This window comes from Dokdonia sp. (assembly GCF_039945015.1).
Taxonomy (GTDB): Bacteria; Bacteroidota; Bacteroidia; order Flavobacteriales; family Flavobacteriaceae; genus Dokdonia.
Genome location: NZ_JBDUXP010000012.1, coordinates 230687 through 288357 on the forward strand (window position 1 = coordinate 230687; position 57671 = coordinate 288357).

62 protein-coding genes, 1 tRNA gene and 1 pseudogene (2 of these 64 running past the window's edge) are annotated in these 57671 nt (G+C 34.0%); 21 read left to right on the forward strand and 43 right to left on the reverse strand.

Going from position 1 to position 57671, the window contains the following annotated elements:
- On the reverse strand, positions 1-933 hold the start of the coding sequence (locus tag ABJD27_RS09945) for a BamA/TamA family outer membrane protein (RefSeq protein WP_348162809.1). It extends 1629 nt beyond the left edge of the window; 933 of the gene's 2562 nt are visible here — the first part of the coding sequence; the start codon lies at positions 931-933; its stop codon lies off the left edge, out of view.
- 38 nt (positions 934-971) lie between these two features.
- Here ABJD27_RS09945 and ABJD27_RS09950 point away from each other — a divergent pair, with 38 nt between their 5' ends.
- A complete protein-coding gene (locus tag ABJD27_RS09950) occupies positions 972-1721 on the forward strand; it encodes an RNA methyltransferase (RefSeq protein ID WP_348162806.1) in 750 nt (249 codons plus the stop codon).
- On the opposite strand, the gene ABJD27_RS09955 is transcribed toward ABJD27_RS09950, so the two are convergent.
- Together ABJD27_RS09955 and ubiE are read right to left on the reverse strand one after the other, a co-directional pair.
- Positions 1708-2412 (reverse strand): porin family protein, encoded by a 705-nt coding sequence (locus tag ABJD27_RS09955; RefSeq protein ID WP_348162803.1) that lies wholly within the window; start codon positions 2410-2412, stop codon positions 1708-1710. The two genes, ABJD27_RS09950 and ABJD27_RS09955, sit on opposite strands and share 14 nt — an antisense overlap.
- A 4-nt stretch (positions 2413-2416) precedes the next feature.
- Complete coding sequence (ubiE, locus tag ABJD27_RS09960; RefSeq protein WP_348162800.1) at positions 2417-3145, reverse strand: bifunctional demethylmenaquinone methyltransferase/2-methoxy-6-polyprenyl-1,4-benzoquinol methylase UbiE; 729 nt, start codon at positions 3143-3145, stop codon at positions 2417-2419.
- A gap of 233 nt (positions 3146-3378) precedes the next feature.
- Here ubiE and trkA point away from each other — a divergent pair, with 233 nt between their 5' ends.
- From trkA to ABJD27_RS09990, 6 genes are all read left to right on the forward strand, one after another.
- Positions 3379-4728, forward strand: coding sequence for a Trk system potassium transporter TrkA (trkA, locus tag ABJD27_RS09965; protein WP_348163437.1), 1350 nt, complete (start codon positions 3379-3381; stop codon positions 4726-4728).
- A 14-nt stretch (positions 4729-4742) separates the two neighbouring features.
- Entirely contained in the window at positions 4743-6239 is a 1497-nt protein-coding gene (locus ABJD27_RS09970; protein ID WP_348162797.1) for a potassium transporter TrkG, read from the forward strand.
- A gap of 2 nt (positions 6240-6241) precedes the next feature.
- A complete protein-coding gene (locus tag ABJD27_RS09975) occupies positions 6242-7216 on the forward strand; it encodes a YpdA family putative bacillithiol disulfide reductase (RefSeq protein ID WP_348162794.1) in 975 nt (324 codons plus the stop codon).
- A gap of 30 nt (positions 7217-7246) precedes the next feature.
- The gene (locus ABJD27_RS09980) at positions 7247-8182 is read left to right on the forward strand and encodes an arginine deiminase-related protein (RefSeq protein WP_348162791.1); all 936 of its coding nucleotides are present in this window, start codon (positions 7247-7249) and stop codon (positions 8180-8182) included.
- Positions 8183-8195: 13 nt separating this feature from the next.
- The gene (locus tag ABJD27_RS09985; protein WP_348162788.1) at positions 8196-8606 is read left to right on the forward strand and encodes an Rrf2 family transcriptional regulator; all 411 of its coding nucleotides are present in this window, start codon (positions 8196-8198) and stop codon (positions 8604-8606) included.
- A gap of 308 nt (positions 8607-8914) precedes the next feature.
- Positions 8915-8989: transfer RNA gene (locus ABJD27_RS09990), tRNA-Pro, on the forward strand.
- Positions 8990-9225: 236 nt separating this feature from the next.
- Here the strand turns inward: ABJD27_RS09990 and ABJD27_RS09995 are convergent.
- Both ABJD27_RS09995 and ABJD27_RS10000 read right to left on the reverse strand, forming a co-directional pair.
- The gene (locus tag ABJD27_RS09995; RefSeq protein ID WP_348162785.1) at positions 9226-9654 is read right to left on the reverse strand and encodes a cytochrome c; all 429 of its coding nucleotides are present in this window, start codon (positions 9652-9654) and stop codon (positions 9226-9228) included.
- A 4-nt stretch (positions 9655-9658) separates the two neighbouring features.
- A complete protein-coding gene (locus ABJD27_RS10000; protein WP_348162782.1) occupies positions 9659-10777 on the reverse strand; it encodes a PQQ-dependent sugar dehydrogenase in 1119 nt (372 codons plus the stop codon).
- A gap of 255 nt (positions 10778-11032) precedes the next feature.
- Between ABJD27_RS10000 and trxB the strand changes: the two genes are divergently transcribed.
- Positions 11033-11995 carry a thioredoxin-disulfide reductase gene (gene trxB / locus ABJD27_RS10005; protein ID WP_348162780.1) on the forward strand — a complete coding sequence of 321 codons (963 nt, stop codon included), beginning with the start codon at positions 11033-11035 and terminating at the stop codon, positions 11993-11995.
- A 56-nt stretch (positions 11996-12051) separates the two neighbouring features.
- Here the strand turns inward: trxB and ABJD27_RS10010 are convergent, their stop codons facing one another.
- From ABJD27_RS10010 to ABJD27_RS10045, 8 genes are all read right to left on the reverse strand, one after another.
- Positions 12052-12267 (reverse strand): hypothetical protein, encoded by a 216-nt coding sequence (locus tag ABJD27_RS10010; RefSeq protein ID WP_348162777.1) that lies wholly within the window; start codon positions 12265-12267, stop codon positions 12052-12054.
- A 116-nt stretch (positions 12268-12383) separates the two neighbouring features.
- Entirely contained in the window at positions 12384-13121 is a 738-nt protein-coding gene (locus tag ABJD27_RS10015) for a head GIN domain-containing protein (RefSeq protein WP_348162774.1), read from the reverse strand.
- A 119-nt stretch (positions 13122-13240) separates the two neighbouring features.
- Positions 13241-13780 (reverse strand): hypothetical protein, encoded by a 540-nt coding sequence (locus ABJD27_RS10020; RefSeq protein WP_348162771.1) that lies wholly within the window; start codon positions 13778-13780, stop codon positions 13241-13243.
- Between the two features lie 21 nt (positions 13781-13801).
- Positions 13802-14578, reverse strand: coding sequence for a nuclear transport factor 2 family protein (locus tag ABJD27_RS10025; protein WP_348162768.1), 777 nt, complete (start codon positions 14576-14578; stop codon positions 13802-13804).
- A 34-nt stretch (positions 14579-14612) separates the two neighbouring features.
- Positions 14613-15059, reverse strand: a complete 447-nt coding sequence (locus tag ABJD27_RS10030) for a nuclear transport factor 2 family protein (protein WP_348162765.1) — start codon at positions 15057-15059, stop codon at positions 14613-14615.
- A 33-nt stretch (positions 15060-15092) separates the two neighbouring features.
- Positions 15093-16823: a PspC domain-containing protein gene (locus ABJD27_RS10035; protein WP_348162762.1), complete on the reverse strand. Its 1731-nt coding sequence runs from the start codon at positions 16821-16823 to the stop codon at positions 15093-15095.
- Positions 16820-17161, reverse strand: coding sequence for a PadR family transcriptional regulator (locus tag ABJD27_RS10040; protein WP_348162759.1), 342 nt, complete (start codon positions 17159-17161; stop codon positions 16820-16822). The genes ABJD27_RS10035 and ABJD27_RS10040 overlap by 4 nt, the downstream gene beginning before the upstream one ends.
- Before the next feature lie 144 nt (positions 17162-17305).
- On the reverse strand, positions 17306-17860 hold the full coding sequence (locus tag ABJD27_RS10045; protein ID WP_348162756.1) for a DUF4870 domain-containing protein: 555 nt from the start codon (positions 17858-17860) through the stop codon (positions 17306-17308).
- A 238-nt stretch (positions 17861-18098) separates the two neighbouring features.
- Here ABJD27_RS10045 and ABJD27_RS10050 point away from each other — a divergent pair, with 238 nt between their 5' ends.
- Complete coding sequence (locus ABJD27_RS10050) at positions 18099-18557, forward strand: DUF4442 domain-containing protein (RefSeq protein ID WP_348162753.1); 459 nt, start codon at positions 18099-18101, stop codon at positions 18555-18557.
- Between the two features lie 184 nt (positions 18558-18741).
- Positions 18742-19917, forward strand: coding sequence for a GlmU family protein (locus ABJD27_RS10055; protein ID WP_348162751.1), 1176 nt, complete (start codon positions 18742-18744; stop codon positions 19915-19917).
- A 93-nt stretch (positions 19918-20010) separates the two neighbouring features.
- Here the strand turns inward: ABJD27_RS10055 and ABJD27_RS10060 are convergent, their stop codons facing one another.
- The 5 genes from ABJD27_RS10060 to ABJD27_RS10080 form a co-directional block, all read right to left on the reverse strand.
- Positions 20011-20301: a hypothetical protein gene (locus tag ABJD27_RS10060; protein ID WP_348162748.1), complete on the reverse strand. Its 291-nt coding sequence runs from the start codon at positions 20299-20301 to the stop codon at positions 20011-20013.
- A 50-nt stretch (positions 20302-20351) separates the two neighbouring features.
- Positions 20352-20642 carry a hypothetical protein gene (locus ABJD27_RS10065; protein WP_348162745.1) on the reverse strand — a complete coding sequence of 97 codons (291 nt, stop codon included), beginning with the start codon at positions 20640-20642 and terminating at the stop codon, positions 20352-20354.
- Complete coding sequence (locus ABJD27_RS10070; protein ID WP_348162742.1) at positions 20639-20926, reverse strand: hypothetical protein; 288 nt, start codon at positions 20924-20926, stop codon at positions 20639-20641. Before ABJD27_RS10070 ends, ABJD27_RS10065 begins: the two co-directional genes overlap by 4 nt.
- Before the next feature lie 101 nt (positions 20927-21027).
- A complete protein-coding gene (locus ABJD27_RS10075; protein WP_348163434.1) occupies positions 21028-22599 on the reverse strand; it encodes an ABC transporter substrate-binding protein in 1572 nt (523 codons plus the stop codon).
- Between the two features lie 65 nt (positions 22600-22664).
- Entirely contained in the window at positions 22665-23018 is a 354-nt protein-coding gene (locus ABJD27_RS10080) for a four helix bundle protein (RefSeq protein ID WP_348162739.1), read from the reverse strand.
- Positions 23019-23162: 144 nt separating this feature from the next.
- On the opposite strand from ABJD27_RS10080, the gene mtaB reads away from it, so the two are divergent.
- The gene (gene mtaB, locus ABJD27_RS10085; protein WP_348162736.1) at positions 23163-24494 is read left to right on the forward strand and encodes a tRNA (N(6)-L-threonylcarbamoyladenosine(37)-C(2))-methylthiotransferase MtaB; all 1332 of its coding nucleotides are present in this window, start codon (positions 23163-23165) and stop codon (positions 24492-24494) included.
- Between the two features lie 25 nt (positions 24495-24519).
- Here mtaB and ABJD27_RS10090 read toward each other — a convergent pair whose 3' ends face one another.
- Positions 24520-25242, reverse strand: a complete 723-nt coding sequence (locus ABJD27_RS10090) for a hypothetical protein (protein WP_348162733.1) — start codon at positions 25240-25242, stop codon at positions 24520-24522.
- A 201-nt stretch (positions 25243-25443) separates the two neighbouring features.
- Positions 25444-25743 (reverse strand): N-acetyltransferase, encoded by a 300-nt coding sequence (locus ABJD27_RS10095; RefSeq protein WP_348162730.1) that lies wholly within the window; start codon positions 25741-25743, stop codon positions 25444-25446.
- A gap of 202 nt (positions 25744-25945) precedes the next feature.
- On the opposite strand from ABJD27_RS10095, the gene ABJD27_RS10100 reads away from it, so the two are divergent.
- The 3 genes and pseudogenes from ABJD27_RS10100 to ABJD27_RS10110 form a co-directional block, all read left to right on the forward strand.
- A complete protein-coding gene (locus ABJD27_RS10100; protein ID WP_348162727.1) occupies positions 25946-26599 on the forward strand; it encodes an alpha/beta hydrolase in 654 nt (217 codons plus the stop codon).
- A gap of 25 nt (positions 26600-26624) precedes the next feature.
- A complete protein-coding gene (locus tag ABJD27_RS10105) occupies positions 26625-27578 on the forward strand; it encodes a lytic transglycosylase domain-containing protein (protein ID WP_348162724.1) in 954 nt (317 codons plus the stop codon).
- A gap of 102 nt (positions 27579-27680) precedes the next feature.
- A pseudogene (locus ABJD27_RS10110) lies at positions 27681-28064 on the forward strand (sulfite exporter TauE/SafE family protein); the annotation flags it as partial.
- A gap of 203 nt (positions 28065-28267) precedes the next feature.
- Here ABJD27_RS10110 and ABJD27_RS10115 read toward each other — a convergent pair.
- The gene (locus tag ABJD27_RS10115) at positions 28268-28849 is read right to left on the reverse strand and encodes a DUF2892 domain-containing protein (RefSeq protein WP_348162721.1); all 582 of its coding nucleotides are present in this window, start codon (positions 28847-28849) and stop codon (positions 28268-28270) included.
- 220 nt (positions 28850-29069) lie between these two features.
- On the opposite strand from ABJD27_RS10115, the gene rpmH reads away from it, so the two are divergent.
- The 3 genes from rpmH (at position 29070) to ABJD27_RS10130 (ending at position 33320) form a co-directional block, all read left to right on the forward strand.
- Positions 29070-29231, forward strand: coding sequence for a 50S ribosomal protein L34 (gene rpmH / locus ABJD27_RS10120; protein ID WP_348162718.1), 162 nt, complete (start codon positions 29070-29072; stop codon positions 29229-29231).
- Positions 29232-29335: 104 nt separating this feature from the next.
- On the forward strand, positions 29336-32188 hold the full coding sequence (gene carB / locus ABJD27_RS10125; protein ID WP_348162715.1) for a carbamoyl-phosphate synthase large subunit: 2853 nt from the start codon (positions 29336-29338) through the stop codon (positions 32186-32188).
- Positions 32189-32294: 106 nt separating this feature from the next.
- Positions 32295-33320 carry a hypothetical protein gene (locus ABJD27_RS10130; protein WP_348162712.1) on the forward strand — a complete coding sequence of 342 codons (1026 nt, stop codon included), beginning with the start codon at positions 32295-32297 and terminating at the stop codon, positions 33318-33320.
- Here ABJD27_RS10130 and ABJD27_RS10135 read toward each other — a convergent pair.
- From ABJD27_RS10135 to ABJD27_RS10145, 3 genes are all read right to left on the reverse strand, one after another.
- The gene (locus tag ABJD27_RS10135) at positions 33304-33975 is read right to left on the reverse strand and encodes a methyltransferase (RefSeq protein WP_348162709.1); all 672 of its coding nucleotides are present in this window, start codon (positions 33973-33975) and stop codon (positions 33304-33306) included. The two genes, ABJD27_RS10130 and ABJD27_RS10135, sit on opposite strands and share 17 nt — an antisense overlap.
- Positions 33975-35495 (reverse strand): radical SAM protein, encoded by a 1521-nt coding sequence (locus ABJD27_RS10140; RefSeq protein ID WP_348162707.1) that lies wholly within the window; start codon positions 35493-35495, stop codon positions 33975-33977. Before ABJD27_RS10140 ends, ABJD27_RS10135 begins: the two co-directional genes overlap by 1 nt.
- 115 nt (positions 35496-35610) lie before the next feature.
- Positions 35611-36465, reverse strand: coding sequence for a sulfotransferase domain-containing protein (locus tag ABJD27_RS10145; protein ID WP_348162705.1), 855 nt, complete (start codon positions 36463-36465; stop codon positions 35611-35613).
- A 163-nt stretch (positions 36466-36628) separates the two neighbouring features.
- Between ABJD27_RS10145 and ABJD27_RS10150 the strand changes: the two genes are divergently transcribed.
- A complete protein-coding gene (locus ABJD27_RS10150; RefSeq protein WP_348162702.1) occupies positions 36629-37753 on the forward strand; it encodes a hypothetical protein in 1125 nt (374 codons plus the stop codon).
- A 9-nt stretch (positions 37754-37762) separates the two neighbouring features.
- Here ABJD27_RS10150 and ABJD27_RS10155 read toward each other — a convergent pair whose 3' ends face one another.
- The 6 genes from ABJD27_RS10155 to ABJD27_RS10180 are packed head-to-tail and all read right to left on the reverse strand — an operon-like array spanning position 37763 to position 42689.
- Positions 37763-38155 carry an SxtJ family membrane protein gene (locus ABJD27_RS10155; RefSeq protein ID WP_348162699.1) on the reverse strand — a complete coding sequence of 131 codons (393 nt, stop codon included), beginning with the start codon at positions 38153-38155 and terminating at the stop codon, positions 37763-37765.
- A gap of 1 nt (position 38156) precedes the next feature.
- Positions 38157-38306, reverse strand: coding sequence for a DUF5989 family protein (locus ABJD27_RS10160; RefSeq protein WP_348162696.1), 150 nt, complete (start codon positions 38304-38306; stop codon positions 38157-38159).
- Position 38307: 1 nt separating this feature from the next.
- Positions 38308-40173, reverse strand: a complete 1866-nt coding sequence (locus tag ABJD27_RS10165) for a carbamoyltransferase (protein ID WP_348162693.1) — start codon at positions 40171-40173, stop codon at positions 38308-38310.
- A 36-nt stretch (positions 40174-40209) separates the two neighbouring features.
- On the reverse strand, positions 40210-40704 hold the full coding sequence (locus ABJD27_RS10170; protein ID WP_348162690.1) for a hypothetical protein: 495 nt from the start codon (positions 40702-40704) through the stop codon (positions 40210-40212).
- A 39-nt stretch (positions 40705-40743) separates the two neighbouring features.
- On the reverse strand, positions 40744-41940 hold the full coding sequence (locus ABJD27_RS10175) for a hypothetical protein (protein WP_348162687.1): 1197 nt from the start codon (positions 41938-41940) through the stop codon (positions 40744-40746).
- A gap of 2 nt (positions 41941-41942) precedes the next feature.
- Positions 41943-42689, reverse strand: coding sequence for a glycosyltransferase family 2 protein (locus tag ABJD27_RS10180; RefSeq protein ID WP_348162684.1), 747 nt, complete (start codon positions 42687-42689; stop codon positions 41943-41945).
- 124 nt (positions 42690-42813) lie between these two features.
- Between ABJD27_RS10180 and ABJD27_RS10185 the strand changes: the two genes are divergently transcribed.
- The 3 genes from ABJD27_RS10185 to ABJD27_RS10195 are packed head-to-tail and all read left to right on the forward strand — an operon-like array spanning position 42814 to position 46036.
- Positions 42814-43530: a hypothetical protein gene (locus ABJD27_RS10185; protein WP_348162681.1), complete on the forward strand. Its 717-nt coding sequence runs from the start codon at positions 42814-42816 to the stop codon at positions 43528-43530.
- 53 nt (positions 43531-43583) lie between these two features.
- Positions 43584-45185 (forward strand): glycosyltransferase family 87 protein, encoded by a 1602-nt coding sequence (locus ABJD27_RS10190; protein WP_348162678.1) that lies wholly within the window; start codon positions 43584-43586, stop codon positions 45183-45185.
- 5 nt (positions 45186-45190) lie between these two features.
- Positions 45191-46036: a putative capsular polysaccharide synthesis family protein gene (locus tag ABJD27_RS10195; protein ID WP_348162675.1), complete on the forward strand. Its 846-nt coding sequence runs from the start codon at positions 45191-45193 to the stop codon at positions 46034-46036.
- Here the strand turns inward: ABJD27_RS10195 and ABJD27_RS10200 are convergent.
- The 13 genes from ABJD27_RS10200 to rmuC all read right to left on the reverse strand — a co-directional run.
- Positions 46033-46443 (reverse strand): DUF6557 family protein, encoded by a 411-nt coding sequence (locus tag ABJD27_RS10200; RefSeq protein WP_348162672.1) that lies wholly within the window; start codon positions 46441-46443, stop codon positions 46033-46035. The two genes, ABJD27_RS10195 and ABJD27_RS10200, sit on opposite strands and share 4 nt — an antisense overlap.
- Positions 46444-46501: 58 nt before the next feature.
- Positions 46502-47671, reverse strand: coding sequence for a hypothetical protein (locus tag ABJD27_RS10205; protein ID WP_348162669.1), 1170 nt, complete (start codon positions 47669-47671; stop codon positions 46502-46504).
- The gene (locus tag ABJD27_RS10210; RefSeq protein WP_348162666.1) at positions 47652-49211 is read right to left on the reverse strand and encodes a hypothetical protein; all 1560 of its coding nucleotides are present in this window, start codon (positions 49209-49211) and stop codon (positions 47652-47654) included. Before ABJD27_RS10210 ends, ABJD27_RS10205 begins: the two co-directional genes overlap by 20 nt.
- 2 nt (positions 49212-49213) lie before the next feature.
- Positions 49214-50599: a radical SAM protein gene (locus ABJD27_RS10215; RefSeq protein WP_348162663.1), complete on the reverse strand. Its 1386-nt coding sequence runs from the start codon at positions 50597-50599 to the stop codon at positions 49214-49216.
- Complete coding sequence (locus ABJD27_RS10220) at positions 50596-51393, reverse strand: class I SAM-dependent methyltransferase (RefSeq protein WP_348162660.1); 798 nt, start codon at positions 51391-51393, stop codon at positions 50596-50598. Before ABJD27_RS10220 ends, ABJD27_RS10215 begins: the two co-directional genes overlap by 4 nt.
- 51 nt (positions 51394-51444) lie before the next feature.
- Complete coding sequence (locus ABJD27_RS10225; RefSeq protein ID WP_348162657.1) at positions 51445-52908, reverse strand: radical SAM protein; 1464 nt, start codon at positions 52906-52908, stop codon at positions 51445-51447.
- Positions 52901-53809, reverse strand: a complete 909-nt coding sequence (locus tag ABJD27_RS10230; protein WP_348162654.1) for a nucleotidyltransferase domain-containing protein — start codon at positions 53807-53809, stop codon at positions 52901-52903. Before ABJD27_RS10230 ends, ABJD27_RS10225 begins: the two co-directional genes overlap by 8 nt.
- A gap of 288 nt (positions 53810-54097) precedes the next feature.
- Positions 54098-54961 carry a DUF5777 family beta-barrel protein gene (locus ABJD27_RS10235; protein WP_348162651.1) on the reverse strand — a complete coding sequence of 288 codons (864 nt, stop codon included), beginning with the start codon at positions 54959-54961 and terminating at the stop codon, positions 54098-54100.
- A gap of 38 nt (positions 54962-54999) precedes the next feature.
- Complete coding sequence (locus tag ABJD27_RS10240) at positions 55000-55395, reverse strand: hypothetical protein (protein ID WP_348162648.1); 396 nt, start codon at positions 55393-55395, stop codon at positions 55000-55002.
- A gap of 15 nt (positions 55396-55410) precedes the next feature.
- Positions 55411-55953: a YceI family protein gene (locus ABJD27_RS10245; protein WP_348162645.1), complete on the reverse strand. Its 543-nt coding sequence runs from the start codon at positions 55951-55953 to the stop codon at positions 55411-55413.
- A gap of 26 nt (positions 55954-55979) precedes the next feature.
- Positions 55980-56369 carry a c-type cytochrome domain-containing protein gene (locus tag ABJD27_RS10250; RefSeq protein ID WP_348162642.1) on the reverse strand — a complete coding sequence of 130 codons (390 nt, stop codon included), beginning with the start codon at positions 56367-56369 and terminating at the stop codon, positions 55980-55982.
- Between the two features lie 465 nt (positions 56370-56834).
- Positions 56835-57203: a 6-phosphogluconate dehydrogenase gene (locus tag ABJD27_RS10255; protein ID WP_348162640.1), complete on the reverse strand. Its 369-nt coding sequence runs from the start codon at positions 57201-57203 to the stop codon at positions 56835-56837.
- A 224-nt stretch (positions 57204-57427) separates the two neighbouring features.
- Positions 57428-57671, reverse strand: the 3' portion of a protein-coding gene (rmuC, locus tag ABJD27_RS10260) for a DNA recombination protein RmuC (RefSeq protein WP_348162638.1). It continues 1160 nt past the right edge of the window; the window shows 244 of its 1404 coding nt (coding positions 1161-1404); the start codon falls outside the window, past its right edge; its stop codon occupies positions 57428-57430.

The following is a 57671-nucleotide window of genomic DNA, read 5'->3' on the forward strand; positions in this document are numbered from 1 at the left end:
ATTAAATCCATCTGCATTTATAGAATCGGCATATGTGCTATTCTTATTTGCATAACCATAATCAGTAACAATATTGATCTTGCTTATTTTATGTACTTTAAAAGGGAAATCTTTAATAGAATCACCGATAGTCTCTTTTCGGTTATCTATAAAATACTCTATGTTAGATTTATGTCCAGTATTATTAGAATCTACTTTTACTCGAATACGATCAGATTCAAAATGATACAGCCCATTATTCCTAAATAGTTTTTCTATACGTGCTCTTTCTCTATCAAGATTTAATTTTTGATAAGGATCACCTTTTATAAGATAAGATTCATTTTTATGAACATGATAGATAGAATCTGCAACGGGTGACGCAATAATAGGGGTTATAGTATCTAGTGGATACGGTTTATGACGTATTACGTTATAATGTACAGTTGCTCTCTGATTACTATCTCTTTTAATCTTATAATCGACTTCAGTATTAAAATATCCATTATTAATATAAAACTTAGCAAGTCTATTTGCCGATTTCTTAGTAAGAATTTCATTTACAATAGTAGGCGCTTCTCCTGTTTTTTTAATTCCAGAATTAAAATCCTTTTTGAATTTTCTAAAAGACTCTACTTGCTTTCGCGAAAGCAAACGCGTCCAGAAACTACGTCGAGTATCATCTTTTGCACGTTGTACATTTAAAATAGAATCTATGTTAGGTCGTGCCCAATTATATATATAAAGACGGAAAGGAGCTTTAAGTAGCTCTGTGTTAGGTTTTTGGTATAGAAAATTATAATAACGTTGGTCTGTGATTTTTTCTCCATCTACTGTAATTGTGTTTTCAGTGAGTAGATGTTCATCTTTAGGAACACGTTTAATTGCATTACAACTAGCAAGTAGGACTGCTAGAAGAATAAATAATGATATTTTTGTAAACGTATATTTCAAGTGGGTGAGGATAATAAATCAAAAGTACATTTTATATAGTGTTAAGCAAAAGTAATATCAAACGAATAACGGGATTACATCAAAAAAAGTACCGTCAGCGAGAAGGTCTCTTTGTTGCCGAAGGTATTAAAGTGATTAATGAGCTACTACAATCTTCATTCCAATTAGAAGCAATCTATGGTATTGATGCTAGTTTTTTGAATATTTCGAGGGATGATAGCGTTATCTTTCAAGAAGTAACTCTAGCTGAACTTAAAAAAGTAAGTTTTCTTAAAACTCCACAGACAGCCCTTGCGTTGTTTAAAATACCAGAAAATGTACTCACAATATCTGATGGAATAACAGTTGTGTTAGACGATGTAAGAGACCCTGGTAATCTGGGAACAATTATTAGATTATGTGATTGGTTTGGAGTATCAAGTTTAGTATGTTCTTCTCAAACGGTAGATTGTTATAACCCTAAAGTTGTACAAGCTACTATGGGATCCTTGTCTAGAGTGTCTATTACATATGTAGATATAGAAGGATACCTGAAAGAAGAGAAGAGACCAGTCTATGGGACATTCATGGAGGGAAAGAATATTTATGGGTCAACTTTACCTAGTGAAGCTGTAATTATTATGGGCAATGAAGCCAATGGAATTTCAGATACAGTTGCACGTTTTGTAACTCAAAAAATTGCAATTCCTCGTTTTGGACAACTACAAAAGACAGAGAGTTTAAACGTTGCAACAGCAACGGCTATCTGTTTAAGTGAGTTTAAACGAAATACGTCTATTGAAAAGTAAAATTGATAAATACCCCTCTAGAGGATAACTTACTTATGTTGCCAGTCCATGGACTATTTGAAACATTATCTCTTACAAGTTCATCGCTAACAGCAAATACACCACGGATACTAGGAGTGAATTTAAAGTAGAAAAGGTATAAATCTATTCCAAACCCTACTTCATAGAAAAATGGATTTGTTGTTGTTCTAAACTGTCCCGCAAAATTATCGTCAGGATTCTTTTCATTACTAGATAAGTTTACCGTTGTAGAAACTCCAAAGGTTACAAATGGTCTTACATTATTAAGTCGTTTTGTATTCACTTTTAATAATAAAGGGAGGTAAATATAAGTGGCAGGTACTTCTCGGATTAGATCATCGGGACTATCAAATTGAGGATCTGCTGCATAAATTAAATCACGACGTGTAAATGATAGTCCTGGTTCTAAACGCAAATCTACATATTCAGATAATCTTAAATTTCCAATAAGCCCAACATTAAACCCTACCGATTTTTTTACCTGTATTTCTTCTTGATCATTTATATAATCAAAGTTATAATCAAAAGAATTAAACCCTAAGTAATATCCCCAAGAGATAAGTTTTTTGTCAAAGTTTTGATCGTTTTGCACGCGAGGCCTTGTAAGCCATTGTGCTTGCACTGTACTAGTGAGGGTAAGGAAAAATAGGATTGCTATTAAGATTCTCATGTATTTATTTTGAAGCTGTATAAATAGTTGATACACCAAATGTTTGTGGTTTGTCTTCCACGTTGGTAAACCCAATTTTACGTAAAATATTGTTTAACTCCTCTCCAAAAGGAAAAACAGAAGCACTTTTACTTAAATATGTATACGCTTCTTTGTCTTTTGAAAAAAGGCGACCTACAATGGGTAAGATCAATTTAGAGTGAAATTTATACCCTTGTTTAAATGGAGTTTTTGTAGGAACAGAAGTTTCTAGAATCACAAAAATTCCACCTGGTTTAAGTATGCGGTAAATTTCTCCTAGCCCTTTTTCAAGGGTTTCAAAATTACGTACGCCAAAGGCTACGGTAATTGCGTCAAAACTATCATTTTCAAAAGGCATGGCTTCGCTATCGGCTTGGATCATTTCAATACGATCGTCCAATCCACTTTCTTTAATTTTTTTACGACCTACAGAAAGCATTCCTTCAGAAATATCTAGACCTACGAGCTTAGAAGCTCCACTTTGTGCTAGATTTATAATAAGATCTCCTGTTCCTGTAGCGATATCAAGGATACTGTCAGGTTTGGTGTCAGTTACTAGTTGTACTACTTTTTTACGCCATTTTACATCAATTCCAAATGAAATGACTCTATTAAGACCGTCGTAGTTACCAGAAATAGTGTCAAACATTTGCTCGACTTGCTCTTTCTTGGATTGATCAGAAGAATTATATGGCGTTACCTTTTTGGCCATGGCACAATTTTTGGCAAATATACGGTATCGGTTGAGAAGATTAGAAGGGTTTTCGAAAAAGGAAGAACACTTTTTATTTTTGAAATTAATATGCTTTCTAATACGCGTTTTTAAACGAGATGTGCCTTTATTATGCTTTCGCGAAAGCGTACTTTATCGAATTATTTACAGGATTACTCTCTATATATGTTCAATCGTGTATCTTTGTATCACTTTTCAGTTCATTATATTATATGAAAATTATTATTGCAGGAGCTGGGGAGGTGGGCTTCCATCTCGCTAAACTGCTATCATACGAGTCTCAGGACATTACACTTATAGACACCAACAAACAAAGCCTGGCGTATGCGGATACGCATTTGGATATACGAACTATAAAGGGAGATGCTACTTCTATTGCAATTCTTCAAGATTCTAGAGTTGATAACGTAGACCTTGTCATTGCTGTGACAGCAAGTGAAACCACAAACATTACTGTGTGTGTGCTTGCAAAACAATTAGGAGCGGCGAGGACCATTGCTAGAATATCTAATACAGAGTTTATAGAGCATAAAGAACTTGCTGGGTTTTCTAAATTTGGTATAGATGAGTTGATTTCACCAGAGAGTTTGGCGGCATCAGAAATCGAATTATTACTTAATCAAAGTGGTTTTAGTGATAGTTATGAGTTTGAGGAAGGAGCACTTACTATGGTAGGGACAACACTTTCTCGTACAGCTTCTTTTGTAGGAAAAAGCGTGAAAGATGCAGCGACTATTTTTCCAGAATTACATTTTATGCCTATTGCGATACAGCGATTTGGTACACAATATACGTTGATCCCTCGCGGCGATACCATTTTTAAGGAAGGAGATCAAGTATATTTTATGACGGTACAAGGTGGTGTAGAAGAAATTTATAAGCTTACAGGTAAAATACGTCAGGACATTAAAAATGTTATGATCTTAGGAGGTAGTAATATAGGATATAAAACCTGTAGGGATTTATGCTCTCATAAGTTTAATGTAAAATTGGTAGAGCGAGATAAAGAGAAAGCAATTGATCTTGCAGATATTCTTCCTAAAGCATTAGTAATTAATGGAGATGGACGTAACGTAGAGTTGCTAGAAGAAGAAAATATAGAAGATATGGATGCCTTTATATCTGTCACTGGGGATAGTGAGACAAATATTATGTCTTGTCTAGTTGCAAAGTCAAAAGGTGTTAAAAAAACAATAGCCCTTGTAGAGAATATGGATTACTTCCAACTTTCGCAAAGTATAGGGATTGATACATTGATTAATAAAAAACTTTTAGCGGCAAATAATATCTTTAGATATATTAGAAAAGGAGAAGTGGTTGCTATGACCAAGCTCAATAATATGAATGCAGAATTATTAGAGTTTGTTGTAAAACCTACGTCACAGGCAGAAGGGAAACAAATTAAAGATATTGATTTCCCTAGATCTGCTACAATTGCAGGGGTTGTACGTAATGGTATTGGGAGTATCGCTCTTGGAGATTTTAAAATTTTAGCTGGTGATCGTGTTGTGGTTTGTTGTTTACCTCGATCTATAAAACAAGTAGAAAAAATGTTTGTTTAAAATAGGAGTAGCACATGCCAAAACTTAATTATAAAATCATTTTTCATTTAATGGGGTTGCTATTACTTTTTAATGGCGGCTTTATGATGATATCAGCTTTAGTAAGTTTTATTACAGAAGACGGTGTCGCTTTACAAATTACAGCTTCAGGACTGTTAGTGCTTTTTGCAGGAATGCTCTTGATGTTTATTACACGTGATCATAAAAAAGAAATAAAAAAGAGAGAAGGGTATATTGTCGTGACCTTTGGGTGGTTATTTATGTCCTTAAGTGGGATGTTGCCTTACTTAGTTACAGATACAATTCCTTCGGTAACAGATGCTTTTTTTGAAACTATTAGCGGGTATACAACTACTGGTGCAACGATATTATCTGAGATAGAGTCTTTGCCTAAAGGAATTCTTTTTTGGCGTAGTACAACACATTGGATAGGGGGTATGGGTATTATCGTACTGGCAATTGCCATATTGCCATTATTAGGAATAGGAGGAATGCAACTCTTTGCTGCAGAAGCTCCAGGACCCAGTGCTGATAAGCTTCATCCTAGAATTACAGATACGGCAAAGCGATTATGGCTTATATACTTTGGCTTTACAGCTGCTGAAACCATTGCTCTAAAAGTAGCAGGAATGTCGTTTTTTGATGCTATAAATCATGCAATGAGTACATTGTCTACAGGAGGGTTTTCTACAAAAAATGATAGTATTGCATATTGGAATGACTCTCCTCTTATCCAATATATTATTATCTTTTTTATGATGCTGGCAGGAATGAACTTTGTATTAAGTTACTTTGCTTTTAAAGGTAAAGTGCAGAAGATTATAAAAGATGAGGAATTCAGACTGTATATGATATTTATTATAGGCTTTACAATAATTACAGCATTTGTCATTTATTTTAAAGCAGATATAGAGGCATCATCTATAGATCACCCTATGGTATTAGGAGCTGGTGAAAGCGCTTTTAGACATGGATTATTTCAGGTACTAGCTGTGATAACAACAACAGGGTTTGTGACGGCAGATTTTACAGCTTGGGCTCCAGTTCTTACCATTATTTTCTTTGGACTTATGTTTGTAGGAGGATCGGCTGGATCTACTGCTGGAGGGATAAAAATAGTAAGACACTTATTAACAATACGTAATGCTTTTGTAGAGTTTAAGCGCACATTACACCCTAATGCTATTGTTCCCGTACGTTATAATACTCGTTCTGTAGATCGAACAATTATCTTTAATATTCTTGCTTTTTTTATACTTTATATGCTTTCTTGGATTGTAGGAGCTAGTGTATTAGGAGCTTTAGGATTAGATTTTACAACAGCATTAGGTGGGGCTGCTTCTGCCTTAGGTAATGTAGGGCCCGCTTTTGGAGATTTAAGCCCTATAGATAATTATGGAGCATTACCAAGCGCTGGTAAATGGTGGCTTACATTTTTAATGCTTATAGGTCGCTTAGAATTATTTACAGTATTAATTTTACTCACGCCATTCTTCTGGCGTAATAGATAACTATGCTTTTATCAAAAAACTATGACCTTATTATTATAGGTGGAGGACCTATAGGACTCTCTTGTGGTGTAGAGGCTGAGAAAAATGGACTTTCATATCTTATCCTTGAAAAAGGTGTATTAGTAAACGCACTTTATAATTTCCCAGAACAGATGACTTTTTTTAGTACATCAAACCTCTTAGAAATTGGAGGTGTTCCATTTATATCTCATACGGATAAACCTACTCGTAAAGAAGCATTAGAATATTATAGAAGAGTTCAAGAAAGCTGGAATCTTACTATAAAACTGTATACAGAAGTTACGGCAATGCACTCTGAAGAAAACGGATATCGCATTCACACGACCAAAGGAGATACTTTTACAAAAGCAGTGGTTGTATGTACCGGTTTTTATGATACGCCACGCTTACTTAATGTCCCTGGAGAAGAATTACCCAAAGTACGTCATTTTTATAATAGCCCTCATCCATATATAGGACAGAAAATTCTTGTTGTAGGCGCAGCAAATTCAGCATGTGATGTAGCATTAGAAACCTATTATAAAGGAGCCGAAGTGACTATGGCTATTCGAAAATCAGAAATTTATCCTAAAACAAAATATTGGATCAAACCCAATATAGAAAACAGAATTAAAGAAGGGTCAATCAAAGCTTATTTTGATAGCACAGTAACTCATATAAAAGAGGATACTGTAGTTATACAGACTCCAGAAGGTATTGTTGAGGTTGCAAATGATTTTGTCCTTGCTATGGTAGGGTATATGCCTAATTATGCGCTGTTTGAAAAATTGGCATTACCTATAGCTAATGATGCTTATAAAACACCTATTCATGACACAAAAACTCTTGAGACACCGCTTAAGAATGTGTATGTTGCAGGCGTTATTAATGCAGGTTTACAAACAAGCACATTATTTATAGAAAATACACGCGAACATGCAGCTATAATTTTGCAAGATATCGTTAGTAAGTTGTAGCTTTACAACTTTTATTATAGTTTCTGAATCATGAGCCAAATTACCGATACAATTTTAATGATTCGTCCTGTAAATTTTAGGATGAATGAACAAACTGCTGTAAATAATTATTATCAAAAAGTGATTGATGGAGTTACTCCTGAAACACTGTTGCAAAATGCACAAGATGAGTTTGATAATTTTGTAAAGAAACTAGAAGCTGTAGGAATTCAAGTGGTAGTGGTAGATGATGTAAAAGAAACAGATACACCAGACGCTCATTTTCCAAATAACTGGATAAGCTTTCACCATAGCGGAAGAGTAGCCCTGTATCCTATGTTTGCAGAAAACAGACGTACAGAACGTCGTGAAGATATACTAGATACATTAGAGTCAAAAGGATTTTCTATAACAGATGTCATAGATTATTCTTCTGCAGAGGAAGAAAGTCTTTTCTTAGAAGGTACTGGAAGTTTGTTGTTAGACCGTGTAAATCGTAAAGCGTATTGCGCACTTTCACCTCGAGCAGATGAAGAATTACTTATAGAATTCTGTGAAGATTTTGAATATACGCCAGTCATTTTTACAGCAAATCAAACAGTAGAAGGAAAACGACTTCCTATATATCATACCAATGTTATGATGTGTTTAGGGAAAGCATTTTCTGTTATCTGTATAGATAGTATAGATGATAAGAAAGAACGTAAAAATGTGATAAAACATCTTAAAGAAGATGGTAAAGAGATCATTGCAATTACAGAAAATCAAGTAGTACATTTTGCAGGAAACATGTTAGAACTTAAAGGGACTAATGATATATCATACCTTGTGATGAGTAATGCAGCACATCAAAGTCTTACAAAAGTTCAAATCAATCAAATAGAAAAACACGCAACTATATTGTCAAGCTCTCTTGATATTATAGAAGCTTGTGGTGGGGGAAGCGCTCGTTGCATGATGGCAGAAGTGTTTCTTCCAAAAAAATAACGTATTTTACCATATGCTTTCGCGAAAAACAAAATACGGACTCAAGGCTCTTACGTACATAGCACGTCAAGAAAAACAGACGATGATTCTTATTCAAGAGATCTCTGAAGCTGAAAAAATTTCTAGAAAATTTCTAGAGAGTATATTACTTTCTCTAAAAAAAGCAGGATTCTTAGGAAGTAAAAAAGGAAAGGGTGGGGGATACTATCTTATTAAAGATCCAACCGAAATAAAGATGGCTTCTGTCATAAGAATTTTAGAAGGACCTATAGCAATGTTACCCTGTGTGAGTCTTAACTTTTATGAAAAATGCGATGATTGCCCTGATGAAGGGGGGTGTAGCCTTCATAGATTGATGGAAGAAGTGCGTGATAGTACGCTACATGTTCTTGAAAATAAGACACTTGCAGATCTTTTAAGGTAAAAAATAAATTCCTAGTAATTATGTAGGAAATTGTATATATTAGACTCATATTATAAGCACAATAATATTGGCATAGAAAGATGTCTTTTTTGTAACTATGTTTGTAGTTTTCATAGTTATTTCTTAACTCAATCATTTTGAGTTAACATTTAGGTTATATTTTTTTAGTAGGATTTAAAAAGCAACCAACACTATCTTTCTTCAATATTCATTGTGCTTTTTTATGCACTAAAATCAACAACTTTCTTTATAGTTGATTTTCCATTTTTATAGTTTTGATATTCCCTAAGTAGTATATTTGTATGTATCGGGATGTGGCGCAGTCCGGTTAGCGTACACGGCTGGGGGCCGTGTGGTCGCAGGTTCAAATCCTGTCATCCCGACTAAGCAGAAAAGTGATTTACTATTGTAAATTGCTTTTCTGTTTGTAATAGATGATTACTAGGATTTAATGACCTCTTTTAAAGTAAAATAAAAATTATAGTGTACAAATTACAACTTCATTTTTCTATGCTCAAGAAGCATTTCACAAGGATATACCTTGCTAATTTTCTTTATCATAATGCGCTAAAAATCACACAAAATTTGTGAAGAACTATTAATAAGGGAATTAGAAAGGTTATTCTTTGGCAACAGCCTTTACTTGCGCTTCTGTGATGATTTCACCATGAGAATTACCCCAACTATTTAAGATGTAATTCATAACGTCTGCTACTTCGTCTTCATAAAGACCTAAGTTAGCCATGACACCATTATAGGTTTCTCCATTAACGGTGATTTCTCCAGTTTGTCCATATTTTACAACACGGATGGCATTGGTAATATTATTTTTAAAAAGCCAGTCAGATTTTGCAAGGGGAGGAAAGGCTTTGGGAACACCTTCTCCTTTACCCATATGGCATTGTATACAATAATCTGTATATACTACTGCACCACGGCCCATACTTTCTTTAAGAGGGTCTTGTGATGTGTATACAGGCGTTTCTCTATGCAATGTAAACGCCATAAGAAGACATGCTATGGCACTTACTATAATGATCTTTTTCATCTATTTATTTTTTTACCATGCGAGCAATTCCAATGCCCTCTATTCCTAGGTATATATACCCATCTGGTCCCATAACAACATTACGCATACGACCAGCATCGGTTAATAGTTTCTCACGAGCTACTACTGTATTTCCTTTTAAGATGAGTCGTTCTATATATTTGAATTTGAGTGAACCTACAAGTAAACTACCATCTAGATCGCTATACTTACTGTTAGAGACAAAGTCCATACCAGAGGGTGCTATAGATGGAACCCAATAATAAATAGGTTGTTCCATACCTTCTTTTTCTGTGATCTCTGTAAATGTAGAACCACTATAGTTGATACCATATGAGATGACTGGCCAACCGTAATTTTTTCCAGCTTCAGGAATATTTACTTCATCTCCTCCTCGAGGTCCATGTTCATGTATCCATACAGCTCCAGTTTTAGGATGTATAGCCATTCCTTGAGGATTACGATGTCCATAAGACCAAATCGCTTCTTTTGCACCAGGCTTTCCAACAAATGGATTGTCTTTAGGAATACTTCCATCATCGTTTAATCTATAAATTTTACCACCATCACGAGTAATATCTTGAGGGTTCTCATCACGAGCTCCGCGATCCCCTATAGAAAAGAAGACATGCCCATTTGAGTCAAAAGAAATTCTTGACCCAAAATGATGACTTTTCCTAGTGTTAGGTCCTCCTTTATATAATACCTTTTGCTCTACAAGAGCAGTTCCTTTAAGTTTAGCACGCATTAAGGCAGTGTGAGCACCTACTTCTTCACCATCTACAGATGAGTAAGTGATGTATATCCAACCATTTTTCTCATAGTTTGGGTGTAGACGTATGTCTAATAACCCTCCTTGATTTCTGCTAGAGACTTCTGGAGTACCAGAAATTGTCGTTTTTGTTCCATTTTTGAAGTGAATGAGTTCTCCACTTTTTTCTGTAATAAGCATAGAGCCATCTGGTAAAAATGCAAGCCCCCAAGGGTTTACAAGTTCAGGAACGACAACTTCTATAGTATAAGAGTCATTCTGTTTTAATTCAAAATCATTGGTTCTGGTCTCTTGAGCACATCCTAAACTTGTAATGACAAGCATGAAGAAAAAAAGGACATTGTTTTTCATGGGTTATTTTTTCGAAAAGTAATAATTATTCTACACATGTACCCTATTCTTAACATTATCATATGTTTTATAGGGACGATATTATCAGTTCTTGTTATTAAGTCATACGTTTTCTTGATAAAATCTTTGTAAGGATATCCCTTAAAATCCTACTTTTGTAATCTTACTTTATATTTAATTAAATAAATGAACCTGCGTTTGTAATATACATGCGCTCCTGCCTGCCGGCAGGCAGGTTCGCGAAAGCATAAAAATATGGAAATCGAACACGTAAAATGTTTAATCATAGGATCAGGACCTGCAGGATATACCGCAGCAATTTATGCAGCAAGAGCAAATATGGCTCCTGTATTATATCAAGGGATGCAACCTGGAGGACAGTTAACCACCACAAATGAGGTAGAAAACTTCCCAGGGTATCCTGACGGAATTACGGGGCCAGCTATGATGATCGAATTAATGAATCAAGCAAAACGTTTTGAAACAGATGTGCGTGATGGATGGATCACTAAAGTTGATTTTTCTGGAGATGTGCATAAAGTTTGGGTAAACGGTCAGACAGAAATACACGCAGATACGATTGTTATTTCTACTGGAGCAACTGCAAAATACTTAGGACTTGAATCTGAACAAAAATATTTAAACTTAGGAGGTGGAGTTTCTGCCTGTGCAGTATGTGATGGATTCTTCTATAAGAATCAAGAAGTAGTGATTGTAGGTGCAGGAGATTCTGCTGCCGAAGAAGCACATTATTTATCTAAGCTATGTACAAAAGTAACCATGCTTGTACGTCGTGATGAATTTAGAGCGTCTAAGATTATGGCTGCTCGTGTTAAGAATACTCCAAATATTGAAATCCTTTTTAATACAGAAACAGAAGAGGTATTAGGAGATGGACAAGTAGTAACAGGAGTTCGCGTCGTAAATAATAAGACTAATGAAAAGCACGATATTCCTTCGACTGGGTTTTTTGTGGCAATTGGACATAAACCTAACACAGATATTTTTAAAGACTATCTAAATCTAGACGAGACAGGATATATCATTAATGTACCTGGAACATCAAAAACAAATGTACCTGGTGTATTTGTTTCTGGAGATGCCGCAGATCACGTATATCGTCAAGCTGTTACTGCAGCCGGTACAGGATGTATGGCAGCACTAGACGCAGAGCGTTACCTAGCAGCAAAAGAAAGTGTAGTAGAGACAGAGGCGTAAAAAGTTTCTCTCTTTAAAATATAAAAACCCTCTTGAGTTCAAAACTCAAGAGGGTTTTATTTTGAACTATATAGTTTTCCTCCTATAAAACGACACCCTACATATCCAAGACTAAGTACTATAAAAATAATACTCGTTAGTATCGTAAACTCAATAAGTGTAGTACTCAGTTTTGGGTATGCAGGGTCGGTATCTATAGCATATCCTAAACCAGTTAATGCTATTGCAAGAACTATAAATAACCAGCTATTTTTTTTATAATGACGTGTCATATATATTTAAAACTTAAAGTTACAAAAAAAAGCGCCTATCATTTGATAGGCGCTTTCGTGTGAATCAAGAGCAGTGATTACACACAGATTTAGATTGGTTATTTTACTGTTTTGTATTAGTCCTTTGCATCTACGCTTCCGCCTGAATAGCTTTTCTTAGGCTTATCTACCTCTTTAGGATTTCCCCAATAATCGATATCGCCTCCACTAGAAGCACGTGCACGAAGCTTATCTGTTACTCTAAGGTCTATGTTTCCACCACTAGATGCATTTGCTGTCGCATATTTTGCTTTAAGATCCCTTGCATTTATAGTACCTCCACTAGATACATCTGCATCTAGCTGTTCTGAACTTCCTGCAATACGGATAGAACCGCCACTACTTACATCAGTATTAATATTACGTACAATAGCTTCGGTCTTTATAGAACCTCCGCTAGAGACATTAAGACTTAAATCTTCTCCTTTTAAAACTTCTTTTGTGATAATGTCTGCTCCACTACTTGCTTTTATAGACGTTAGATTATCTACATAGGTTACAAATACTTTTTTAGAAGTAGCTCTGCTTATATTATGCTCACAATAAATCTTTAATGTATTTCCGTTTACATAGATATCTGCTAGACCAATAATGTTCTCGTCTGCTTCTACAACGACAGAGTATTCAGATCCTTTTTCTAAATATACATCCCAACCATTTCCAGCAGATACGCCGTCAAAATCTTGAGTGATATTAAAATTTTCAGTTTGTACGTTTCCATTGCCACGTACTTGGTTAAAATTTCCGTCAAAGACACATGATGTCATAAGTAAGGCGGAAAGTAGTCCGATAATAAATTTGATAAGTGTTGTCATAATGAGATGTTTTTTTGATTGATAGTTGACTGATGAATGATTCCTCTTTGATTTATATACTATAAAGATGGTTTGTTTTACGCTTTCGCGAAAGCATAATTTCCCCAACTGTTATTTTTTTAGGTTGAACTGTATTTTTTCTTTTTTGCAAATGAAATAATGATTCTGGGTAGTTTATAAGTGATTGTAAATACGATAAATAGGAAAGCTGCAAATAAGAGTGGTAATATTGATCCAAATATATATACCATCCCTAAAATATACCCCAATAAACATTCTGCTCTATATAAAGGGAGGAAAAAAGATATTGCGATATGTCCTAATGCTAAATACCCTGGCACGTCTGACCCTGTTATAAAAAAATAGGACAGTATTCCAGCATATATTATATGACCTATAAATCCATAAAGAATCAATGATGTTTGATCTTTCTCTTGGGTTTGTACCCTACGATTAACTAGATATAATAATCCCCAAGTAACTAAAGGTATGGTGATGGCTCCCCACCAGTTTGAAAATCCTGGATACGCATCATTATGTAATATATAATGTACGGGAACTCCTCCGTGAAAATGATCCCAAGCCAAAAACGTCCACATCAATATACTCACTACCCCTGTAAATAATAATCGATTTTTAAATGTAAGTATCGTTTTCATTGGTTTTCTTATATCTATTGTCTAACGTTCTATTCGTATGGCTTCTTCTACTGGAGTACCGTTTTCTAATACTATAAATTTTTCTATACTTCCGTCATTATTTGTAATAAACTTTAATACGATTGGAGCTTGAGGATGCGCAAAAAGAATATCAGATTTTGCTACTAAATCTGCTTGCATTTTCCCGGCATCTAGATGCATAACGTCATCTTTTATCGATATAGTTATGTTTCCTGCCTGTGGTGCTTTATAATTGCCAGAATAACGTGCAAGCAGCTCAGTAGCTACTTTAATTCCTTGTGTATCATGTTTTGGTGCTTGGTGATCATAACTCAAAACACGAGATAATTTCCAACCAGTATCTTCTTTAAGCCAAAGATGTGTAAATTTTGAGGCTTCTGTTTTATAAAGTGCTTTACCCGGTTCTTTAATAAAGAACTCGTGTACTCCTTTTTGTATGGCTCCATAAATAACTCCATTATCACGAAGAGGGAAAACAGTAAGGCTACCTGGTACTAATTTTCGAATGGGTTTTTTGTTTTCATCACACATATTCGTAATAAATGAAGTGATGAATACTTCTTTGCCTTTTGTAATACCTCCTTTATCGTGAAAAAACTCGAGGTCTTTACTTAAAGACGACTGCATTGCGTCTTTGTTGCAGTTATTAAATCCTTTTTCGAAAACAAGATGATCCATTTCTTGAAGATGTAGAAATAATTCGGAGTCTTGAGCAACTTGAGCGATTCCTAAAAAAGGAATAAAAAGAGCTATTATGATTGATTTATAGATAGTCATTGATTATTTTTTGATGAATGAATTTTGATTTTTTTTAATGCAGACTGATGACTTCTGCTATTTCCCAGTGATGATCCTTTTTTCTCCATATCATTATAAACTTGCTAGGTTTGGCAATGGCATTTGGTTCTTGATTATTGTAAAAAGTATGCAAGCCCATGACAACAGCTCCAAAATCTTTTATTTCATGTACTTCCAAGCTTCCAGCTACGAGTGTTCTTGTTACTTTATTACAAATATTATTCTTGATTGCCTCCATGATATCTTGCTTTACTGTACTTAACCCACCTTTATCGTGATAGAATTTTATGTCTTCTGCATAAAGGGTTGCTTGTGTTTTAAGATCGCAAGAATTATAGGCATCAAAGTATTGTTGGTCAAGACCTGAGATGGTTTTAAACAACTCAGAGTCTTGAGCAACTTGTCCCATGCCGGATATAGGGATAAGGGCAAAAAGTAGGATGATCTTAAAATGATTCACTATTTGTTTTTTGATTGATGAATGAATGTCCTTTTAAATACTATCCTTCTTTATAATAGTTTCGATTTCTTCTACAACTGGCGTTTCTACAGTTTCTCTTTCCCAGTCAGGAATGTCATTCTCATTTTCATAAGAACGTTCTTCCCAGTCATTCTCTGGAGCGTCGTTGTTATCTCTTTTTTCAGAGCAATCCTCACAGATTAAATCTCCACGTTGTACACGTAAGTATTTCTCTTCATATCCATTGTCTAAGATATCTCTATAACGTCTACTATTACTGTGGTAACTATAAGTATTGTCATCTGCAAAAAGAGTAGCTCCTTCTGGAAGATATAAGATCACTTGGACTTCTTGATTTCTAAATTTACTATCTCCTTCTGTACTAAAAAAGCCATCTAGATATAGTGTGTTTCCTGCAATTTCATAATTATAGTTTATACGACTAGCTTCATCTTTTGCTTTAGAAAAATTACTCCCACTAGATTGTTTGTGAACTTTAAAATAAGCGGCATCTTCTGTAGTACTACGTACGATCAAACGTACATTACGTCTCATATATATACGTTCTCCATTATCATCATATTCCATAAGGAAATTGTTAGAGCGGCGTAACCCTCCAGGTAATAAATCATCTCCTTTCATACGAAGTGTAAGTGTATCATTTGCTGTTATGGCAAGTGTTTCTTGTATAGGAGTTGCTTTTCCTGTATATGAATACTCCGTTGCTTCTCGTATACCTATAACACCTATTCCTATGACAGAGATTAACCATAATCCTAGTAAGGATAGTTTACCTGCAAGAGGCATTGATTTTAAGTTCCCTGCTAGTATTTTTAACCCTAAGTAAAAAAGGAAGAAAAAAGGAATTCCTACAGCAAAGAAGGTTAGTAATGTGACTAGCCATAATGGAAGTCCAGCAGTATGAATAAATTCACTATAATTTCCGAGATCTCCATAGAATACATCAAAGGTACCTGCTGTAAATAACCCTACAAATAGAGCAATGACAACTGAGGCTCCTGTGATAATAAATAAGACTCCAAAAATCTTAGCGAGTATTTTTAAGAAAAACATAATAACGCTTCCTATTGTTTGAAAAAAACCTTGCGCTCCTTTTTTTGCTGTATTACCAAACTTATCGTAATCTACATTCTTCACCGCGTCAGCCACATTTTCAAATCCTTCTTTTACTTTTTCTTGAATATTGTCAATGTTAACTGCCTTTCCCGTCATTGAGAGTTTATCGGCTGTAGAGGTTGCTTCTGGCATCAAAATCCATAATAGAATATATATCAGAATAGGAGATCCAAACCCTACAACAACTAAGAATACCCAGAATAATCGGATCCATAATGAATCTATCCCAAAGTAATGTCCTAATCCGCTAGAGACTCCACCTATGTAGGCATTCTCTGCATCTCTGTATAATTTTTTTCCATTTCCAGGGCGACTTGTACGCTTTGATTTTTTGCTAGAAGGCGCATCTTCAAAGATGTCATCATCTACCATATAATCTTCTGGTTGTCCCATCACAGCGATCACTTCATCTAGTTCTTTAACACTGATAACTTGACGTGCGTCTTGAATTTTGTCACTAAAAAGCTCAGAGATACGAGCTTCTATATCTGCAATAATTTCGTCTTCTCCTGTAACGCCCTCAAATGAACGCTTGATAGCAGAGAGATAGCGCTGTAACTTGGCATACGCATTCTCATCTATATGAAAGAAAACACCGGCTAAATTTATATTTACTGTCTTGTTCATTTTTTTGATTTTTTTGTTGAGGTTACAACCGTTACTGCGGTTTGTAATTCATCCCAGGTAGTTGTGAGTTCATTTAAAAAGAGTTGTCCTGTCTCCGTAAGTCCGTAGTACTTACGTGGTGGTCCGCTTGAGGATTCTTCCCAGCGATAATTAAGCAAACCTGCGTTCTTAAGTCTTGTAAGTAGTGGGTAAATTGTACCTTCCACAACAAGCAACTTAGCGTCTTTAAGTGTCTCTAAGATTTCGGCTACGTAGGCATCGTCGTCTTTTAATACAGACAGGATGCAATACTCTAGCACGCCTTTACGCATCTGTGCTTTGGTGTTTTCAACCTTCATAGATTTCCATTTTAATATGCGTTAAACTGTTCATTTTTTGATTACCCTAAACTAGTGTCTAGGTGATTTGATTGATTGTGATTGATGATGAATTCTTTCTGAGTACGCTTTCGCGAAAGCGTACCAAGTATAATTATAAATTAATTATGTGCTTTCTGTGTCGCTTACATCTTCTCCTGAAGTATCTGTTTCTGGAGTACTTGTTTCTGAAGCACTTGTATCTTCATTAAAAGAAGATTTGATAAAATTGATAGTAAGCGGGTATTTATAATTTTCTCCATTGGAAGCCTTAATGGCAGCAGAAACTACACTGATGATTTCAAAAATCGCAATACCAACGGCAAGGGTTCCAACTATAATAGTAATGATAAAAATCGTACTCATATTTGCAAAATCTCCGTGTGTATGAAAATGATCATTAAATGTAATATGAGCATTTGTTCCATCAAGTTTGATTATTTGCCAGATAAAAAACGGAATACTTATAATGGCTAATGCAATTGTATATAAAAGAATACTTAATTGAAAATTAATAGCATCTCGACCATTGTCATCTACAAAACGTGATTTGTTTCTTTGGGCGCTCCATAAAATGAGAGGAGCGATAAAATTCCCGAAGGGAATAAACCACTTACTAAAGGTAGATAAGTGTATAAATGTGCTAAGATTTTTTTGATGTGTTGTTACGGTGCTTTCCATTACTTACTAATTTCTTATACAAATATATGTCTTTAAAAAGGTATTATGTTACGCATAGTACTAAATATTAACATTTTATTAACGTTTTGAATATTGCGAGTTTGAATTAATAATTTGATTTTCAGACATTTATACTATAAATAAATATTTTAAAATATTTTGGGACATGCTATTTTAATTTGGAAGTATAAAAGTAGAAAGGATAATAAATCACTATTTTTACGCAAAATAGATACCTATGAAGTTTCTTAGCCCGAGTAAATACAACATGTTTACGATGTTAAAATTGCCATCTGCTTGGCTTACGGGAGTTCGCTTAAAAAAGATTGATGAGCAATCCTGTACGGTACAAGTAAAACATAGATGGATTAATCAAAATCCGTTTAAAAGTATGTTTTGGGCAGTACAAGGTATGGCTGCCGAATTATCTACAGGGGTTCTCGTGATAAGTTATGCTCAAAATAGTAATCATAAGATCTCTATGCTTATCGCAAATAATAATGGTTCTTTTACTAAGAAAGCAACAGGACGTATCACCTTTATATGTCATGATGGGTATAAAATTAAAGAGACCATAGAGAAGGCAATTGCTTCAAAAGAAGGGGAAACTTGCTGGATGAAAGCGATTGGAACCAATGCCGAAGGAATTCAAGTAAGTGAGTTTAATTTTGAATGGTCTATAAAAGTAAAAGGATAAGTAAAATAAAACCTATTTTTATAGAGAACGTAACTAAAACTAATACTAATACTAATACATAGTATAGGTTATAACGCTTAACTTTAAGGTTCTTTTCTTCTATATCAGAAATGGTCATAATTGCTCGTATTTCTAGTTTCTAATTTCTAATTTCGTATTTCTAATACTAACCTCGTATTTGATCATGAACTATATTCTTTTTGACGGAACTGTCCGTAAGCAATTGTTACCATTTACATACACACGTCCTGTGGCAGATATCCGAATAGGGATTCTTACCATACGTGAGAAATGGGAGCATTTTCTTGGGTCAACAACATCTACAGTAACAGAAGAGTACTTAAGTGATGTGTGGCCTATGGTTGAATTTCCAGAAAATGTAATGATCAATGCTTCTTATCTGCCTACGCTCAACCTAGTTACTATCATTAAAGGAATGAAAGAAGGACAAGCTATCTTTGATGGAGAAGAGGTCATTGCATTTTATACAAAAGAAGATCAAGAGGTAGATTTTGAGACTTATGATTGTATAGAATATACATATGAGGATTTGTTTACTGTGACACATACGTGGGATATTTTTGCAAAGAATGCACGTGCCATTGCAGAAGATTATGAATTACTGACGGCTGGACGTACGTCACAACCCATTCCTGATAAAACAGTCGCTTTTAATGCTTCAGATATCTTTATAGAAGAAGGTGCAAAATTACCTTTATGTTCACTCAATGCAGAAAACGGACCTATATATATAGGAAAAAATGCAGAGATCATGGAAGGTTCTATGATACGAGGCCCTTTTGCATTATGTGATCATGCCACTGTAAAAATGAGTGCAAAAATCTATGGAGGAACAACGGTTGGTCCTTATTGTAAAGTAGGAGGAGAGATTAATAATTGTGTGCTCTTTGGATATTCTAGTAAAGGACATGATGGATTCTTAGGAAATTCAGTTTTAGGAGAATGGTGTAATATAGGAGCCGATAGTAATAATTCCAATCTTAAAAATAATTATGCTCCAGTAAAATTATGGGATTATGAAACAGGACGTTTTGCAAATACAGGATTACAATTTTGTGGTCTAATGATGGGAGATCATAGTAAATGTGGTATTAATACGATGTTTAATACAGGAACTGTTATTGGAGTAGCAACTAATATTTTTGGAAGTGGATTCCCGCGTAATTTTGTACCATCATTTCAATGGGGTGGTGCTGCCGGTTTTGTAGCACATCTTCCTAAAAAAGCATTTGAAACAGCTCGTATAGCCATGGCACGTCGTGATATAGAACTTACAGAACATGATGAAGCGATTTTAAATCACGTTTTTGAAGAGACCAAGCAGTATCGTAGAGAGTAGTTGTTTTTTGCTCCTGCCTGCCGGCGAGGCAGGTTCGCGAAAAAGTTGGTTTATAGTTTTCTTATGTTTAAAAGTGTATATGATTTCGTTTTTTTAATTACTACCAGGAGCTGTGAAAATGAGCATCCAATCTGTGAGTATAAGAATTGCAAAGAGTACTACTATAGCAACTAACATAACAACAAGGATTTTATAAGTTCTTACTCTTCGTTGTTTTTGGATTTTAGTTCTAATTTCTGCTAATTGTTCAAAAGTCGCTTGTTTAGGGTCTATCCAAGTTTCATTCTTTGAAGTTGTGTATGAACGTTTGTTTTTCTTACGTTTAGGAAGTAATGCTCTATTTGCATTTAACGCTTTATTTGCTGCTCCTGATCCGTATGGCATACTCGTGTTTTTTAAATGTTTATGTTTGTTTTTATAGTGTGGCGTTGTCGTTATATGTAATTGAAGTGTTTTAAATACCAAAGGCAGAATAACATCACTGTAGAAATCAAAATACTTACATATAAAAGCTTTACGCGTCTGCGTCTTTGCTTTTTCTTCATGTCTCTTTTAATTCTCTCTAAAACTTCAGGACTCGCCTTTTTGTAGTGCGTTTCTGTTTTACGACTACTTACTAGTGATACCCCTCTTTTAGATTCGGGACGTTGCGCTCTATTCGTTTTTGTAATAGTTCTTCCTACTAATGCGGCAAAGCCTATACTATTTGTATTTAATCTTCTCATGCTTCTAATGGTATATATCCAACTATGTATATGATTCCTACAATGACTATGATAAGCGCTAGTACTGTAGTAACAATTACTTTCTTGCGCCTTGCTTTTTCTTCTTTCCGTATCCGTGTACGGATTTCCATGAGTTGTTCAAACGTAGGTTGTTTGGGATCTACCCATTTTTCATCTGTAGATGAGGCAAAAGAGAGTTTTCTTTTTTTTCTTTTTTTGAGCATTGCTCTATTTGCCTTCATTGCGTGATTAGCCGCCGCTACACTTCCTCCAAATCCTGCCATAGTCGTTCTGTATTGATTACACTATATGGGTAGTAGGAAATGATAAAATGTTACACAGGTATCATTTCTAAATAGCATTATAAATAAAATGTGTATACTTTTTAAAGTTTAGTCTTCTTCACTCGTTTTAAGACCAAAAAATTCTGAGGATTAGGGGTAAGGCCGCTTATGTTTTTTCGCGTAAAGCGAACTACTTGATCGTAGTATAAAGGGATAATAGGTGCTTTTTCTATAATAATACTATCCATTTTTTTATAATCTAGTTTTCGGAGCTCTACATCAACCATAGAGAGACTATGCTCATAGATAGAATCGTAAACAGCACTTTTAAAATGGGTGTAATTAGGGCCGTTTGGAGTGAAGTTTTTACTATAAAATAAACTCAAATAATTTTCGGCATCGGGGTAATCTGCAATCCAGCTTGCGCGAAAAGCATCTAGATCACCACTGCTCTTCATTTGCCTAAGCGTAGATGGTGGCATTACATTGATCTCTACGTTGAGTCCAGCTTTCCCTAATTCGCGTTGTATATACTCACAAATATCAAGATACTGACTATTGGTTCCTATAGAGATCATAGGTTCCATATTGCCACTCATTTTCTTATATTTTTTTATAAGCTTTCGCGAAAGCATAGGTTTATAATCATACCCTTTTATATAATCAAAACCTGGAAGTCCCATCGGTATAAATCCGTGCGTGGCAGGTTCTCCGATACCGTTACGTAAATAAGTGATCATTTTCTCACGATCAAAGCCATAATTTACAGCTTTACGAAGTAATTCAGATTGTACTTCGGGGGTTTTGCTGTCTAGATAGAAACCGATGTATTCTGTGTTTAATTGCGGACTCACACTGAGGTTTACTTCGTCTTGGTATTTTTCGCGTAAGCGCCCAGAAGCAGTTAATAGTTCATCTTTATAGGATGGGTCAAGAGAGTTTAAAAAATCTAAATTGCCCTGTGCAAATTGAAGAAATTCACTTTGTTTGTCTGGTAAAAACGTAATGGCAACAGCTTCTAAATACGGAAGCTGATTTCCAGCCTCATCCCGTTCATAATACAATTCATTTTTACGTAATACGAGTTTTACACCTTCTTCCCAACGTTTAAATTTAAAAGGACCTGTCCCGATAGGGTGTGATCGAAAGTCACTACCATAAAAAGCGACAATTTCTTTGGGAACGACAGAACAGTATCGCATGCTTAGTAATCCTAGAAAGGCTGGAAATGGTTTCTTAAGTTGTATAACAAATGTACTGTCATTTAATGCCTTGTAATGGTCTACTTTGCTGAGTACCCAGCTTCCTGGGGAAGCGACAGCGGGATCTGTTAATCTTCCAAAACTAAAAGCAAAATCTTGCGCTGTTACATATCGTGTACTGTCTTTTGTTTTAAACTGTGCGTGTTTATGGAATTGTACATCGTCTCGCAATGTAAAGGTATATTGTAAGGCATCATCAGAAACCACCCAAGAGGTAGCAATGTCTGGTTGTATGTTTAAATCATCATCTAGTTGTACAAGCCCGTTAAAAAGTTGATTTGTAGGCCAGATAATTGATGGATTACGAGCAAATGCAGGATCTAATGTTGAGATTTGATATTGTTCATTATATCTGAAAACGAGGTGGTCTCGGTCTTGGGTGTCGTTTGAGGAGCATCCTAAACATGTCATAAGAACAAATAAGGTTACTGTGTAGATTTTTACGAGTGGTGCTGGATGCTGGATGCTGGATGTTTTCAAGAATTGAATTTATTACGGTATGCGATCATCATGTTCATTAACTTATAACAAAAGTCGTATTTCTTTTTAAAAATTTCATTGCTAATATAAGATCTGTTTTTTTTGTATAAACAAGTGACTACTTCGGCTAAAGATCGGATGGAATATCCTAAAAATCGTCTTTGTTCAAGATCTGATTGTAAGATGCTTCCTTCAGAAATATTAAGAGCTATAGAGTCTGTTGCTCGGCGAATTTGAGATGATAAATTGTATATTTCTTTTTTGGGAAAAGTATCAGTTAAAACATTAATATCCTCTCCTAAGATCATTGCGTCTTTCCAAATATTCAACTTCTCGAATTTAAAACTCATTAATTTTTGTATTAGTTGGATAAGTTACAATTTTTAAAATCTATATATAACCCAACACCCAACACCCAACACCCAACACCATATTTCTAACTCATTCTACATCCAATTAAATATCGTAATTTTGCATACTTATTTTTAGTACGCATGGACACACGTAAGAGAGTTGCATTCTATACATTAGGTTGCAAATTAAATTTTTCTGAGACATCTACAATTGCTCGTGATTTCACAAACGAAGGATTTGATCGTGTGGATTTTTCTGAACGAGCAGATATCTACGTGATTAATACATGTAGTGTGACTGAAAATGCAGATAAGCGTTTTAAAACCATTGTAAAGCAAGCTCAAAAAGCAAATCCAGAAGCATTTGTTGCTGCTGTAGGTTGTTATGCACAATTAAAGCCTGAACAGCTTGTTGCCGTAGATGGAGTAGACCTTGTATTAGGAGCTACAGAAAAATTTAAGATTACAGATTATATTCATGACTTGTCTAAGAATGACCACGGAGAGGTGCATTCTTGTGAGATCGAAGAAGCCGATTTTTATGTAGGTTCCTATGCAGTAGGAGATCGTACGCGTGCCTTTTTAAAAGTGCAAGACGGATGTGATTATAAATGTACCTATTGTACGATCCCACTTGCAAGAGGAATTTCTCGTAGTGACACATTAACCAATGTCCTTAAAAACGCTTCAGAAATTGCAGCACAAAATATCAAAGAGATTGTGCTAACAGGAGTTAATATAGGAGATTACGGGAAAGGAGAGTTTGGAAATAAAAAACATGAACATACTTTTTTAGAACTCGTTACTGCGCTAGATAAAGTAGATGGTATTGAGCGTTTACGGATCTCGTCTATAGAGCCTAATTTGTTGAAAAATGAAACGATAGACGTCGTGGCAAAATCACGAGCTTTTGTACCTCATTTTCATATTCCATTACAAAGTGGAAGTAATGAGATTTTAGGATTGATGAAACGTAGGTACAGAAAAGAATTATATGTAGATCGTGTGACAAAAATTAAAGAGGTGATGCCACATGCTTGTATTGGGGTAGATGTGATTGTTGGTTTTCCTGGAGAAACAGATGCTCATTTTCTCGAGACGTATAATTTCTTAAATGAACTCGATATATCCTATTTGCACGTATTTACATATTCAGAAAGAGATAATACAGAAGCGGCTACTATGGAAGGAGTTATTCCTAAAAACGTACGTAGTAAGCGTAGCAAGATGTTACGTGGTCTTTCTGTAAAGAAGAGACGTGCCTTTTATGAATCTCAATTAGGGACACGTCGTACAGTTCTTTTTGAAGGAGAAAATAAAGAAGGATACATTCATGGGTTTACAGAAAATTATGTCAAAGTAAAAGCGCCGTGGAATCCAGAATTTGTAAATACACTACATGAGGTTGACCTTACCAAAATAGATGATGATGGTATGGTACGTTTTGACTTTGTAACTTCTGTAGTACACTAAATTTATCAAGCATTCTTATGCTTAATTATTTAAGGTCAACAGGGTCAATATTAAGAGGGTTGATATTATATCCTTTTACCTGAGTGTCACCTTCTAGTATGTTTACATGAAAGTTTTGAGTCATACCATTACCATATACAAATGTTCCCATGTGCGTATAATATGTACTAGTTTCATGTGTGCCCTCACCAATTCCATAATAATAGTAATTAATGATAGCTCCAGCTGATGCAGTAGTCTCTGTGAAATAATCGTTTATTGTTTTTGCTTCTTGTGTAGGGACTAGACCTGTAGCTAGAATGGGTTCAAGATTTTTATAGGATGCATTGGAAATTGATTCGGCAAATTGATATATGGTTTCCTTAGTCGCATTTATTTTTTCTAATGTATTTATAGAAAAAGAAAAAGGAACGTTTTCTTTATTTTTTTGAGCAATAGACACACCGATGTAGTCATAATTATTTCGCTCTTCATTAGATAGGTTTTCGTAGGTGATGGCAGCAATGTTGTTTAAAGAAAAGTTAGTGTTTAATGTATCTAAAATAGGACTTTGAGCGACATATACATTCTTTACATTTATATTCTCTTTCTCTGCTAGCGTGCCATTAAAGATATCCTCAAAAGAGGTTTCTGCTAGATAGATACTAGCTACTTTCTTTTTTGTTTTTTTATCAGAAGGGCTAACTCCAGAATCGCAAGCATACATAAATAGTATGCATATCAGGGATATAAAATATTGATTTTTCAAGTGAATTAATTTTGGTTAGTATGATTAATTATATGAAGCAAGGTAGTCGCTCCTTAAAAATAAATCATCCAAGAATTCATTCAGTACATAAAAATCAATGAAAACCAGTATGTTTTGTGTTAGAGTTGTGTTGTAAAAAAAAGGAGTATAAAAAAACCACCTATGAAGGTGGTTTTTAAATTTTTTATGTCATTTTATACACTAGATATTAATACCTACTGGTAGTAATTTCTTGTACTTACGACGATTTGATCTCATAAATTTTGCAATTTCTGGACTTGTAGGAACAAGACTGATATTACGGTCTTCTACTTCTCTAAAAACAGAAACGATAAAATCATTCATATGTCCTTCGGTCCCTTCTGGCATCATAATTTTAGTTAGGAAGATCTTCCGTTCTTGTAATGAGTATTCAATTTTTGCCATTTTTTCATCAAAAGTGGCTTCAAATTGTCTTAAGAACTCATTATCTGTCAATTCAATTGCTGTCATTGCTTCCATAAATTTGTAAATATGTTAGGGTATTTATAGTATTATTATGAGTATTTAAGAAATCTCTTTATAATTTTGTAGGAGATTCAATCACTTTTTCAATAGAGTTTTTGATAACTTTTAGATTTCTTAATATTAAGTTCTTGCAAAGGTACAAAAAAATACCTACATATAGATTTTTAATTATGTTAAACCCTTATAATAAAGATAGATGACACATGTATATTTGATGCCCGGTATGGCGGCAAACCCATCCATCTTTGAACATATAAAATTGCCTGAAGACAGATTTACGATACATCTCTTAGAATGGCAACTTCCTAAATCTAAGGAAACTATATTTGACTATGCAAAACGGATGACAGCATTTATTCTTCATAAGGATAGTGTATTGTTAGGTGTTAGTTTTGGAGGTCTTTTGGTACAGGAAATGGCAAAACACGTGACACTTAAAAAGCTAATTATCGTAAGTAGCGTAAAGTCTAAGCATGAGTTACCGAGGAGAATGAAGCTTTCGCGAAAGCTAAAACTATATAACATCCTACCTACACGACTTATTGAAGATGTAGATAAACTGGCAAAGTATGCTTTTGGAGAAACGGTTAAAGATAGAGTAGCGTTGTATCAAAAGTATCTTTCTATGAATGATAGACGTTATATGAGTTGGGCAGTAAAGGAAATGGTGTGTTGGGATCAAGAGAAACCTGATGAAAATATACTGCATATCCATGGCGATATAGATCGTGTTTTCCCTATAAAATATATAGACAATTGCATATCTGTACCAGGAGGTTCACATATAATGGTGATAACTAAACATAAATGGTTTAATGAAAACCTTCCAAAACTTATTGAAAATAATTAAATTAGATGTATTAAATTTTTAAGATATGAAACGAATTGAACGCATATTTGCTATTGTGGGGTTGCTTGCTGTTGTTGTTGTTGCAATTAATGCTGTACAACTTCCAGATGAAGCAGTAGAGAAGGTAGATGCAGAACAGGTAGATGTAGAAGAAAAATTAATAAATGATTATAATGTGTATGCATTGCCTATTCCTGATCATTTAAACTTTGCAGGAGAAGCTGTTCCTGTAGAAAACCCAGACATTAAAGAACGTATGGATCGAGAGTTGCTCGTAAATACGTACTGGCAATCTAATTCTTTATTACTCTTTAAAAGAGCGAATAAGTATTTTCCAATTATAGAGCCTATACTCGCCGCTGAAGGTGTGCCTGATGACTTTAAATATCTTGCTGTTATAGAAAGCGGACTTACACAGGCTGTGTCTCCAGCTAGAGCGACAGGTTTTTGGCAGATCCTTAAAGGGACAGGTCGAGAATATGGGTTAGAAGTAAACGATAATGTAGATGAGAGATATCATATAGAGAAGTCTACAAGAGTGGCTTGTACATATCTCAAAAAAGCAAAAAAACGCTTCGGGAGTTGGACAGCGGCAGCGGCTGCCTATAATGCTGGAAATGCTGGAGTGTCTAGACGTATGAAAAGTCAAAATGTAAATACATATTATGATTTGTTATTAGGAGAAGAGACAGGGCGTTATGTGTTTAGAATTGTTGCGCTAAAAGAGATATTGAGCAATCCAGCAAAATATGGTTTTAATTATAAAGATCAAGACTTGTATGATTATATTCCTACGTATAAAGTAAGTGTAGATTCTGCAGTAACAGATTTTGTAAAATTCTCAGAACGTTTTGGAATTAATTATAAAATTTTAAAACTTCATAACCCTTGGCTTAGAGAGCCACACCTTAATAATAAAACGAGAAAACAATATTTTATAGATATTCCAAAAGAGGGGTATTATTCTTTAGGAAAGTAATATATTTCTTATAAATCTATAGTATTACTAGGGAAATGATTTTTAAAATCATTTCCCTTTTTTGCATTTTTTAGGAAGGGGTTTTCCTATTTTTATAAAAAATTACCCACAAAAAATATGAATGCAACTGTTATCATTGCGCTTATTGTTATAGGCCTTCTTGCTGGACTCCTTAGTGGAGTTATGGGAGTAGGTGGCGGAGTTATTATGATTCCATTAATGATTTTATTACTAGGTTTTAATCAGCATGAAGCTCAGGGAACAAGTCTAGCTGTTCTGGCTGTACCAGTAACATTTCTTGCAGCATATAATTATTATGGCGAGGGATATGTAAATTGGAAATACGCCGCGCTCATTGCTATATTTTTTGTGGTAGGTGGTTTTATAGGTTCAAAAATGGCTGTGAATCTAGATCAAAAAACATTAAAGAGAATTTTTGGCGGAATTTTACTTATTATCGCTGTAAAGATGCTTTGGGGAAAATAGCAATCGTTAGGCAACCTCTATTACAGTATATGAAGGTCACTATATAAAGACGTGGTAGTGCATCTTCTTTAAATAGTATTCAAAAAAAAGATTCATATTTCCAAAATATGAATCTTTTTTTATACTTATATGTAACTCTTTTCTTAAAGTTGATTTCCACTTTATTGGACTCGATACTATAAGGTAAGAAGTATTCTTGTTATTTATCGTCTGCCACCGCGTCCTCCACGACCACTTCTTCCTCCACCATATTGTTGTTTTGGTTGTTGTCCGGCACGCTTCATGTTTTGCTCCATCATCTTGACTTGCTCTCCAAGCATATTGTGCTTGTCAAGTGCTTTTGCTTCCTTAAGAAGTATTTGAGCTTCACGCTTACGGTTTTTAGACAATGCAATTCCAGCAAGATTAAGTTTTGCCATAGCCAAATCTGACTTCATAGAAAGTCCTAATCCGATAGCCTTCTTAAATAATTTCTCAGCTTCAGTCATATTTGTTTGTGAGACCATCAGTCCTTGTAAGTAATAATAGTATCCTTGTTGTTTCTTGGTAAGAGCAGCTTCAGGACTCTTTATTTTATTAAGCCATTTTTGTGCGCCGGGAAAATCTTGTTTACGTAATCTTAAAAAAGCAAGAATGATAATTTCGTTCTTAAAATAAAGTAGAACAAAGATAGCAGCTAGTAAAATGAACATAATACCATTTCCTATTTCGTTCTCTGTAAATTGCCATACAGCGAGTCCTAACGTGGCTATTGCTAGTATTAATTTTATAATTTTATTAAACATAGTAGAATTAGTATGTATTTTTGATGCTTGAAAAGTTGATTTTTATCTATTATAAAATGTGCATTTTTAATAGATGACAAATGTACTAAAAACAACTATAAAAAAATTGAAATTTGCGTTTGGAGAAGTAAAAACTTATTGTATATTTGCCCCCAGCTTTTAAAGCAGGATTCTAGAAGTAAAAATTCAGACTTATTTAAAGTCAAAAAGAAGATACAAGATGAGTAAAAGAACGTTTCAACCGTCAAAAAGGAAAAGAAGAAACAAACACGGTTTTAGAGATCGTATGGCTACAGCAAATGGACGTAAAGTTCTAGCACGTCGCCGTGCAAAAGGTAGAAAGAAAATAAGTGTATCTTCAGAACCACGTCACAAAAAATAATGATATATTAATATCAATATAAGGGTGTTGCTTTTTTTAAGTAACACCTTTTTTTATACCCTGTCAGTTCCTATTTTTATACCGCAGAAATTCCTTTCATTAATATGCCTAGAAACAATAAATTAAAATCGATACTTCTTATAGGCTCAGGGCCTATTGTCATTGGTCAAGCCTGTGAATTTGATTATGCAGGATCACAGTCATTACGTTCTTTGAGAGAAGATGGAATAGAGACTATTCTTATCAATTCTAATCCAGCAACAATTATGACAGATCCTTTTATGGCTGATCATGTATACCTGTTGCCACTTACAACAAAATCGATCATTCAAATTCTTAAAGAGCATCCACAAATTGATGCAGTACTTCCTACAATGGGAGGGCAGACAGCTCTTAATCTTTGTATTGAAGCAGATGAGAAAGGAATTTGGAAAGACTTTGGTGTAGAGCTTATTGGAGTTGATATCGATGCGATTAATATTACCGAAGATAGAGACCAATTTAAAAGCTTGATGCGTGAGATAGGAGTGCCTATGGCACCACAAGCTAGTGCAAACTCTTTTTTAACAGGAAAAGAAATTGCTCAGGAATTTGGCTTTCCGCTTGTAATACGTTCTTCATTTACATTAGGTGGAGCAGGTGCTTCATTTGTATATAAAGAAGAAGACTTTGACAAACTTTTATCTCATGGTCTAGAAGTATCTCCAGTACATGAAGTGATGATTGATAAAGCTTTGATCGGTTGGAAAGAATACGAACTAGAATTACTAAGAGATGCCAATGATAATGTTGTTATCATCTGTGCTATAGAAAATATGGACCCTATGGGAATCCATACAGGAGACTCTATTACTGTAGCTCCAGCAATGACATTATCTGATGTAACGTATCAGAAAATGCGTGATATGGCAATCCATATGATGCGTAGTATCGGTGATTTTGCAGGAGGATGTAATGTCCAGTTTGCTGTAAATCCCGATAATGAAGAAGAAATTATAGCGATCGAAATTAACCCAAGGGTGTCTAGATCATCAGCACTTGCGTCAAAAGCAACTGGGTATCCTATTGCAAAAATTGCAACCAAGCTTGCTATAGGTTATCATCTAGATGAACTTGAAAACCAAATCACAAAATCTACATCGGCATTATTTGAACCAACATTAGATTATGTAATTGTAAAAATCCCTCGTTGGAACTTTGATAAATTCGAAGGAAGTGACCGTACATTAGGACTTCAAATGAAGTCTGTAGGAGAAGTAATGGGAATAGGACGTTCTTTCCAAGAAGCATTACATAAAGCGACTCAATCTTTAGAAATCAAACGTAATGGACTAGGAGCCGACGGAAAAGGATATAAAAACTATGACCAAATCATAGAGAAGTTAACCTATGCAAGTTGGGATCGTGTTTTTGTGATTTATGATGCAATTCAAATGGGAATTCCTTTGAGTCGTATCCATGAGATTACAAAAATCGATATGTGGTTCTTAAAACAATATGAAGAACTGTATATGATGGAGAAAGAAATCTCTAAATATACGATAGATACGCTTCCGCGAAATTTAATGCTAGAGGCAAAGCAACGTGGTTTTGCAGATCGCCAGATAGCACATATGCTTGAATGCCTAGAAAGTCAAGTATATAATAAAAGAGACGAGCAAGGAATCAAGAGAGTTTATAAACTAGTTGATACCTGTGCAGCAGAATTTGTCGCACAAACTCCTTATTTCTATTCTACTTTTGAATATGAAATGGAAACGACAGATGGAAAGAAATTTTCATCAAATGAAAGTATTGTTTCTGATAAAAAGAAAATCATTGTATTAGGATCTGGACCTAATCGTATAGGACAAGGAATCGAATTTGATTACTGTTGTGTTCATGGAGTATTAGCAGCTGCAGAATGTGGCTACGAAACCATTATGATTAATTGTAATCCAGAAACAGTATCTACAGATTTTGATACTGCAGATAAGCTATATTTTGAACCTGTTTTCTGGGAACATATTTATGACATTATCCGTCATGAGAAACCAGAAGGAGTTATTGTACAGTTAGGAGGGCAAACAGCTTTAAAACTTGCAGAAAAACTAGATAGATACGGTATTAAAGTAATAGGAACTAGTTACCAAGCATTAGATTTAGCAGAAGATAGAGGAAGTTTCTCTACCTTACTAAAAGACCTTAATATACCATATCCAGAATTTGATGTTGCCGAAACTGCAGACGAAGCACTTGCGGTAGCAGATAAATTAGATTTCCCAATATTAGTACGTCCATCGTATGTATTAGGCGGACAAGGAATGAAAATCGTTATAAATAAAGACGAACTAGAGAAGCATGTTGTTGATTTATTACGTAAGATTCCTAATAATAAATTACTACTAGATCATTATCTAGATGGAGCTATAGAAGCAGAAGCAGATGCTATATGTGATGGTGAAGATGTATACATTATTGGAATTATGGAGCATATAGAGCCTTGTGGGATTCACTCGGGAGATTCTAATGCAACATTACCTCCCTTTAACCTTGGAGATTTAGTTTTAGAACAAATTAAAGAGCATACACGCAAGATAGCATTAGCATTAGACACTGTAGGCCTTATAAATATACAGTTTGCTATAAAAGATGAAATGGTATACATTATCGAAGCAAACCCTAGAGCATCGCGTACAGTACCTTTTATAGCAAAAGCATATAAAGAACCTTATGTAAACTATGCTACAAAAGTGATGTTAGGAGAGAAGAAAGTAAAAGACTTTAATTTTAATCCTCAACTAGAAGGATATGCGATAAAGCAACCTGTATTTTCTTTTAATAAGTTCCCTAATGTAGATAAGAAACTAGGACCAGAAATGAAGAGTACAGGTGAGAGTATTTTATTTATAGATAGCCTTAGAGACGATGCGTTTTATGATCTATATTCAAGACGTAAGATGTATTTGAGCAAATAAATACGATTCTAGAAAGAATTGATGAAAAAGGATCGTTATGTATATAACGATCCTTTTTGTTTTTGGTACGCTTTCGCGAAAGCGTAAAAAAATCACATAAACGAATATGATTGCACGATCATCTTTGTATTTTGCAAACGTGTCATACCTAAAAAAAATTATAAAAGGATGTTTACAGCTAGTGATCATTAGTTGTATTACACTTTTACTCTTTGAAGTCGTATATAGGTACGGAGTTATTGATTTCTATAAAGCAGAAATTGAAGCATTAAATTCAAAAAACACCATCGAAAGCGACTCTATAGATTACCTTGTTTTTGGAGATTCATTTTCTACTCCTACAAATAATTATGTAGATAGATTACAAAAGAAACACCCAGAAATATCTTTTTTAAATCTTGGTATTTCTGGAACAGGAATTAAGCAAGTAAATACATTTGCTAGAAAAAAAATAAAGAAATACAATCCTAAACATATTATATATCAGGTATACATTGGGAATGACCTTCTAGATGTAAAACACTTATCTAATTGGAAGGATTTATCTGTTACAAGAAATGTGTATTGGGGAATTACAAACTATATTTCTTCAGGAGTGTATATCAATCAGAGACTAAAAGGGTTTAGTTCTAATAAAATAGACACACGTGCACTTAAAAAAGAAGTGTTTTCTGTACCCTTATACACAAAGAGACAGCGTATGCTTTTTAAAGCAGATTCAGATTATTTATATAATACAATAACATTACAAGATGATTTTATGGATCGATATGATTCATGGAAAAAAGCGATGACCTCTTTTTTAGAAATAGTTCCTTCTGATGTTACTGTTTCTGTTGTATTTGTTCCGCATTGTGCGCAAGTAAATAATCAGTATTATACAAATATGCTAGAGTTGGGTGCTCAATTTAAAAACAAAGAAAATACTCAAGAGAATAACTATGTGTTTTATGCTAAAGCAGTTAAAGATTTTCAGGCATTTACTCATGTCTCTTTTTACAATCCAATAAAATATTTAAAGCAGAAAGATGCGCCTCTAAATAGATTGTATTATAATAATGATCCACACTTTAATGATCAAGGACAGAAGGCTATCTATGAGTTTTTAGATGAGGTTATTTTTGATAAATAGAAAAAATAAAGTTTTTCTCTCCCATTTTTTTAGTCTCATATACATGTTCCATAATTACATTATTTTCTAATGCAATACGTTTAATCTTCTCAAGCTCACAATCTTCTGAGAGAATCATATAGGTCGTATTTTCTTTAGAAAGATACTTTGGAAGTTGCTTAAAAAGAGATTTGAAGTATTCAAATTCTTCTCCGCAAAACCAAGCTTGTTGCTTTATATTCTCAGGAGATTTTGGATAATAAGGCGGATTGATGAAAATATAATCAAATTGCTTTTCTGCTATATTTTCAAATAAATCGGAGTGTACACAATCTATAGGAAGTTCATTATTTTTTGATGCATTATTGAGGTATTCTAGTGCGGTAGTATTAATGTCGCTTGCTGTCACTTTTGCTCCTTTCTGACTAGCAAACAGAGATATAATTCCAGAACCACAGCCTAGTTCTAAAAATGTCTTTTGAGTAAGATCTATTTCAGAAATAAAGTCTAATAGTATTTTAGTGCTTAGTGTTAAATGAGGAGGAAAAACATCTGGATGCACCATCGTTGTAATTCCTTTGTAAGAGTATGGGCGTGGTTTTTTGTAGTAATAATCTGCTCCCTTTTTTAGAAAAGGATGTGTTACTTTCTTAATAAGATTACGTAGGAGGCTCATTATTCTGAATAAAATCCTTGTTCTTCAGGTTGGCGATATTTCCATATCTTATGTAATGCTTTGATCTCATATGGAAACTTATATATCCCAGTTTTGTAACGTATTTTAGAAATAGAGCGAAGCAATTTCTTTTTAGCTCCTTTAATCCTAAAATCTGAAGCAGTAGGATAATAGCCATTTAAGACGGTTTCAAAATTCATAATACGATCCACCATTTTGGCAGTAAGCCAAGGAGTTAATGGATTTTTACGTAAATCAAAATTCTCCCAAGCTGGATCTAACCAATCATCTAGTTTTTTAGGAAAACTAAAACCGGCTTTTTGAATTTGCTCATACAATTCAGAACCTTCGGTAGCTACGGGGCTATATAGATAAATAATGATTTCTGAATCTGGATTGATCTCTTTTATTTCTTTAATAAAGTTAATGTCCCATTCTATTTGAGCCATCACTTGCTCAGGAGTATCAGCAGGCATTCCTAAAACAAAAGAAAATTCAGGAATGATCCCTATAGGATATAAACGTGCTGCAAAGTCTTTGATACCTTGTCCCGTTTGTGTTCCTCCTTTATTCATTTGTTTAAGAATCTCATCATTTCCAGTTTCGGCACCGAGAAAGATCATCTTACAACCAGCCTCTTTCATGATCTTTAAATCATCATCTGAATATTTGTTAATCGTATCTATACGACCTTCTCCCCACCAAGTGATTCCATCATCTTTGATAAGTTTTGAAAACTCAACAACTCGTTTTCTTGAAGTAAAGAAATTGTTGTCATGAAATTCTATGGCATTGATACCATAATTATCCTTAAAATATTTGACATCATTGTACACTGTTTGAGCTGACTTTGCTTTCCAACGTCCTTGATAAATAGGAACAACTGCACAAAATGAACACGTAAACGGGCATCCTAAACTTGAGTGATAAGAAAATGTTTTACTGCCTAGAAACGTTCGGCTTAAATAGTTATCTAAGTCATAGAATGAATTGAGGTGTGTATATGGTAATTGTGGTAACGTATCTTGCTCTAAAAGTTTTTCTTTTTTGGTACGGGTAATAGTGCCGTTTTCTTCTAAGTAAATAAGATTCTGAATATTCGGTAATTCCTCTAAGTTTCCTGTTTCTAATGTATTTAATAGCGTAGGGAATGTAACGTCACCAGGGCCATTAACAATATAATCTACATATGGAGCTTCTATAGATACCTTATATTGATTTGATGCAAAATACCCTCCCCATATTGTTATGGTATCAGGAAACTCCTGTTTTATTTTTCGTGTAAACGGAATAGCTTGTCTTAATTGAGGACCAGGCATTACTGTGCTACAAAAATATTTGAACTCTCCAGTATTGAAATATGAAGTTATTTTTTCCCAAGGATCTTCCTCTAGATTGCCGTCTATAAATGCAAAATCAAATTTCCCATAAATAGAAGCGCCTACTTGAAGAATAGAATTAGGAATACGGTGCTTCTGATTAGCACTTCTTGGATTAAATATGAGGACCTTGTTTTTCAAAAAAAATACTATTAACGCCTCTTAGACGTGTTTCATGCAAATATATTACTGTGAATTCTTTCTATTGGTATCTATTCCTTAAAAGTAGCTTTAATTTTTTATAGCATTATAAGAATTAATTATAAAACGTATTGGTTGCTAAATATGTTTTGAAGGTGTCTTTTTCTTGGTCTGTAAACTCATTTTTCCAATATCCTTGTTCTCCTTTTCGAAGTAATTTTTTAAAATGAGCATCTTTAGAGTCTGATGTTTCCTTCTTTTTTTTGTCAAAAGACTGCTTTTGAATACAATAATCAATATGTTTTGCATCAATATCAAGATCTAAAAACTGTGTTATTTTTGAGCACTGCTCTTGAGGATGCATAAGCATATCTTCATATCTAATGGTAAGAACTTCTTTGTTTATAAATGTTTCTAAATGATTCTTCCAGGATAATGATACCCATTGATTTACTTTTTCATCACCTTCTAGTATTGCTTTAATCATTCGTTTCTTTTTTTCTGTTGAAGAAACAGCAAATAACGGTGTATGTATCCCTATTTTTTTTAAAATCTTTTGAGGCGTATTTGTAAAATTAAAATAGTGACTTCCAGAAATAGCTACATCTCTAGGATCTCTTAGCACATGGATGATTTTAAAAACTTTTTTTTCGTCTTTAGAAGAGATCTCATTATATGTAAAATGTGTTTTATAACAATCATAAGGCGAATCTCTTTTTTCTCCTTCTTCATACAGTGCCTTAATGTGACTAAAACCCCAATCTCCTTGTAAAGGGCATGTGGCTAATTCTGCCACCAATCTACTTATCCAAGTAGTGCCACTTTTAGGGTAGCCTGCAATAATAATATTTTTCTTAGTCATCATTTTTAATTCGTATTGTGAATTAGAACTTCGTAATGAAGCTTGAATACGCAATAAAATATAATGTTTTCTGAGTTTTAGCATAGCAGTAGCTACGGTTAAACTCAAAAATATAGTCTAATGGTATATTTTGAAATGTTTTCAAGATGTAATAGATTTTCTAATATGTAATACGGATTTTAGTGATAGTAAAGATAAAGAATAACTAGCGATTCACTATTTTGAGAGCATTATATTTAATCCTATATTACATACGTATTGTATTGCCACTATGAGAAAAAAAATAGTTCTTTTTGTTACATCTACAGTAGTAACATTACTTATTTGTGAACTACTCATCCGAATAACATTTCCACAAATCAGTGATCATGATGTCATGTTCCGATTTGAAGAAAATCTTGGATGGGAATTTATCCCTGATAAAGATGTACAGATTGTTTATGATGAAGGAATTAACCATGTTATGAAGGTTAATAAAGAGGGATATCGTGATACTCCTTTTGAAGAAAAGAAAGAGGACTCTAAAATTATGATATTAGGAGATTCTTTTGTGAGTAATATCTCTGTTAAGGATGAAGAAGTTTTTACACGAGTGATGGAAGATCAGTTATCTAATACGTCTGTATATAATCTAGGTGTAAATGGGTATGGACAAGTGCAGGAATATATGATACTTAAAGAATGGCTCCCAAAAATACAACCAGATCTTGTGATGGTGTTGATATACCTTCGGAATGACTTTACAGATAATATGGGGAAATACCCTTGGTTATATCCCAGACCAACTGTTGCCTTTAATGAAGGTGGGAATGCAGATGGATCTATGCAAATTACGCCTCCATCTATTGCTGACTATACAAGTAAAAAGGAGCTTCCATTTTATTATAAATCTCACTTATTCCTATTTGTAAAGAGGCGTATAGCTACTATAAAATCAAAATTCTCAAAGGAGAAAGATGCCTCTCACACCCCTCCTGAAATACATACATGTAACACTACTTTTTCTGATGATACTAAAGCGATGTATGAAATGATGGGGAAATTGATGCTAGAAATGAATCAATACGGAAAAGATAATAATACGTCTATCGTGTTTGCATTAGCGCCTTCCCTGGTTCAAGTAGAGGATGCCTTGTGGACAGAAGTAACCGAATATGATGCTAGGTTACGTTTACAGAATGACTTGCCTAATGCTACTTTGTTAGCTTTCGCGAAAGCTAATAATTTACAAATGATAGATTTAATGCCATCGTTACAGAAAGCACACCGTAGTGGAAGTAAGATGTATAATACTCAAGAGCAACACTGGACGGTTCAAGGGAATAAAGTTGTAGCCAATGCCCTTTCAGAATATATTACGACTTCTAAAACAAAACCTCAGGATAGTTTACAGTAATTGTTGCCGTTACCAAGTCTTCTCAAAAGTGTCTTTTGTAAAGGTTTTATCTACCGTTTTAAAAAGAGTTGTATCTGTTTTTTTAAGTTGTAAAGGATCTTTTTCTCCAAAGAGCCTTGATAATAATGCCATGGGGAAAAGAATGATAAAAAAAACAGCAGATAGTAAAATAGGAGGAATGATATAACTTAATATGGTGCCTAAACCCATCCAAGCATCTTGAATTTTTAAAGCGAGGTATGAAGAGAGTAACCCAGGAATTCCTACAACTATAGCCACCCATAACGCCCATGTGAAATCACCATCTAACTGGTCAATAAGGCCTAGCAGGTAGATCACTAAAAATCCTATAACAATGGTTAGGACGGTTTTGCTTGGCGTTAGTCCTTTTTTTGAAGCCATACTAAAAAAGAGAATAGACAAAAGGAGCAAAGGCACTGCTTCCTCCAATTACAATTAAAATTCCTAAAAACAATAACACTATAATAATAGGAAGTAACCAGAACTTTTTACGCTCTTTCATAAATAACCAAAGGTCTTTTAGTGCATCCATATTAATCTTTTTTAAACGTTTTTGTCCAGATTTCTTTATTATCCCAATCTGGTTGTTCTTTTTTATAATAGATATAATTTTCGATGACGAGAATATCCATTTCGGTATTCATAAAACATCTATAGGCATCATCAGGATTACATACAATAGGTTCTCCACGTACATTAAAACTGGTGTTGATAAGAATTCCTTTACCCGTTTTTTCTTTTACATCTTGTAATAATTGCCAGTATTTTGGATTTGTTTCTTTATGTACCGTCTGTATTCTTGCCGAAAAATCCAAATGTGTTATTGCCTGTAAATCACTTCTAGTACAATATAATTTTTCAAGTAAAGGTAATTCATGATAATTAGAAGGGATTTCTTTTTGTGCACTTTTTTTGACATCGGCGACGAGTGTCATGTATGGAGAAGCCGTTTCCAAATCAAAAAAGTTAGCGGCATCTGTATCGAGCACAGAGGGCGCAAATGGTCTGAAGCTTTCTCGTTTTTTAATTTTTAGATTGAGCTTTTTTTGCATTTCGATATTGGAAGGGTCTCCTATAATACTTCGATTACCGAGGGCTCTAGGTCCAAATTCCATACGTCCTTGAAACCATCCTATAATGGCTCCATCTGCTATTTCTGATGCAATTGTTTTTGTAAGTGTATCAAAATCATCCTCCTTATGTGAGACTGTTTTGTATCGCTTATTAACCTGTGTTATTTCTTTATCAGAATAGTAGGGACCTAGATAACTACCTTGCATACTATCCTTTTGAGGATCTACTTCTCGGGTGTTCTCAAAGTACATATAATGCGCGGCAAGTGCTGCGCCTACCGCTCCTCCAGCATCTCCAGATGCGGGTTGGATATAGATGTCTTTAAAGAAGTTTTCTTTTAAGAGTTTTCCATTGGCGACACAGTTTAAAGCAACTCCTCCTGCGAGACATAAGTGGGATGCTGCTGTTTCCGCTTTCGCGAAAGCGGCCATCTTCACAACCACCTCTTCTGTCACTTGCTGAATTGCATACGCAAGATTACAATGCTCCTGTAATAACTCAGCTTCCTGACTTCTTCTTTTGAGACCAAAAAGCTGTTCCCACTTGCTGTCTTTGGTCATCGTTAAACCTGTCGCATAGTTAAAATACGATTGGTCTAACCATATGGATCCGTCTTCTTTGATAGAAACAAGATGTTCTTTAATCTGTTGTACGTACTTCTTTGTTTGCTCTGAATTGGGATTGCCATAAGGCGCAAGTCCCATAAGTTTATATTCTCCAGAGTTTACGGTAAACCCTAGATAATAAGTGAATGCGCTATATAACAACCCTACCGAATGCGGAAAGGTGAGTTCTTTTTTTACGGTAATGATATTTCCCTTTCCTTCAGAAATGGTAGCTGTTGCCCATTCTCCAACACCGTCTACCGTAAGGATAGCTGCGTGTTCAAATGGCGAAGCATAAAACGTACTCGCTGCATGGGATAGGTGGTGTTCTGTAAAGAGTAGTTTGAGTTTCTTTTTGTCATACTTCATGACCTCTTTTAATCCATCACGAATCTGTTTTTTGAGAAACAATTTCTGTTCTAACCAAACAGGAATTGACTTTAAAAAAGACACAATACCTTTAGGTGCAAACGCATAATAGGTTTGTAATAATCGCTCAAATGTGAGTAGTGGTTTGTCATAAAAAACCACCGCATCTAGTTGATCTATTGTAAGACCCGCTTCTTCTAGACAATACGTAATTGCGTGTACAGGAAAATCGGGAGTATGTTTTATTCTAGTAAATCGTTCTTCTTGTGCAGCAGCAATGATCACACCGTCTATAGTGATAGCAGCAGCGGAGTCATGGTAAAAAGCAGCAATTCCTAGAATGTTTGGCATGTGGGTTTAGATGTTATATCGTAAATATACTATTTGTTAGCAAGGGTTATTTTTATTCTCCTTACTCCAAACTTTTGTTACATTTTCAATATTTTTAATGGTCATTTGTTGTGTTTGAATTAATGTTTTTATTCCATACATCATAATCATTGATGCTTTTCCTGTTTCGATGAAATATTTTAATTCCATTTCGTTTTTTAATTTTAAAAGTCCAAACGTAAATAATTTGCCATCTAACCCCTTAAAGTCTATAGGTTGTTTGAGAGTTGAATCAATTAAATTCCCAACATTTTCAATTCCGTTCTCATTAGTGATTAATTTTTGAGTAGTCAAAATACTATAATTATGAGAGTCGATAATAGTTGAGCAGATAATTAATTCGTTTTGTGTGAGGTTAAGATGAAATTGCGAATGGGGGAAGTCTGAATTAGATTCATAAAACTTTGTCCATTTATAATTATATGGTTGAAATGTCTTTCTTTTAATAGAAGCTATGCAAATATTATGTTTTGATTTATCGGATTTAGTCATCTTTAATTATCGCTAACTTTCTTGTAAATATACCATTTGTTACACACTACTATTTGAAGGTTTTAAAAACTCTTTTCTAAAATATAATAAAGCCAAAACAACTATCCATTGTCCAATCATTTTTATAGATAATGCTCCTATAGATTGATAGGTGTCGATGGTAAAATACCCTAAGATTATTTGAACTAAAGCTGTCACTCCTATAATAATAGCAACAAGCGTTTGTTTGTCGTTTTTATAAAATTCGTTAATCAGTAATAGATGTACAAAAAGAGTAATGATAAATAGATATGCTAAAAGATAACTCGTAGGACTAAATGTGAATTCGTAAATGTATGTGATGATAACATAAATGACTGTTGTTGCTATTGCACCAATGATAATTCCCAGGAATAAAAACTGTTTTTCTATAGCATTTCTTGTTTTCTTTGAGATGCGATAAAAGATTTTAATGAATGGGTTAATCATATAGGCAGCTCCTAGTTGTAATATAGCAATCAGACTGATGAAAATTTGATATTGACTTAGATCTTCCTTGGTAAAATAGATTGTCCCATAGTAACTGTCTATCTTCGTTCTTAAGGTTCCTAATACCATAGGAATAAGAAAAGGGATAGATGCAATGAGACTTTGAGAATCTAATGTGATTTTTGTGCTTTGAAGTGTTTTGAAATAAAAAACAGAATAAAAAATAGCTTTAATAAGCAGTCCTCCAATAATAATATACAGGAATTGATCTAGTTGAAGCATACCATCGAAGAATAGCAATACCCCAACAACACTACTATTCCTGATAAGTTCTGTAATAAAATTGAACTTAAAATCCTTTTGATATAGAATCAATACTTCAAATGATTGATTGTAAAACAATAGGAATATCCAGCTCAAGATAAGCAAGCGGTAGGGTTCAAATAATGGAATAAAAAAAACGAATATCCCAATCAAAAAGAACACAAGAAAGCGCGTACTGAAGTTGGATAACCAAGTCGTATAGATCTTACCTGGTTGTTCGCTAAATTGCTTAAGGAGGTAGTTTTTATTGCCAAAATAAGAGAATATAACAATGAGATTCACCCAAAGTAATAAAGTGACATATTCTCCCCAAAGAGCTGTAGAATGTTTTTTGATAATAAGCAATGATATAATAAGCTGCGCTATCATAGGAATGCTCTGTCCGAAACCATATAAGGAGACAGTCTTAGCACGAGTAAGCAACTTAGAATACTGCAATTGCATTGCTATATAGAATTAAAAAGCTTCGATTTTATAAGCCTATTTTTATGTAAAAAATATTTGATAGAAACCCCCAAAACACCAAGTCCATAGGTAACACTTCGCGAAAAATTAATAGAAGATGCTTCTGGAAAATATTTGGTAGGACACGATACTTCACCTATTTGCATATTTGCATAGCACAACTGCCCTAGCATCTGATTGTCAAAAACAAAATCTTCTGAGTTATCTTGATATGGAATGGAGAGTAATGCTTTTTTACTAAACACACGATATCCTGTATGATACTCCGACAATTTTTGTCCCATCAGTATGTTTTGGAAAAGGGTCAGTATCCTATTGGCAATATATTTATATAAAGGCATTCCTCCTTTACGAGCACCTTTGTTTAAAATACGAGATCCTAATACCACATCATATACATCATTTGCAATAAGATACACCATCGAGGGAATAAGCTTTGGTGTGTATTGGTAGTCAGGATGTAGCATAATGACAATATCTGCATCTAGTTCCAATGCTTTGTTATAACACGATTTCTGATTGCCGCCATATCCTCTGTTCTTTTCGTGAACAATGATATGTTGTATCCCTAAAGACTTTCCTACTTCTACAGTATTGTCAGTACTATGGTCGTCTGTTAGGATCACATCGTCTACGATATCAAAAGGAATTTCAGTATAGGTTTGTTGTAATGTAAGTGCTGCATTATATGCAGGTAATACGACAACTACTTTTTTGTTGTTGATCATGCGATGTGTTACTATTTTTAATCCTATATATAGACGGTATAGAAACACAAAGTTAACATATTAAAGAGAATAGATTTGATTCTTTAAATAAGGTTATTTTTGTAAGAACAATAACTAGTAACAAATGAATAGAATACTAATTTTAATAATATCTCTTTTTACTTCATTAATTTACGGGCAGTCATTTGAAGGGAAATTAACATATAAAATTGAATTCGAAATCAATATGGAAGGAATATCTGAAAATGATATGATTAATCATATGAAGAAGTCTGGAGAATACTTTGATACATTAGTGATAAATATCAAAAAGGGGAATTATGAGAAATTGGTGAATTCAGCTAATTCTAAAAGAATTGTCTATAGGCCGGATAGTAATAAAATATACAATTTTGATTCGGGTTTTGAGTATGTGTTGATTACAAATGCAAAAAAATATGGTGCGACAATTATAGATTTTGAGAAACCAAAAATTATTCAAAACGACTCAATAGTTTCAATCTTAGGAAAAAAATGTAATTCAATAACATTTAGTTGGGGTAATCTAGGCGAAGAGACATATTTTTATAATGATTCGTTTTTAAAAATTAATCCTGAATTATTTCAAGAGCATAATTTTGAATATCTCAATGAGGTTTTAAATTTAACTAAATCATATCCTACTCAAATCATAAAGTCATTGAATGACTTTATTAAAATTAAAATGATTTTAGTTGATTATTCCGAAGAAAAAATAGATGACTCTTCATTTGAGATACCTGAATTACAATTGGCAGACAAGGAATATTCTGAATTAATAAAGCAAACTACTGGACAAGAAGTGATGCAGTTAAAAAACTAATATCAAATACGAATAGAATACAATATTTTTAAAAAATATTCCCCATTAGATTCATGAATACTGAGATTAAGAATACTAAAATAATTCTGATATACTTGCTACCTACAGTAGCTTTATGTCTTTACTTTTTGGTTTCTTCGTATTCGATGCCATTGCATGATTTTTCAAACAGTTATTTTCCTGCTAGACTTTTACATGAAGGTGTTGCTCCCGAAACAGTGATTTTTGATATTCATTCGTTTAATAGCTATATCTGGGAGCTAGGATATACAGAAGAGTTAGTAGACTTTTATGTAAATAGTCCTTTTACGGTAGCTGCATTTTACCCATTAGCCTATATCGAGAATCCATATACGGCAAAACTTATTTTTAACTGTATCAGTATGCTGCTATTTTTAGCAGGATTGCTATTGTTAGCAAAGAAAACACTAGGTAATGCAAAGTGGTTGTTACTAGCAATCCCCATACTATTTTATGTGCCTATCCGAAATCAAATTCTTTTTGGACAGTCTTATTTTATTATTCTTTTTTGTGTCATTGCTGGCTATTACTTTCTAGATAAGAAAAAAGAATACTTGACAGGAGTATTTTTAGGGTTTGCAGTACTGCTTAAATTTTTTCCTGTTTTTTATGGAATTCCGCTAGCGTTTCAAAAGAAATGGAAAACCATAGGATGGTGTATTTTAGGAACTGCTATTGTATGTGTTATTGGAATCTCTATCACAGGATATACCCTTTGGGAATCTTATTTCTTTGACATACTTCCGCATACTTTTTTAAGTAATACAACCACGGACTATAGACCTAATTATCAATCACTAGATGTGTTTTTTAAAACACTTTTTGTAGAAGATGCCTATTATAACCCTAACGCTTGGATAGCAAACGAGCGCATCTATGGATTTGCAAACTGGATCACCAAAGCAATCATCTTGGGTAGTGCAATTGCAATATCCATCCGTAAGAAAAACAATATGCTTGCTTTACTTGCGATATGGGTAACGACTTTGTTTTTAACGCAAGACAGAACAGCCACCTATGCACAGATTTTATGGATTATTCCATTGTTTGTGGTGTTTCCGCTTTCGCGAAAGCGGTTAAATCTACATTATAAATTAGTGCTCCTAGGGTTATTAATAGTGATCTGTAATTTCCCTTTTCGAGTATTGGCGAGTATGTTTGTAGGGATTCAGTTTTCTAGATTGTGGTTAGTGATCCTATTAAGTATATGTATATATAAATTGCTAGGAGGGAAGTTCCAAGTGCGATATATTGCTTTAACCTTTGCCGTATTATTTCCTATGTTTTATGGCACTATAAAAGGGAAAACAGAAGATGCATCACACTATGCTTTATCAGAGAAAAAACATTTTATGGTCTATGATTTCTTTAATGATCAAGGCAAACTTGCCTATAAAGCATTAGGTAGACATGGCGATGAAACCATTACTACAGATATTTCTATTACCAGTTTTGATGAACAGGCGATTATCTTAAAAGAACATGAATTATATGACGGAGATGATGTAATTAAAACAGATGCATCTTTAAAGAAAAAACCAGTATTGGTAAATGATTCTAGAGTGTATTTTTTAACCGATCATCATTCTAGAAGAGGTGCCTTTACACTTAAGTATATAGATCTTGATAATTAATTATAGTGATAAAACCTTTCTTAAAATATCATATTAAAGATCGTTGGGTGCTCAAACAGCAAGAGCAGCAACTACGAGATCGTACACAAGAACCAGTGCTAGTGTTTACGATGGCAAAAGTTGGGTCATCAAGTGTCTATCATTCTTTAAAGAATCAATCGAGTATTCCTTGCTTTCATATCCATAGTCTTAGTATAGAAGAAGAACTACAGGCTATAAAAATATGTAAAGAAAAAGGAGTCTATCCAGGTAGTAGAAGTCCTGTGTTTATGTTACATAAATACCTACTCGAAAAGCAAGAAAACTATAAAGTAATCTCATTATTTAGAAATCCAATAGAACGTAATCTATCTGCTTTTTTTGAAGCTTTTGAAATCCATATGGGTGTGCCAACACATCTTTTTAAAGGAAGTCTTCAAGACATTGAAGCTGCTTTTTATCAAAAACTCGATCATTCCTATTGTAAAGATTGGTTTGATAATCATCTTAAAGATGGAACGGGGGTAGATGTGTATGAACATGCTTTCCTGCCGACCGAGCAGGCGGGCGCGAAAGCAAAAGGCTATACAATTATAAAGGATAGTCAAGTTGATGTCCTAGTATTGAACAGTAACCTTGACGATGCCTTAAAATCAAAACTAGTTGGTGATTTTTGTGATGTAAAAGACTTTACTATCAAAAATGTAAATGTCACAGAGGCTAAGAAAGGTGCCGCTTTATATGCCGAATTTAAATCTTATATCCGTTTTTCAAAATCGTATTTAGACGATCAGTTAGAGTCCAAGTATATGAATCACTTTTTTACAAAGGAGGAGAAAGAAGCACTTTATGAAAAGTGGTTGACTATCTAGTTTATAGTCTTCTCTATGTTCTTTTTAATTTGATTTTCGGTGAACCCAAAAAAGGTCATTTCGTATAATGAATGTGCTATTATTTCGGATTCATTAAAATTCTTTATAGTTTCTAAATGAATCTCCATGCCTAAGCACTTTTCCCACCCTTGACCTGAAATATTATATATGTTTCCAAATTCATGTGGTTCTCCGATTCCAGATACAGCAATGTCCTCTTCTTCATTTTCTGAATTTATTTTTTGAATGTTTAGTATCAAATCAGAATGAATAGGATTCATTTTAGTTAATTCAAGATACACTGTATGAAAATGAGAAGTTAATTCTTTAAGTTCAGGATATGCTTTTATAAGACTTGATTTAACATCTTCCCAATTGCTTTTGTCTATTAAATTTCTAAAAGTCATATATAAATATTACTTGTTCTCTCCCTTTGGGAGAGATGCCCAAAGGGCAGTGAGGGAATTATTTAATATAATCCACATTCCCTTCATTATTGGATGGTTCTCGTATGTATTCAGGAACTTCAAGAACGTTAAAAGGGGCGAGTGAATCTATATCTTTTCTATAGTATAAATCGCCAAGAAATTCAAATTCGTGATGGCGATGTGATTGGAGATGTGCCACTTTCTTTTTAACCGCTCTTTCAGCCATTTGCCATTCATTGGCAAGTTGCTCAATAGAAGGTTCCATAAACGTAATATATGCAATTTCCATCTCTGTGTGTGAACGTCTATTTTGGATCAAAGAATCTTGCCATACACGATTTTGATACACTCTTAGTTCGCTATTATATCGTTGTAAAGAATCCAAAAAATCTCCAGCAGGCATATGATTTTTAATATCTACTTGCTTTCTAAAAAGAGGTTGAATCCCAGATTCATGGCACCACATACATTTGCCAGGTTTTCCAGCTCTAGTGACATTTTCATCTCCTTCGGATTTTAAATTTCCTTGGATGTCATATAAGGCAAATCGAGAAAGACCATTGGTCATGACTTCTACCGTTTCAAACTCTTGTATTTCACCAGTTATAGTATCTCTTTCTGCTGAGATAAATGCACGTTTAGTGTCTTTATTATGAATAGAGTATTCTATTTCTCTATCAATCTTAGAGATGCTACTATTATTAATATAAGCTGTTAGTGTGTCAAATGTGTATTGTGATTTTAAGTCAAATAATTGCAACGGGACATCTACTATTTTATAATAATGATGCGGACTTCCTATGGTAAGGGCGATATATCTTCCCAGATCTATCGTTCCTTTTTTCTGATATTCTTCTGAGTTCTGAATGACTGTGTTGAGTGATTGTAAATGTGATATTGCTTTTTCTGTAAACCCTACTTGAGACACATCTAGACGTATCATGTCTTTTGTATATGTAATTCCAGTTAAGGTAGAGTCTAGTGCTATGTTTGACCCTAAAAATGATAATGCCCAAATAAGCCCAGTCCTGTTTTTTTCTAGGTTATCTATCTCGTGTGACTTATTCCATTTAAGATATAGTATGTTAGGATCATGAGTGTTGGAGTCAGAAGTCTTGGTGTTGCAGGCCCATAGCATCAAAAATACGAGCATACTGCAAATAATAGCGTTGCTATATGTGAAGTGTTTAATACTTGGAAATTTCATAGATATAATGGTTTCCTTTGTTGAGAATACTTCCTTCAAACTGTGTTAGAAATTCTATTTTGATAGCTTCATTATACAATCTCCACTCTTTCTTCTGACTGGTGTCAAAAAATGGTTCATAGGTGATAAAGATAACAGATTCTTTGTTTGCTTTTAAGAGTTTTTGGATAGATGTTATCACTTCAATAGTTCCGTGTTCTTGTTGTATAGAAGGTCTATTAAAGGTACAATAGCTTTCAAAACTGTTTGTTCTTGTAAAATAAACAGCTTTTCCAATATAAGCACTTAATGCAGTACCATTACAGGCTTTTGTAGCAATTGTTTTTTCAATTAAGTTATTTTCTTTTAAGTATTGAGCTGTTTGCTGTGCTGTAGTGAATGGTCTTGAAACATCCATAGTAAAGGCGTAGATGCCAGAAATAAAATGCAACCCTAGGATGGAGTAGATAAGTACAGGGCGTATATTTTTTAATAGATTCTCTGATAATAAGAAGGTTTTTTTTGCTTTCGCGAAATGGTATGCTGAGCCTGTCGAAGTAGCGGACTTCTCAAACCATAATGCAGTTATTAAAAACAGGTATAATATGCCATAATATCTGGCAGCATTCATCATCGTAATAAAGAAAAATCCAGCAGTAGCAAATATGCCGAAATAGACATACATCAATAAATTCCTATTCTTATAAAATAAAAGATAAGGGATAGAAAGGCTTATCATTGCAACTATAGCAGCAATCGGTTTGCTGTAATTTACTAGGATATGACTGTTCCAAAAAGAATTGATGGTCACGTCAGGTAGGACAAACATACTTTTAAAAAAAGGCGTCATGCTTTTTGCAATTTTATCAAAGAAAGAAATGCTTTCTCCTCGATCAAAAAATGAAGTGTCTGTTGGCGGAATGATTTGGAGAACGCTTACTAATGTCAATACTCCAAATATGCCAACGCCTATCCAAGTACTTTTGGAGATTTGTAGTCTTTCTGTTTTGAGTCGTTCTAAGGTAAGCATCGCCATAATGGTACTGGCAAGTATCACAAAGATGGCATGACTATTACTGGCAAGTCCCAGTAAAACAGAAATGAGCACAAACTTTACAGTTCGTTTATCATAGAAACTACATCCTAAGAATATAAAAAGAATCCCAATACTGTAGTTTCTACTTAAGATATTATACTCATAAAACATAAAGTATCCAAAGATGAAAAGTAGTTTAAAGAGCCAGGAAAAGGGAGCCTTTTTTAGAAATACACCTACAGAAATTGTCATAATACTGATGTGCAGTATTTGCATCCATATAGGATCTGTGGTCAATCGTGTGATCCAGTAGAGTAGAAGATTCCAAACAATAGGGTGCCCTTCATATCGGGTATTATTTATAAGATCTTGAACAGAAGAACTATCGCGAGCAAGTAAATAATGATGCGCTTCGTCTAACCATAATTCGTGATTTGAAATACCCCATAGACTTAGCAGAAAAAAGAATACTGTCATTGCATATACAGTATAATTGGAGTTTTGCCATGTACTAAGGTTGGTCATGATTATTTGGTGACGGTCATTAATCCATTTGCAATTACAGACTTGATTTTAAACTTCATTGCTTTTTTAAGATCTCTATTGTTAGATTTTGTAATCTCTCTGTGATAATTCACTTCATTTACAACGCGCTTTACAGCATAGTCATAAAACTTACGAGTATAGGTACGTTTAAAATCAATCTCCCTATCTGTTGAGGTTTCCCAATCTGGTCTTGTAATAATGTCTTTTTCTATTTCTGAATAGAGCGAAGTGCCCTTAATAGGATAAGCTATTGTAATGGTAAAATGTGTTGGATTTGCATCCTTCAGGTATTGTACTGTAGTGTTTATATCTTCAAGATCTTCTCCAGGATACCCAAGCATAATAAAGGTGCCGGTCTCCATATCCATGGCGTTTGTTTTTTGAATGGCTTCTTTTACCACGTTTACATCAACGCGACGATCCATAGCGTCTATAATTTTTTGAGAACCACTTTCTGCACCTATCCAGATACGATAACATCCTGCTTCTTTTAAAAGCTGTAAGATGTCATCATTTAATCGTTCGGCTCTGGTGATACATTCAAAAGGGATCACAGCATCTTGTTTGATAACCTCTTCATGAAAAGCTGCTAGCCATTTGTGACTCACGGTAAATACATCGTCTACAAACCAGATAGAATCAGGTGCATAACTATCTTTGAGCATTTTTAATTCGGCTGCAACAAGACTGGCAGGTCTGCGTCTATAACTTTGACCATATACAGCAGTACTACACCATTTACAAGTATAAGGGCAACCTCGTTGTGTACTCACAGTCATAGAGCTCATACCATGATTGTCTTTCCAAGTTTTGAGATATTTTTCCATCGGAATAGCTTCTCTATTTGGAAGCGGTAATACCGATAAATCTTTCATTTTTACACGTGGTTTTGTTTTTGTAACCAACCCATCTTCCAGATAGGCAAGACCTGCGACTTGTGTAATATCAGTGTTGTTTAAAATAGCATCGTGTAGCTCTGCCATGGTTTCTTCTCCTTCGCCTATAACAAGATATTGAGCACCCGCATTAAGATAGTTTTCAAGATTATAACTTATGTCTGGTCCTCCAAGTACGATGGTTGGAAATCCATATTGAGCATCACTTTTTAGGATTTTCATAAGTTTGATGACTTCTACTTTTGTCATCAAATTAGAATAAATAGCAATAATATCAGGTTGTTTTTCTTTGATAAAAGCTAGCTGATCTTCTTTAGAATAAAAGGTAGTGTCAAAAAGATAGTTCTCTATGTTTTGGTCATTGAGATATCCAGAAATATAAAGCTGACCTAGCGGAGGGTAGGGCTTCATAATTTTATGCTCTTTCGGATCGTTAGAGAGATAGTATGCGTGTGTTAATAAAACGCTCATTTCTTTTCAAAGCTTATTAAAAAATGGTCTGCATATTTAGCCCAAAATGGATGTTGAAACCATGACTCTAAAGTAATCAAAAGCTTCATAAAACGAGGCTTGTTTTTAAAATAAGGTTCTAAATACGATGGGGGAATGGCAATTCCAATGGGTTTAATATGAATAGATTTTGTATACGCCCCTGCCTGCCGGCTAGGCAGGTTCGCGAAAGCGGTTATATCCTTTGGGTTATAATACCAAGTTGGAACTTGGACGCCTTCTACATTTGCATAGACAGCCTCTTTTGTGTTTCGCCGAAAGGCTTTTTGAAATTGAAACTTTAGCATAAAATAGAAACGTTCCCAAAGTGTATTCTTAGGCATAATCACCATAATAAGTTTCCCACGATCAGTAAGTAATGTTTCTGATGTTTTAAGAAAATCGCGCAGTTGTGTGCTTGATAAACAATTGAGCCCTCCAAAATTTGAAAAGATCACATCAAATTTTTGATCAAATGTCATTGGTGTAATGCTTGTGATATCTAATGCTTGGAAAGTAATCTTTGGATGTTTCTCTTTTGCTACTGTTAGCATTTCTTCAGAAATATCGGTTGCAATTACTTGATGCCCTTTCTGATGAAAATAGTTTGCATCTTTTCCTGTACCACAGTTTAATTCTAAAATATGTAGTGATTCTGTGGTGTTTATGCTCTCAGAAAGATATGCATATACACGATCACGTTGTGCTTTTCCTATACTAGAATGCGTGAAAATTGCATCGTAGTTTTGAGCGTGTATGTCAAAGTCATTACTCATGTATAGGTTGTTGTGCTATATCGCTACAAATATAAGTTTGTAATCACTTAATTACCCATTTGTATGTTGCATATTCTTTAAAACGACCTTGTCTATAAAAGCACTTGGAGTGTAGTAAAAATATAGCGCCATAGATCGTAATGTGGCTTTTGAGAGCGATAATGGATTTTTAAAGAAGGATTTAAAGTTGGCTATCGCTTGACTTTTTCTATATTCTTTATGTACGTATCGATGTAATTTTTTATAATATTCTGAGTTAAATGTTCCTTGAAACATCATAGCAAGGTCATCACTATCTGTCCAATTTGCTTTAAGTTGCAGGTCGTCTTTTACTTTTTCGTAAAATGGAGTTCCTGGTAAAGGATAGGATACAGAAATCCCTAGATTGTCGGGTAATAACTCTTTAATCATAGATACTGTTTTTGCAATATCTTCTTTGGTTTCTCCTAAGTATCCAAACTGAATAAAGAAAGCTACTTTGACCTGCTTCTTTTTTAAGAGTCGAGTTGCTTCATATATTTGCGCTACTTTGGTTTCTTTGTCCATAGCATCGAGAATCTTCTGAGAACCGCTTTCTGCGCCAACCCATACTTCTTTAAGACCACTTTGGGCAAGAGCTTCGATGGTATCTTCTTTTAAAAGTAAATCTACTCTGCTTTGTATATAATAAGTGATTTTAAGATTTTCTTTCTTTAACTCGGTATTAAAATTCTGAACCCAATTGGGTTTTAATCCAAAAATATCATCACACATCCAGAAATTAGTCACACCATATTGCTCTTTTAAAAACGCAATGTGTTTTGTAATATATTCTGGAGAATGCGAATTATAACGATTCCCATATATAGGTTTTGCGCACCAATTACATTTAAAAGGACATCCTCTGGTGGTTGCTATGTTTAATGTAAACTGTTTTCCGCTTTGTGCCCATACATCTTTATACGCATCTATATCTGCTAGATCCCAAGCAGGTTGAGGTAACTCGTCTAGATTGCGCAGTACAATACGTTTAGGGTGTTTTTTGGTCTCATTATCTTTTCTGTGTACAAGCCCATGAATGAGATCTATAGCTTCTTTGTTTTTTAATGCAAAGACAAGTTCTTTGAGTGTAATTTCTCCTTCTCCTTGTATGATGTAATCTGCACCCGCATCTAGGTATTGATCATATTGATCTGTGCTATCGCTACTGCATACAATGACTTGGCAATCGTATTTTTTTCCTAAGCCTATCATTTCAAAAGCAGCTTCTCGCATGGTGGTAAGACACATCTTGGTGAGATAATTAAATCCATCATCATACATGACTAAAAACTGAGGCTTTTGCTCTTGTATTTTGGATTCTATAGCATAGGGATCACTTCGCAAGTTTGTGTCAAACAAGTCTACGTTATACCCTTCTTGTCTCATTAATGATGCAGCATATAGCGTACCTAATGGTGGGTACGGAGTTTTGTTATCCCATTGTTTTTTGTCAAGAGGATAATAGTAAGAGTGAGAAAATAGGATATCAAGCATGTTCTTTACTTAGCGCAATATTATATTTGGTTTCGTAAGCGATATACTTTTCATTGAGTCGTGTAATGACTTTATGTTGGAAACCTTGAGGGTGGTGTTTTGATACACTCTTTGTAGATTTCATAGCGACATTAAATTGATCAGGATTCATCTCACTAAATTTTAACTCCCATTTTTTATAGGTGAGTTTTAAGAAAAATGTATCTAAGCGTTCTCCCATTTTTGAACGTAATATCTTTTCTGTGAGTCTTGTGATACTTGGTTTGTGGATTGGTTTTAATTCGCCTAATCCCTGACCAAAGTTTTTATTAGGAAACTTTGCGTATGCCCACGTATTAATATCGTAAAATCTTTTGAAACTACCATTACCATACATAGGTATTAGTGTGACAAGTTCTGTAGCTGTAAAGAGGTTTTTTTCTTCTATTTCTAGCGAGTTTTCGCTTATAAAATAATTGACACAGAAATATTTTTTAGAATTGAGCAAGAAAATTTTCTTATATAAGATAAGTAATGTTCTTGCTACCCATAGTCGCTGTTTACTTGTGATAATAAAAAAATCAATGTCTCCATCTTCATCAAAAAAGCCTTTGGATAATGCTCCAGAAATACCAACACCTTCTACAAAAGGAAACTTTGATATTAACCGAGACATGCGATCTGCTTTTTTAGCAATTTTACGAGCTCCTTCATTACCGGCTAACCTTCGCTCTATTTGTGTTGCATCATTCTCACACGAATAAAAATCTTTTATTTTATAAATAACACCACCCTCTACAAGTGATTTTAATTCTTGATGTACTGTGTTTGGATCTTTAGAATTTGAAAATGCAACGACTTCCTCTTTTGTAAGAGGGTATTTAAACAGAGAAAAATATAATAAAGGTTTGAGAGATGTCAATGGGATATAATTTATTTCTAAATTTTTCTTGTAAGAGTCTTGATTATATACGTTTACTTTCTATATAGGGACTTTCCATATATAAATATATAACGTGTTAAAAGCAGGAAATTACTGTTTATTTCTTTATTTTACAATAAGAAAGGAGTAAAGTAATACACTATTTATCATAGACGAAATGTCTATGTTTACCTTACGGATCGATATGCGTATTTGGCATTTTATACGTAAAGTAAGGTCACTCTTTGGTGGATACTATATATAGTAAACTTGTTTTATCCAGAAATATTATTTTTTACTTCCTAAGCTAAAGGCTCTAGATATATTAAACCCTAAGAATACATTTCCTTCTCCAAAATCACCTCTTGCTTGTCCTAAAAATCCGTTAGCAAAAATAGCTCGCGAGTTAGATGCGTGTATCTGAAATACATGGCCACCTGTTTCTATTTCTATACCTAGCGCTAGTGAATTTCTAAAATCAGAACCGCTTACTCTATTTAGGTGTATTCCATAATCTCCTATAAAAGCAAGTCTTTTTGTAAACTTAAAACGTCCTCCAATTCCGAGAGCAAATTGCGAATTATCTTGCCCATCTTCTCTTACCGTATTATCATGAAAGTGTGTTGGAATTAATTGTAATGATAACCAATCACTAAACTTTCTAGAAACCAATATTTGATTTGCATACCCTAAACGATCAACAAATGATACTGGAAATAAATCACCCAGTTCTGTGTCAATTGTAAAAAGATTATACCCTACAACTGTTACAGGTGATCCACCTTCTACTTGTTGTACAAGTCTATATTTTACTGCAGCATCATATGTTTTATTAAAACCTGAACGAGAGATTCCTACATTTAACCAATCGGTAACACCATAGACAAACTGTATACGCGCCGTAGCATCATCAAGTCCAATAAAATTATCTATTCCATCACTTAAATCTCCAAAACGGTGTGATATAATAAATTGTAGTTGTTTCTCTCCTACAAGTTTTGTAGACTCAAAGTTTACAATTTTAATGCCTTTAAAAACAGATGTTACTGGTTGTTTTTCGTCTGGCACTTCTTGTTCTAGTTCATCTAGTAAATCATCTTGAGCAATAGCGATTACTGGCAAGAATAATAGTAAGAATACTAATTTCTTCATGGGTAATGTTTGTTTATGTTGGTATGTGAGGTGGGGTTTTACTTACGTATCGTTGCTTGGTCTAATTTGACTTCTTCTAACAAGTTATCATACCCTATACATCTGGCTTTTATTTGTACAGGTGTGTTTATTTGATTAGAAGTTGGTGGTGTTTCGTTTTCGCTTAAAGCGAAAAAAATAACATGATCAACAACAACAGTATTTCCATCAATACTACTTAATGCGCCTTCTATCTCAATGGTTTTGTTTAAATATTTTGCAGTAGCTTCGGCTTCATTAACCTGAAATTCTTTAATAAAATTAGAAGCTTTTACTGTATACGCTGGTTTTTCTGACTGAATATCTCTGTGATCTTGATATATGTAATTATATCCTACTATGGCTACGATTGCAATAATTGCAATGGCAGAGAAAATTAGTTTTTTCTTTTTCATATCTCTAGATATTAGTTATCGCTTTTTTAAATTAAAGCTAGCTACAATATTGATTTTGTCAGAAATCTTTTCGCTTACAACACTTGGAATGTCAATATCAAAATCTTCTGGAGTTACCACAAAATTGGTGTTTACGTCTATAGTGTCTCCATTTTTTACGATAACAATAGCAGCGACTACTTTTTTTGTTTTCCCATGAATGGTAAGATCTCCTTCTACTTTATATTCTTTTTCTGAGTCGATATCTTTTATTGAAAAATCATTGACAACACCATTAAATGTTGCTTTAGGATATTTGTTGCTTTCCATGTAGTTTTCGTTAAAATGCTCTTCCATGAGCGCATTTCTAAAACGAAATCCTTTGATAAGTCCTAATACTGCTATTTTACCAGTGCTTACTTCTAAGATAGCTGTTGTAGTCTCGTTACTCGCTTTTACAGGTTCGAAGGCTTCTACAGAACCTTCAAAGTTTAATGTTCCAGTTTTTGTATAATATTTTTGTCCAAAGCTTTGTGCTATTATGGCAAAAAATAAGAGAAAGAAGATTGATTTTTTCATGATTAGCTATGTTTAATATTGTTGTTTTAATTTTCTAAAATGCCATTGTCTACCCAGTTTACAATATCTTCTATTATAATATCAGGAAGATTTCCGCTAGGAGGCATTGGGTTTGTCGTATCCATCATACGAGATAACATTCTTCCATTATTTGCTTCTATAAATGCAAACTCATATGCATCTAGTCTAACACCTGCTGTTTGCTCATTTATATTGTGACATTCCACACAAGAATTGTTTAATATTTCCATGGCACGATTTTCATACGTTACCACATCTATAGTATCATCAGCTGCTGCTGCTGCAAGCTCAGATATTGAGTTTGTTTCGCAACTTGTAAACCCAAAGGAGAATACTATAAGAAGACACCATATGGCCTTTATATTATTTCTTGTTGTATATACATTATGATTCATATATATTATGTTGCGTGTTTATGATTGTTTAATCTTAGTATGTTACAAATAACTTCTACTCTTGTCGGAATATAAAATTAAATAAGTTAAAAAGGAAAAAATGACTTTAAAACGGAAAGGATATATTGCCTTTATATCTTTAGTATATCACCTTTTATGCCTAAAAATAGAATCTACGTGTCATCGTATTATCTCAATAGGATATAAGTCAAACTATATCGGGAAATCTTACAATTTTAAAAATATAATATAAGTGACAATATATGAAAACTATTAAAAGAAATTTGTTTCTAATATAAGGTGTTATGTGCTTTTGTAGGGTTGGAGGAGTTTGGTTTACCTGAGGAATTTATGAATTTATTATGTAGCAAATATGTTCTTTACGGAGTTGAGGTAGTCTTTATACGTTTTCGCGTAAGCGTATTTAAAAATATCCTTATGATTAGATTTTTTTATATAAAGGAATTAATTCTTATTAAAGTGTGGAGATTGTTCTAAGGAAATATTGGTGATAAAATATTTTGTGTCTCCCCAGAAAAAAAATGTCCCAAAACGTTCTATATAAGTTACCTTAACGTACTTGCCTTGATAGTCTTTTAGCTTTTGGATGACATCTTCTTCCTTGTCTAAAACAGAAAAGCTAAAAATTTGTGCACCACTTATTCCTTGACTTATTTCACCTTCCCAAGTTTTTGCAATAGCGCCTTTGTAACTAAATTTAATTAACTCTCCAGAGCGCGTTCCTTCACTATAAGGTACATAGTATAGGAACGTATAATAGCTAGCCGCAAGAAGTGCGATAGAAAGTAAAAAAATGATCAGTACTTTTTTCATTGGTTCCGTATAAAGTAAATAAATCTAGGGATTACAAATATGCCTATTAATAGCCCTAGAATGATAGCAATAGATCCCATGTTTATATAAATTTCGTATTCATGCGATGTTTTAAATTCCCGTATAAAGCATGATATACGGCACCTATACCTACAATTAAAGGTGCTAAGCTAGCTGCTAAATATCGTATGGCAGTAACCCAATTTGATATTTTTATAAGTGTTTTAATCCTCAAGAACTTTGATGTCTTCTTCAGAAGCACGTTCTACTAGTTTTTCATTGAGGTGTTTTTTCTGTTTAATACCTAGTTTCTTAAGGCTCTCTACTTTCTTAATAAGATTCCCTTTACCAGTAAGTTTCTTCATGGTAACATCATAACTTCCTTGTACGGTACGTAACTGGTTTCCTACTTTGATAAGATCATCTGTAAGCAAGACAAACTGATCGTATAGACGCCCTGCCTGGATC

Coding starts and splice junctions, on each gene's coding strand:
- ABJD27_RS09955 (WP_348162803.1), bottom strand. CDS start 2,412: ATGAGAATCTTAATAGCAATCCTATTTTTCCTTACCCTCACTAGTACA.
- ubiE (WP_348162800.1), bottom strand. CDS start 3,145: ATGGCCAAAAAGGTAACGCCATATAATTCTTCTGATCAATCCAAGAAA.
- trkA (WP_348163437.1), top strand. CDS start 3,379: ATGAAAATTATTATTGCAGGAGCTGGGGAGGTGGGCTTCCATCTCGCT.
- ABJD27_RS09970 (WP_348162797.1), top strand. CDS start 4,743: ATGCCAAAACTTAATTATAAAATCATTTTTCATTTAATGGGGTTGCTA.
- ABJD27_RS09975 (WP_348162794.1), top strand. CDS start 6,242: ATGCTTTTATCAAAAAACTATGACCTTATTATTATAGGTGGAGGACCT.
- ABJD27_RS09980 (WP_348162791.1), top strand. CDS start 7,247: ATGAGCCAAATTACCGATACAATTTTAATGATTCGTCCTGTAAATTTT.
- ABJD27_RS09985 (WP_348162788.1), top strand. CDS start 8,196: ATGCTTTCGCGAAAAACAAAATACGGACTCAAGGCTCTTACGTACATA.
- ABJD27_RS09995 (WP_348162785.1), bottom strand. CDS start 9,654: ATGAAAAAGATCATTATAGTAAGTGCCATAGCATGTCTTCTTATGGCG.
- ABJD27_RS10000 (WP_348162782.1), bottom strand. CDS start 10,777: ATGAAAAACAATGTCCTTTTTTTCTTCATGCTTGTCATTACAAGTTTA.
- trxB (WP_348162780.1), top strand. CDS start 11,033: ATGGAAATCGAACACGTAAAATGTTTAATCATAGGATCAGGACCTGCA.
- ABJD27_RS10010 (WP_348162777.1), bottom strand. CDS start 12,267: ATGACACGTCATTATAAAAAAAATAGCTGGTTATTTATAGTTCTTGCA.
- ABJD27_RS10015 (WP_348162774.1), bottom strand. CDS start 13,121: ATGACAACACTTATCAAATTTATTATCGGACTACTTTCCGCCTTACTT.
- ABJD27_RS10020 (WP_348162771.1), bottom strand. CDS start 13,780: ATGAAAACGATACTTACATTTAAAAATCGATTATTATTTACAGGGGTA.
- ABJD27_RS10025 (WP_348162768.1), bottom strand. CDS start 14,578: ATGACTATCTATAAATCAATCATAATAGCTCTTTTTATTCCTTTTTTA.
- ABJD27_RS10035 (WP_348162762.1), bottom strand. CDS start 16,823: ATGAACAAGACAGTAAATATAAATTTAGCCGGTGTTTTCTTTCATATA.
- ABJD27_RS10040 (WP_348162759.1), bottom strand. CDS start 17,161: ATGAAGGTTGAAAACACCAAAGCACAGATGCGTAAAGGCGTGCTAGAG.
- ABJD27_RS10045 (WP_348162756.1), bottom strand. CDS start 17,860: ATGGAAAGCACCGTAACAACACATCAAAAAAATCTTAGCACATTTATA.
- ABJD27_RS10050 (WP_348162753.1), top strand. CDS start 18,099: ATGAAGTTTCTTAGCCCGAGTAAATACAACATGTTTACGATGTTAAAA.
- ABJD27_RS10055 (WP_348162751.1), top strand. CDS start 18,742: ATGAACTATATTCTTTTTGACGGAACTGTCCGTAAGCAATTGTTACCA.
- ABJD27_RS10060 (WP_348162748.1), bottom strand. CDS start 20,301: ATGCCATACGGATCAGGAGCAGCAAATAAAGCGTTAAATGCAAATAGA.
- ABJD27_RS10065 (WP_348162745.1), bottom strand. CDS start 20,642: ATGAGAAGATTAAATACAAATAGTATAGGCTTTGCCGCATTAGTAGGA.
- ABJD27_RS10070 (WP_348162742.1), bottom strand. CDS start 20,926: ATGGCAGGATTTGGAGGAAGTGTAGCGGCGGCTAATCACGCAATGAAG.
- ABJD27_RS10075 (WP_348163434.1), bottom strand. CDS start 22,599: ATGACATGTTTAGGATGCTCCTCAAACGACACCCAAGACCGAGACCAC.
- ABJD27_RS10080 (WP_348162739.1), bottom strand. CDS start 23,018: ATGAGTTTTAAATTCGAGAAGTTGAATATTTGGAAAGACGCAATGATC.
- mtaB (WP_348162736.1), top strand. CDS start 23,163: ATGGACACACGTAAGAGAGTTGCATTCTATACATTAGGTTGCAAATTA.
- ABJD27_RS10095 (WP_348162730.1), bottom strand. CDS start 25,743: ATGGAAGCAATGACAGCAATTGAATTGACAGATAATGAGTTCTTAAGA.
- ABJD27_RS10100 (WP_348162727.1), top strand. CDS start 25,946: ATGACACATGTATATTTGATGCCCGGTATGGCGGCAAACCCATCCATC.
- ABJD27_RS10105 (WP_348162724.1), top strand. CDS start 26,625: ATGAAACGAATTGAACGCATATTTGCTATTGTGGGGTTGCTTGCTGTT.
- ABJD27_RS10115 (WP_348162721.1), bottom strand. CDS start 28,849: ATGTTTAATAAAATTATAAAATTAATACTAGCAATAGCCACGTTAGGA.
- rpmH (WP_348162718.1), top strand. CDS start 29,070: ATGAGTAAAAGAACGTTTCAACCGTCAAAAAGGAAAAGAAGAAACAAA.
- carB (WP_348162715.1), top strand. CDS start 29,336: ATGCCTAGAAACAATAAATTAAAATCGATACTTCTTATAGGCTCAGGG.
- ABJD27_RS10130 (WP_348162712.1), top strand. CDS start 32,295: ATGATTGCACGATCATCTTTGTATTTTGCAAACGTGTCATACCTAAAA.
- ABJD27_RS10135 (WP_348162709.1), bottom strand. CDS start 33,975: ATGAGCCTCCTACGTAATCTTATTAAGAAAGTAACACATCCTTTTCTA.
- ABJD27_RS10150 (WP_348162702.1), top strand. CDS start 36,629: ATGAGAAAAAAAATAGTTCTTTTTGTTACATCTACAGTAGTAACATTA.
- ABJD27_RS10155 (WP_348162699.1), bottom strand. CDS start 38,155: ATGGCTTCAAAAAAAGGACTAACGCCAAGCAAAACCGTCCTAACCATT.
- ABJD27_RS10160 (WP_348162696.1), bottom strand. CDS start 38,306: ATGGATGCACTAAAAGACCTTTGGTTATTTATGAAAGAGCGTAAAAAG.
- ABJD27_RS10165 (WP_348162693.1), bottom strand. CDS start 40,173: ATGCCAAACATTCTAGGAATTGCTGCTTTTTACCATGACTCCGCTGCT.
- ABJD27_RS10170 (WP_348162690.1), bottom strand. CDS start 40,704: ATGACTAAATCCGATAAATCAAAACATAATATTTGCATAGCTTCTATT.
- ABJD27_RS10175 (WP_348162687.1), bottom strand. CDS start 41,940: ATGCAATTGCAGTATTCTAAGTTGCTTACTCGTGCTAAGACTGTCTCC.
- ABJD27_RS10180 (WP_348162684.1), bottom strand. CDS start 42,689: ATGATCAACAACAAAAAAGTAGTTGTCGTATTACCTGCATATAATGCA.
- ABJD27_RS10185 (WP_348162681.1), top strand. CDS start 42,814: ATGAATAGAATACTAATTTTAATAATATCTCTTTTTACTTCATTAATT.
- ABJD27_RS10190 (WP_348162678.1), top strand. CDS start 43,584: ATGAATACTGAGATTAAGAATACTAAAATAATTCTGATATACTTGCTA.
- ABJD27_RS10200 (WP_348162672.1), bottom strand. CDS start 46,443: ATGACTTTTAGAAATTTAATAGACAAAAGCAATTGGGAAGATGTTAAA.
- ABJD27_RS10205 (WP_348162669.1), bottom strand. CDS start 47,671: ATGAAATTTCCAAGTATTAAACACTTCACATATAGCAACGCTATTATT.
- ABJD27_RS10210 (WP_348162666.1), bottom strand. CDS start 49,211: ATGACCAACCTTAGTACATGGCAAAACTCCAATTATACTGTATATGCA.
- ABJD27_RS10215 (WP_348162663.1), bottom strand. CDS start 50,599: ATGAGCGTTTTATTAACACACGCATACTATCTCTCTAACGATCCGAAA.
- ABJD27_RS10220 (WP_348162660.1), bottom strand. CDS start 51,393: ATGAGTAATGACTTTGACATACACGCTCAAAACTACGATGCAATTTTC.
- ABJD27_RS10225 (WP_348162657.1), bottom strand. CDS start 52,908: ATGCTTGATATCCTATTTTCTCACTCTTACTATTATCCTCTTGACAAA.
- ABJD27_RS10235 (WP_348162651.1), bottom strand. CDS start 54,961: ATGAAGAAATTAGTATTCTTACTATTATTCTTGCCAGTAATCGCTATT.
- ABJD27_RS10240 (WP_348162648.1), bottom strand. CDS start 55,395: ATGAAAAAGAAAAAACTAATTTTCTCTGCCATTGCAATTATTGCAATC.
- ABJD27_RS10245 (WP_348162645.1), bottom strand. CDS start 55,953: ATGAAAAAATCAATCTTCTTTCTCTTATTTTTTGCCATAATAGCACAA.
- ABJD27_RS10250 (WP_348162642.1), bottom strand. CDS start 56,369: ATGAATCATAATGTATATACAACAAGAAATAATATAAAGGCCATATGG.
- ABJD27_RS10255 (WP_348162640.1), bottom strand. CDS start 57,203: ATGAAAAAAGTACTGATCATTTTTTTACTTTCTATCGCACTTCTTGCG.